This window comes from Aliivibrio salmonicida LFI1238, assembly GCF_000196495.1.
GTDB lineage: Bacteria > Pseudomonadota > Gammaproteobacteria > Enterobacterales > Vibrionaceae > Aliivibrio > Aliivibrio salmonicida.
Genome location: NC_011312.1, coordinates 402,270 through 459,940, shown reverse-complemented (window position 1 = coordinate 459,940; position 57,671 = coordinate 402,270). Strand labels below are relative to the sequence as shown.

54 protein-coding genes (2 of these 54 cut by a window edge) are annotated in these 57,671 nt (G+C 38.9%); 31 read left to right on the top strand and 23 right to left on the bottom strand.

Annotated elements, in window-relative coordinates; translation table 11 throughout:
- The 3 genes in view from VSAL_RS02390 to cysD are tightly spaced (at most 28 nt apart) and all read right to left on the bottom strand, a layout consistent with a single transcriptional unit that may run on beyond the window.
- A protein-coding gene (locus VSAL_RS02390; protein ID WP_012549247.1) for an SLC13 family permease crosses the window boundary here: on the bottom strand, positions 1-1,111 show its 5' portion. Its footprint begins 617 nt before the window's first position; only the first 1,111 of its 1,728 coding nucleotides appear in the window; its start codon is at positions 1,109-1,111; its stop codon lies off the left edge, out of view.
- A 22-nt stretch (positions 1,112-1,133) separates the two neighbouring features.
- Positions 1,134-2,570 carry a sulfate adenylyltransferase subunit CysN gene (gene cysN / locus VSAL_RS02385; protein ID WP_012549246.1) on the bottom strand — a complete coding sequence of 479 codons (1,437 nt, stop codon included), beginning with the start codon at positions 2,568-2,570 and terminating at the stop codon, positions 1,134-1,136.
- A 28-nt stretch (positions 2,571-2,598) separates the two neighbouring features.
- Positions 2,599-3,507: a sulfate adenylyltransferase subunit CysD gene (cysD, locus tag VSAL_RS02380; protein ID WP_012549245.1), complete on the bottom strand. Its 909-nt coding sequence runs from the start codon at positions 3,505-3,507 to the stop codon at positions 2,599-2,601.
- Positions 3,508-3,886: 379 nt separating this feature from the next.
- On the opposite strand from cysD, the gene VSAL_RS02375 reads away from it, so the two are divergent.
- A complete protein-coding gene (locus tag VSAL_RS02375; RefSeq protein WP_044583172.1) occupies positions 3,887-5,857 on the top strand; it encodes a bifunctional 2',3'-cyclic-nucleotide 2'-phosphodiesterase/3'-nucleotidase in 1,971 nt (656 codons plus the stop codon).
- A 39-nt stretch (positions 5,858-5,896) separates the two neighbouring features.
- On the opposite strand, the gene VSAL_RS02370 is transcribed toward VSAL_RS02375, so the two are convergent.
- Positions 5,897-6,310, bottom strand: a complete 414-nt coding sequence (locus tag VSAL_RS02370; protein WP_012549243.1) for a hypothetical protein — start codon at positions 6,308-6,310, stop codon at positions 5,897-5,899.
- A 126-nt stretch (positions 6,311-6,436) separates the two neighbouring features.
- On the opposite strand from VSAL_RS02370, the gene VSAL_RS02365 reads away from it, so the two are divergent.
- From VSAL_RS02365 to VSAL_RS02320, 10 genes are all read left to right on the top strand, one after another.
- Positions 6,437-7,027: a DedA family protein gene (locus VSAL_RS02365; RefSeq protein ID WP_012549242.1), complete on the top strand. Its 591-nt coding sequence runs from the start codon at positions 6,437-6,439 to the stop codon at positions 7,025-7,027.
- On the top strand, positions 7,027-8,157 hold the full coding sequence (locus VSAL_RS02360; protein WP_012549241.1) for a hypothetical protein: 1,131 nt from the start codon (positions 7,027-7,029) through the stop codon (positions 8,155-8,157). Before VSAL_RS02365 ends, VSAL_RS02360 begins: the two co-directional genes overlap by 1 nt.
- 17 nt (positions 8,158-8,174) lie before the next feature.
- A complete protein-coding gene (locus tag VSAL_RS02355; RefSeq protein WP_044583171.1) occupies positions 8,175-8,717 on the top strand; it encodes a hypothetical protein in 543 nt (180 codons plus the stop codon).
- Positions 8,717-9,463 carry an NRDE family protein gene (locus VSAL_RS02350; protein ID WP_012549239.1) on the top strand — a complete coding sequence of 249 codons (747 nt, stop codon included), beginning with the start codon at positions 8,717-8,719 and terminating at the stop codon, positions 9,461-9,463. Before VSAL_RS02355 ends, VSAL_RS02350 begins: the two co-directional genes overlap by 1 nt.
- Before the next feature lie 18 nt (positions 9,464-9,481).
- Positions 9,482-9,901, top strand: a complete 420-nt coding sequence (locus VSAL_RS02345) for a YHS domain-containing (seleno)protein (RefSeq protein ID WP_044583170.1) — start codon at positions 9,482-9,484, stop codon at positions 9,899-9,901.
- A gap of 73 nt (positions 9,902-9,974) precedes the next feature.
- A complete protein-coding gene (locus VSAL_RS02340; RefSeq protein ID WP_044583169.1) occupies positions 9,975-10,430 on the top strand; it encodes a hypothetical protein in 456 nt (151 codons plus the stop codon).
- A gap of 3 nt (positions 10,431-10,433) precedes the next feature.
- Positions 10,434-12,206 carry a lysophospholipid acyltransferase family protein gene (locus VSAL_RS02335; RefSeq protein WP_012549236.1) on the top strand — a complete coding sequence of 591 codons (1,773 nt, stop codon included), beginning with the start codon at positions 10,434-10,436 and terminating at the stop codon, positions 12,204-12,206.
- Between the two features lie 9 nt (positions 12,207-12,215).
- On the top strand, positions 12,216-12,788 hold the full coding sequence (locus VSAL_RS02330; RefSeq protein ID WP_012549235.1) for a Crp/Fnr family transcriptional regulator: 573 nt from the start codon (positions 12,216-12,218) through the stop codon (positions 12,786-12,788).
- Between the two features lie 65 nt (positions 12,789-12,853).
- Positions 12,854-13,306 (top strand): GNAT family N-acetyltransferase, encoded by a 453-nt coding sequence (locus VSAL_RS02325; protein WP_012549234.1) that lies wholly within the window; start codon positions 12,854-12,856, stop codon positions 13,304-13,306.
- The gene (locus VSAL_RS02320) at positions 13,306-14,175 is read left to right on the top strand and encodes a DMT family transporter (protein WP_012549233.1); all 870 of its coding nucleotides are present in this window, start codon (positions 13,306-13,308) and stop codon (positions 14,173-14,175) included. Before VSAL_RS02325 ends, VSAL_RS02320 begins: the two co-directional genes overlap by 1 nt.
- 11 nt (positions 14,176-14,186) lie before the next feature.
- Here VSAL_RS02320 and VSAL_RS02315 read toward each other — a convergent pair whose 3' ends face one another.
- Positions 14,187-14,849, bottom strand: coding sequence for a LysM-like peptidoglycan-binding domain-containing protein (locus tag VSAL_RS02315; RefSeq protein ID WP_012549232.1), 663 nt, complete (start codon positions 14,847-14,849; stop codon positions 14,187-14,189).
- 139 nt (positions 14,850-14,988) lie between these two features.
- Between VSAL_RS02315 and VSAL_RS02310 the strand changes: the two genes are divergently transcribed.
- A complete protein-coding gene (locus tag VSAL_RS02310; protein WP_012549231.1) occupies positions 14,989-15,609 on the top strand; it encodes an FKBP-type peptidyl-prolyl cis-trans isomerase in 621 nt (206 codons plus the stop codon).
- 122 nt (positions 15,610-15,731) lie between these two features.
- A complete protein-coding gene (locus tag VSAL_RS02305) occupies positions 15,732-16,199 on the top strand; it encodes a DUF2780 domain-containing protein (protein WP_044583168.1) in 468 nt (155 codons plus the stop codon).
- A gap of 76 nt (positions 16,200-16,275) precedes the next feature.
- Here VSAL_RS02305 and VSAL_RS02300 read toward each other — a convergent pair whose 3' ends face one another.
- The 6 genes from VSAL_RS02300 to dusA all read right to left on the bottom strand — a co-directional run bounded on the left by VSAL_RS02300 (position 16,276) and on the right by dusA (position 22,927).
- On the bottom strand, positions 16,276-17,037 hold the full coding sequence (locus tag VSAL_RS02300) for a phosphoadenylyl-sulfate reductase (protein WP_012549229.1): 762 nt from the start codon (positions 17,035-17,037) through the stop codon (positions 16,276-16,278).
- Positions 17,030-18,760 carry an assimilatory sulfite reductase (NADPH) hemoprotein subunit gene (gene cysI / locus VSAL_RS02295; protein ID WP_012549228.1) on the bottom strand — a complete coding sequence of 577 codons (1,731 nt, stop codon included), beginning with the start codon at positions 18,758-18,760 and terminating at the stop codon, positions 17,030-17,032. Before cysI ends, VSAL_RS02300 begins: the two co-directional genes overlap by 8 nt.
- Positions 18,760-20,583, bottom strand: a complete 1,824-nt coding sequence (locus VSAL_RS02290; RefSeq protein WP_044583167.1) for an assimilatory sulfite reductase (NADPH) flavoprotein subunit — start codon at positions 20,581-20,583, stop codon at positions 18,760-18,762. The genes cysI and VSAL_RS02290 overlap by 1 nt, the downstream gene beginning before the upstream one ends.
- 134 nt (positions 20,584-20,717) lie before the next feature.
- On the bottom strand, positions 20,718-20,948 hold the full coding sequence (locus tag VSAL_RS02285) for a hypothetical protein (protein ID WP_035470606.1): 231 nt from the start codon (positions 20,946-20,948) through the stop codon (positions 20,718-20,720).
- A gap of 145 nt (positions 20,949-21,093) precedes the next feature.
- The gene (locus VSAL_RS02280; protein ID WP_012549225.1) at positions 21,094-21,792 is read right to left on the bottom strand and encodes a TIGR04219 family outer membrane beta-barrel protein; all 699 of its coding nucleotides are present in this window, start codon (positions 21,790-21,792) and stop codon (positions 21,094-21,096) included.
- Positions 21,793-21,910: 118 nt separating this feature from the next.
- Positions 21,911-22,927, bottom strand: coding sequence for a tRNA dihydrouridine(20/20a) synthase DusA (gene dusA / locus VSAL_RS02275; RefSeq protein ID WP_012549224.1), 1,017 nt, complete (start codon positions 22,925-22,927; stop codon positions 21,911-21,913).
- Positions 22,928-23,134: 207 nt separating this feature from the next.
- Between dusA and VSAL_RS02270 the strand changes: the two genes are divergently transcribed.
- The 4 genes from VSAL_RS02270 (at position 23,135) to VSAL_RS02255 (ending at position 27,130) form a co-directional block, all read left to right on the top strand.
- Complete coding sequence (locus tag VSAL_RS02270; RefSeq protein WP_012549223.1) at positions 23,135-24,205, top strand: tyrosine-type recombinase/integrase; 1,071 nt, start codon at positions 23,135-23,137, stop codon at positions 24,203-24,205.
- Between the two features lie 134 nt (positions 24,206-24,339).
- Positions 24,340-25,401: a site-specific integrase gene (locus VSAL_RS02265; RefSeq protein ID WP_012549222.1), complete on the top strand. Its 1,062-nt coding sequence runs from the start codon at positions 24,340-24,342 to the stop codon at positions 25,399-25,401.
- Positions 25,402-25,446: 45 nt separating this feature from the next.
- Positions 25,447-26,508 (top strand): helicase RepA family protein, encoded by a 1,062-nt coding sequence (locus VSAL_RS02260; protein ID WP_044583165.1) that lies wholly within the window; start codon positions 25,447-25,449, stop codon positions 26,506-26,508.
- Between the two features lie 262 nt (positions 26,509-26,770).
- Entirely contained in the window at positions 26,771-27,130 is a 360-nt protein-coding gene (locus VSAL_RS02255; RefSeq protein ID WP_049940322.1) for a DarT ssDNA thymidine ADP-ribosyltransferase family protein, read from the top strand.
- Here the strand turns inward: VSAL_RS02255 and VSAL_RS22645 are convergent.
- A protein-coding gene (locus VSAL_RS22645) for an IS630-like element ISVsa8 family transposase (protein ID WP_085941781.1) occupies positions 27,131-28,137 on the bottom strand; the annotation gives its coding sequence in 2 pieces (ribosomal slippage) (positions 27,131-27,759 and positions 27,759-28,137; 1,008 coding nt in all). It abuts the gene before it with no gap.
- Between the two features lie 110 nt (positions 28,138-28,247).
- Here VSAL_RS22645 and VSAL_RS24215 point away from each other — a divergent pair.
- Positions 28,248-28,478 (top strand): DarT ssDNA thymidine ADP-ribosyltransferase family protein, encoded by a 231-nt coding sequence (locus tag VSAL_RS24215; RefSeq protein WP_407921283.1) that lies wholly within the window; start codon positions 28,248-28,250, stop codon positions 28,476-28,478.
- A gap of 8 nt (positions 28,479-28,486) precedes the next feature.
- Here VSAL_RS24215 and darG read toward each other — a convergent pair whose 3' ends face one another.
- Together darG and VSAL_RS02230 are read right to left on the bottom strand one after the other, a co-directional pair.
- Positions 28,487-29,512 (bottom strand): type II toxin-antitoxin system antitoxin DNA ADP-ribosyl glycohydrolase DarG, encoded by a 1,026-nt coding sequence (gene darG, locus VSAL_RS02235; protein ID WP_012549217.1) that lies wholly within the window; start codon positions 29,510-29,512, stop codon positions 28,487-28,489.
- Between the two features lie 156 nt (positions 29,513-29,668).
- Positions 29,669-30,061, bottom strand: a complete 393-nt coding sequence (locus VSAL_RS02230) for a hypothetical protein (protein ID WP_012549216.1) — start codon at positions 30,059-30,061, stop codon at positions 29,669-29,671.
- A 196-nt stretch (positions 30,062-30,257) separates the two neighbouring features.
- Here VSAL_RS02230 and VSAL_RS02225 point away from each other — a divergent pair, with 196 nt between their 5' ends.
- Positions 30,258-31,097, top strand: a complete 840-nt coding sequence (locus VSAL_RS02225) for a hypothetical protein (protein WP_012549215.1) — start codon at positions 30,258-30,260, stop codon at positions 31,095-31,097.
- A gap of 43 nt (positions 31,098-31,140) precedes the next feature.
- On the opposite strand, the gene VSAL_RS02220 is transcribed toward VSAL_RS02225, so the two are convergent.
- Positions 31,141-31,422, bottom strand: coding sequence for a hypothetical protein (locus VSAL_RS02220; RefSeq protein ID WP_012549214.1), 282 nt, complete (start codon positions 31,420-31,422; stop codon positions 31,141-31,143).
- Between the two features lie 573 nt (positions 31,423-31,995).
- Between VSAL_RS02220 and zur the strand changes: the two genes are divergently transcribed.
- Positions 31,996-32,445, top strand: coding sequence for a zinc uptake transcriptional repressor Zur (gene zur, locus VSAL_RS02215; RefSeq protein ID WP_012549213.1), 450 nt, complete (start codon positions 31,996-31,998; stop codon positions 32,443-32,445).
- A 20-nt stretch (positions 32,446-32,465) separates the two neighbouring features.
- Positions 32,466-32,960, top strand: coding sequence for a chemotaxis protein CheX (locus VSAL_RS02210; RefSeq protein WP_012549212.1), 495 nt, complete (start codon positions 32,466-32,468; stop codon positions 32,958-32,960).
- A 95-nt stretch (positions 32,961-33,055) separates the two neighbouring features.
- On the opposite strand, the gene pgi is transcribed toward VSAL_RS02210, so the two are convergent.
- From pgi to VSAL_RS02190, 4 genes are all read right to left on the bottom strand, one after another.
- A complete protein-coding gene (gene pgi, locus VSAL_RS02205) occupies positions 33,056-34,708 on the bottom strand; it encodes a glucose-6-phosphate isomerase (protein ID WP_012549211.1) in 1,653 nt (550 codons plus the stop codon).
- A 195-nt stretch (positions 34,709-34,903) separates the two neighbouring features.
- On the bottom strand, positions 34,904-36,124 hold the full coding sequence (locus VSAL_RS02200; RefSeq protein ID WP_012549210.1) for a BamA/TamA family outer membrane protein: 1,221 nt from the start codon (positions 36,122-36,124) through the stop codon (positions 34,904-34,906).
- Positions 36,125-36,138: 14 nt separating this feature from the next.
- Positions 36,139-37,224 (bottom strand): alanine racemase, encoded by a 1,086-nt coding sequence (gene alr, locus VSAL_RS02195; RefSeq protein WP_017021511.1) that lies wholly within the window; start codon positions 37,222-37,224, stop codon positions 36,139-36,141.
- A gap of 12 nt (positions 37,225-37,236) precedes the next feature.
- The gene (locus tag VSAL_RS02190) at positions 37,237-38,634 is read right to left on the bottom strand and encodes a replicative DNA helicase (protein ID WP_012549208.1); all 1,398 of its coding nucleotides are present in this window, start codon (positions 38,632-38,634) and stop codon (positions 37,237-37,239) included.
- A 460-nt stretch (positions 38,635-39,094) separates the two neighbouring features.
- On the opposite strand from VSAL_RS02190, the gene VSAL_RS02185 reads away from it, so the two are divergent.
- Complete coding sequence (locus VSAL_RS02185) at positions 39,095-39,817, top strand: DUF481 domain-containing protein (RefSeq protein ID WP_231850909.1); 723 nt, start codon at positions 39,095-39,097, stop codon at positions 39,815-39,817.
- A gap of 22 nt (positions 39,818-39,839) precedes the next feature.
- Here the strand turns inward: VSAL_RS02185 and VSAL_RS02180 are convergent, their stop codons facing one another.
- The 3 genes from VSAL_RS02180 to VSAL_RS23740 form a co-directional block, all read right to left on the bottom strand.
- Positions 39,840-42,944 (bottom strand): efflux RND transporter permease subunit, encoded by a 3,105-nt coding sequence (locus VSAL_RS02180; RefSeq protein WP_012549206.1) that lies wholly within the window; start codon positions 42,942-42,944, stop codon positions 39,840-39,842.
- Positions 42,941-44,260 (bottom strand): efflux RND transporter periplasmic adaptor subunit, encoded by a 1,320-nt coding sequence (locus tag VSAL_RS02175; RefSeq protein WP_012549205.1) that lies wholly within the window; start codon positions 44,258-44,260, stop codon positions 42,941-42,943. The genes VSAL_RS02180 and VSAL_RS02175 overlap by 4 nt, the downstream gene beginning before the upstream one ends.
- 230 nt (positions 44,261-44,490) lie before the next feature.
- Positions 44,491-44,895 (bottom strand): TetR/AcrR family transcriptional regulator, encoded by a 405-nt coding sequence (locus VSAL_RS23740; RefSeq protein ID WP_231850867.1) that lies wholly within the window; start codon positions 44,893-44,895, stop codon positions 44,491-44,493.
- 480 nt (positions 44,896-45,375) lie between these two features.
- Between VSAL_RS23740 and leuA the strand changes: the two genes are divergently transcribed.
- The 5 genes from leuA to VSAL_RS02145 all read left to right on the top strand — a co-directional run bounded on the left by leuA (position 45,376) and on the right by VSAL_RS02145 (position 51,100).
- Positions 45,376-46,923, top strand: a complete 1,548-nt coding sequence (gene leuA / locus VSAL_RS02165) for a 2-isopropylmalate synthase (protein WP_012549204.1) — start codon at positions 45,376-45,378, stop codon at positions 46,921-46,923.
- Positions 46,924-47,000: 77 nt separating this feature from the next.
- Positions 47,001-48,092 carry a 3-isopropylmalate dehydrogenase gene (gene leuB / locus VSAL_RS02160; protein ID WP_012549203.1) on the top strand — a complete coding sequence of 364 codons (1,092 nt, stop codon included), beginning with the start codon at positions 47,001-47,003 and terminating at the stop codon, positions 48,090-48,092.
- Between the two features lie 15 nt (positions 48,093-48,107).
- Positions 48,108-49,523 carry a 3-isopropylmalate dehydratase large subunit gene (leuC, locus tag VSAL_RS02155; protein ID WP_012549202.1) on the top strand — a complete coding sequence of 472 codons (1,416 nt, stop codon included), beginning with the start codon at positions 48,108-48,110 and terminating at the stop codon, positions 49,521-49,523.
- Between the two features lie 11 nt (positions 49,524-49,534).
- On the top strand, positions 49,535-50,137 hold the full coding sequence (gene leuD / locus VSAL_RS02150; RefSeq protein WP_012549201.1) for a 3-isopropylmalate dehydratase small subunit: 603 nt from the start codon (positions 49,535-49,537) through the stop codon (positions 50,135-50,137).
- Positions 50,138-50,320: 183 nt separating this feature from the next.
- The gene (locus VSAL_RS02145; RefSeq protein WP_044583164.1) at positions 50,321-51,100 is read left to right on the top strand and encodes a DUF547 domain-containing protein; all 780 of its coding nucleotides are present in this window, start codon (positions 50,321-50,323) and stop codon (positions 51,098-51,100) included.
- Between the two features lie 29 nt (positions 51,101-51,129).
- Here the strand turns inward: VSAL_RS02145 and djlA are convergent, their stop codons facing one another.
- Positions 51,130-51,981, bottom strand: a complete 852-nt coding sequence (gene djlA / locus VSAL_RS02140; protein WP_012549199.1) for a co-chaperone DjlA — start codon at positions 51,979-51,981, stop codon at positions 51,130-51,132.
- 206 nt (positions 51,982-52,187) lie between these two features.
- Here djlA and lptD point away from each other — a divergent pair, with 206 nt between their 5' ends.
- The 4 genes from lptD to rsmA all read left to right on the top strand — a co-directional run.
- A complete protein-coding gene (lptD, locus tag VSAL_RS02135) occupies positions 52,188-54,542 on the top strand; it encodes an LPS assembly protein LptD (RefSeq protein WP_012549198.1) in 2,355 nt (784 codons plus the stop codon).
- A gap of 70 nt (positions 54,543-54,612) precedes the next feature.
- The gene (surA, locus tag VSAL_RS02130) at positions 54,613-55,923 is read left to right on the top strand and encodes a peptidylprolyl isomerase SurA (RefSeq protein ID WP_012549197.1); all 1,311 of its coding nucleotides are present in this window, start codon (positions 54,613-54,615) and stop codon (positions 55,921-55,923) included.
- The gene (gene pdxA, locus VSAL_RS02125; protein WP_012549196.1) at positions 55,916-56,905 is read left to right on the top strand and encodes a 4-hydroxythreonine-4-phosphate dehydrogenase PdxA; all 990 of its coding nucleotides are present in this window, start codon (positions 55,916-55,918) and stop codon (positions 56,903-56,905) included. Before surA ends, pdxA begins: the two co-directional genes overlap by 8 nt.
- Positions 56,902-57,671, top strand: partial view of a 16S rRNA (adenine(1518)-N(6)/adenine(1519)-N(6))-dimethyltransferase RsmA gene (rsmA, locus tag VSAL_RS02120; RefSeq protein WP_012549195.1) — the 5' portion only. Its footprint extends 64 nt past the window's final position; the window shows 770 of its 834 coding nt (coding positions 1-770); it begins with the start codon at positions 56,902-56,904; its stop codon lies beyond the right edge, outside the window. The genes pdxA and rsmA overlap by 4 nt, the downstream gene beginning before the upstream one ends.

Here is a 57,671-nt window from a genome sequence, read left to right as displayed (position 1 = left end):
CACTAATAATGACAAATTCTCTTTTAAGCTGTTGTTTACTTTGTTCAAAGTTTTTCCCAGGAACAAGAACTAACGTATCCCCAGCTTGTAATTCTATTTTCCCTAGCCCGCCTTCAAGGCGCTCATGCCCTCTACGGATAGCAACAACAACGGCATCAAAACGCTCTCTAAAATGTGCCGATTTAATACTTTTCCCACGAATAGAAGCCGACTGACTGACAACCACTTCAATTAAATTCTGACCGTTTAAATGATGCTGACCAAATAAAGTTAATCCATTAATTTCTTGTAACGTGGTCACGCTTTCTATATCACCACAAAACAATAACCGGTCACCGGCAAGTAATATCATGTCAGGATCAACAGAAGTGATCGTTCTTCCTTCTCGAATCACTTCCGCTAAAAATAGTTTACGTAAAGCTCTAAGATTATTCTCACTGATCGATTTACCCACTAAAGGAGAAGCCCCTTCAACCCGAGCTTCTAAAAAGTAAGGTAACTCATCTTGACTACCATCATCGTATTGCGGCAATAAATAGCTTAATGGGATTAAAATTAATAACCCGCCAGCAAGTACAACTAAACCAATCGCAGTCGGTGCAAAAAAGCTTAAACTCGGTAAACCAGCATCTTCGACAAAACTATTAATAATTAGGTTGGTTGATGTGCCAATAAGCGTAAGTGTGCCGCCTAAAATAGCCGCATAAGAAAGAGGAATTAAAAGGCGAGAAGGCGCGTGACGTTGATTACGCTTGATAGCACCAATTAATGACACCACAACGGCCGTGTTATTGGTAAAAGAAGAAAGTAAGGCAGTCGACAGACCTAATTTACCTACCACACTCCCTAACCTTCCCTCTGAAATATAACGCCCTACCCAACTGATAAGGCGCGTTTTTTCTAGTGCACAAGAACTTAGGATCAATAACACCAAGGTCAATAATGACGAATTAGTAAAGTTTTTTGCCAAGCTTGGCAAATCAATCATTCCGACCATAAAGGCAATAAATGCAGACCCTGCAAAAATCACACTTGGTTTTAATTTACTCGCCAATAAACTCACAATAATAAGAGTTAATAAAGCTAGAACGAATCCTTGTTCCCACGGCATAGTAATTACCTTACTCTTAACTCTAACTTAAGAGCTTCGAAATATCTTGCGCGCCCCAATGTGGAAAATGCTTACGAACTAACGCATTTAATTCCACTTCAAAAGCACTGACATTATCATTGATAGGAGCGACATCACTCAACTCAGATAGGTTTTGGATCATGCCTGCCCCTACTGTCACATTCGTTAAACGGTCAATAAAGATAAACCCACCAGTGTCAGCACAGTCTTGATAACGATCTAAGCTCACCACCTCAGTTAATGAAACATCACATAACCCGATACCATTAAGAGGTAACTCATCGGTAACAAACGTCTCAAGGCTATTAATATTGACTTGATGATGGATAGCATCAATTTGACCGACCGTTTTTTTGCCTGCTATTTTAATGTCATATTGACGTCCAGGCTGTAACCCTTTTTCTGTCATCCAAACAATTTCGGCTTTAAATTGATCCGTTGCAGTAAGATTGGATGTCGATTTAACCAATAGATCACCACGACTAATATCAATTTCATCTTCTAGTGTGAGAGTCACGGCCTGACCCGCTTGCGCCGAAGGTAAATCACCATCAAACGTCACAATACGAGCTACTTTTGATTTTTTACCTGACGGCAAAGCAATAATGTCATCACCAACCTTTATCTCACCAGAAGACACAGAACCCGAGAAACCTCGGAAATCAAGATTAGGGCGATTAACATATTGCACAGGGAAACGAAATTCACCATTCCCTCTATCAGCATCAATATCAATGTCTTCTAACACTTCTAATAATGGGGCACCTTTATACCAAGCAAGTGCGGCACTGTGATTTACTACGTTATCGCCTTCTAATGCTGATAACGGCAGAATCGAAATATCCAAATTAGGATTATTAAGTTTTTTAGAAAACGTTACATATTCTTCTTTAATCTCTTCAAATCGAGATTGAGAATAATCAACCAAATCCATTTTATTCACCGCCACCACAAAATGACGAATACCTAAGAGATTCGCGATATAGGAATGGCGACGAGTTTGATCTAACACACCTTTACGAGCATCGATTAAGATAACAGCGACATCACACGTTGATGCACCCGTTGCCATATTACGTGTATATTGCTCATGTCCTGGTGTATCAGAAATAATGAATTTACGCTTTTGAGTTGAGAAATAACGGTAAGCGACATCAATCGTAATGCCTTGCTCACGCTCTGCTTGTAAGCCATCAACAAGTAATGCTAAGTCAGGGCGTTCGCCAGTCGTTCCTACGCGTTGGCTGTCAGCATGCACGGCTTCCAGTTGATCCGCATAAATTTGTTTTGAGTCATGAAGTAATCGGCCTATAAGAGTACTTTTTCCATCATCTACCGAACCACACGTTAAAAAACGCAGCATTGATTTATGTTGATGTTGGCTTAAATACGCTTCGATACCTAACTCTGCAAGTTCTTGTTCTACTGCACTGTTCATATTTATCTTCCTTGTCCTGATTTAATATTTAGAAATAACCCTGGCGTTTTTTCTGTTCCATCGATCCAGATGAGTCATGATCAATGGCTCGCCCTTGTCGCTCACTGGAAGTAGCAACCAGCATTTCTTCAATAATTTCAGGCAAGGTGTTCGCTTTGGATTCCACAGCCCCTGTTAATGGGTAACACCCTAATGTTCTAAAGCGGATGTCTTTGTATTCAATTTTTTCCCCTTCTTTTAACTCCATTCGCTCATCATCAACCATGATTAACATACCATCACGATCAACTACTGGGCGTTTTTCAGCTAAATAAAGCGGAACAATATCGATACTTTCTAAATAAATGTACTGCCAAATATCCAATTCCGTCCAGTTTGATAATGGGAAAACACGAATACTTTCACCTTTATTTACTTGACCGTTATAGGTATTCCACAATTCAGGACGTTGATTTTTTGGATCCCACGTATGATTTTTATCGCGGAAAGAATACACACGCTCTTTTGCTCGAGACTTTTCTTCATCACGACGAGCCCCACCAAATGCAGCATCAAATCCATGCTGATTTAGCGCTTGTTTCAGACCTTGAGTTTTCATGATATCGGTGTGCTTTGAAGAACCATGTACGAATGGGCTAATCCCCATTTCTATCCCTTCAGGGTTTTTGTGTACTAATAGGTCAAACCCGTATTTTTTAGCGGTTTTATCTCGAAACTCAATCATCTCTTTGAATTTCCAATCCGTATCAACATGAAGAAGCGGAAAGGGAATTTTTCCTGGATAAAAAGCTTTACGAGCAAGATGCAACATAACCGAAGAATCTTTACCAATGGAATACATCATCACTGGGTTATCAAACTCTGCGGCGACTTCACGGATAATATGAATACTTTCCGCTTCAAGTTGCTGGAGGTGGGTTAATCGTTTTGCGTCCATGTAATATTGTCCTTTAGGCTAAATTGGGGATGGCGATTTCTCATTCCAATAAAACCACTATAGACGTCTTCATTTATTACCTGAAATTCTAAAAATTCATTTTTTATTCGATTTAAGACTAACGGATATCATTAATATCAATTCCATTTCTAAAAATCCTATCAGTTTCACAAATATAAATTCAGAAAAGTAAGATGATGCGTGCGTATAAACACCAGCATTGCAACGTTAACGTCAACTTAAATACATAACGTACTCGTTACCCTAACGCACATAGAAACGAGATCAAGTGCACACATTAAAAGAGCAATTACATTTCCAATACAATCAATCTGTTATCTTGATTTCGCTTTTATGATCATAACCTTTGGAGAACACTATGAAACTGTCTATTAAACCTCTATCGCTAGCAGTACTGGGTGGCTTATTAACCCTTTCAGGCTGTACACCAGCAGAAACAAATGAAGTGATTAAACTGCGTATTGTAGAAACAACGGATATCCACACTAATCTGATGGATTACGATTACTACAAAGACAAACCATCGCAAAAAATTGGTTTAGCGCGCACTGCAACATTAGTAAAAGAAGCTCGTGGTGAGGTGATAAACAGTGTTTTAGTTGATAATGGTGATTTACTGCAAGGTAGTCCAATGGGTGACTACATGGCAGACAAAGGATTAGAAGAAGGGGAAGTTCACCCTGCATATAAAGCGATGAATCAATTAAGCTATGATGCCGGTAACATCGGTAACCATGAGTTCAATTACGGTTTAGATTTCTTAGCCGAATCCATTAACGATGCCAACTTCCCTTACATCAATGCCAATGTGTATGACGCAAAAACAAAAGAACATTACTTCAAACCATACATTATTAAAACGCACAAATTTAAAGATACCGCAGGTGTAGAACACTACATTAAAGTGGGTTACATCGGATTTGTGCCACCACAAATCATGGTATGGGATAAGAAAAACCTTGAAGGAAAAGTCTTCGTAAAAGACATCATTGAAACCGCAAATGAAATCATTCCTCAAATGAAGTCTGAAGGCGCAGATGTCATTGTCGCTATCCCTCACTCAGGTGTTTCTACTAATCCATATAAACAAGGCGAAGAAAATTCGACTTACTACTTATCTGAGGTAGAAGGCATTGATGCGATCGCTTTTGGTCACTCTCATGCCGTCTTCCCAGGAAAAGGGTTTGATAACATGCAAGGCATCGATAACGTAAATGGCACAATAAATGGCGTTGCCGCGGTGATGCCTGGACGTTGGGGTAGCCATGTTGGTGTGATGGATTTAACGCTTGAACAGAAAGACGGCAAATGGATTGTTGCAAAAAGCCAAGCAGAAGCTCGCCCTATCTTTGATAAAGAAAACAACAAATCATTAGCTGCTGCTGATGAAGGGATTGTTAAAGCATTAGAAGCGGATCATAAAGGCACTCGTGAATTTGTTAACCAACCTATTGGTAAAGCTGATGATGTGATGTACAGCTTCCTAGCCTTAGTTCAAGATGATCCAACCGTGCAAATTGTTAACCTTGCACAAAAAGATTACGTTGAACGTTTCATTCAAGGGGATCCTGATTTAGATGGTACTCCTGTACTTTCTGCTGCAGCGCCATTTAAAGCTGGTGGTCGTGGAAATGACCCAACAAACTTCACTGAAGTTGAATCAGGCCAATTAACGTTCCGTAATGCGGCTGATTTATACCTATACCCGAATACACTTGTTGCAATGAAAGTAACGGGTAAAGAAGTCAAAGAATGGCTTGAGTGTTCTGCTGGTCAATTTAAACAAATCGACATCAACAGCACAGCTCCTCAACAGTTAATTGATTGGGATGGCTTCCGTACTTATAACTTCGATGTAATCGATGGCGTAAATTATCAGATCAACGTAACACAACCAGCGAAATACGATGGTGACTGTAACTTAATCAACGAAGGTTCAGAGCGAATTATAGGGCTTACTTACCAAGGTAAACCAATTGATGCGAAACAAGATTTCCTTATAGCTACTAACAATTACCGAGCTTACAGCGGCAAGTTCCCAGGAACAGGAACGGACTTTATCGCGTTCGATTCTCCAGATGAAAACCGTACCGTTCTTGCTAGCTACATTTCACGAGTAAGTAAAGAGGAAGGTCAAGTTCAACCAAGTGCTGATAATAATTGGTCTTTCGCTCCAATCGAAGGAGGGGAAAATCTGGATATCCGTTTTGAAACTTCACCAACAGAAAAGGCAACTCAATTCATTAAAGATAATGGTCAATACCCAATGAAACAAGTCGCGACAGACGATGTTGGTTTTGCCGTTTATAACATTAATCTAAGTAAATAATTCAATACTGATTTACTCTGATTACATAAGATAGCATCGTTATTTAACGGTGCTATTTTTTTTACATAATCCATAAAATAGCGTATTGGCAGCCAAGCTTCCCGTAAAAATATTAATTAGAATTAAAATAACTTGAATGTAATCATCACTGTTTTTGACCGTTAACCCTAACCACTCCGCCTCTATCCAATTTGTTAGTAATTCATCCCTTGCGGATAAGACATCTATCGATGCAAACGTCCCTAAAATAATTAATAGCACACTGCAAAGAACATAATGAAACCATTGATCCGCATAGACAATGGCACTTAATAGATTAAAAATTAAAACGCCGTAAGCCAAAAATGAAAAGAAGTAAAAAACTTCATAAATATGAAAAACAAAAGCCGCAATAAAGAAAAACCCAAACAGCCCAATCGCCGTGCCAAGGTGTAACCAAAATCTTTTATTCATACATAAACCAAATATAAACGGAACCTATTGTTAATCATAAGCTCAAATTAAAACAAATGAGAAACATATATTTACATTTTTTTAATAGAGTGCCACTCTAAATAAAAATACTCAGAAGGAAGAGTTATGAATGATTTAGTCGCAAATATACAAGAAGCACTGTTTACGTCTCATAGTTCAGAGCTCTCTATCTTTGTGGGGATCATTTTACTTTCTTACCTATTGGAAGATCTGGCCATTGTGACTGCCGCCAGTTTATCAGCCCAAGAAATGGTGACGCCTATGATAGGCCTATTAGCCGCTTTTATTGGTATTGCCAGTGGGGATCTTGGTTTGTATTTTTTAGGTCGGCTCTCTACACGTTTTCGCCTACTTAGATATAAAACCTTAACCAACGCTCATTTGCGTTACTTAAGGAAAAAACTCCAATCTAATCCTATGCTTAATTTATTCATCATTCGATTTATCCCCGGTCTTAGAACAATAGGCTTTACCTTAAGTGGTGTATTCCATATTCGGGTTCTTACCTTTCTTACTGCCGTAATGAGTGCTACTGCCGTTTGGACTGCACTCGTGTTTCCTAGTGTGTATTTTTTAGGTAGCAGCAGTTGGATCAAAGCGAGTGAGCACCAATGGTTATTAATACCGATAATGACATTGGTTTTATTTGCCACAAATCGAATAGCAAAAAAGAAAATTTCAAAGGAATTGACCTAATGACAAATAACACCATCAATACAATAGCGAAAGGTCATATAAACGCAGGAATGCCAGAACTCGAATCAGACACGCATCGAAGTGTGTCTCCTTATGAATTTCTACCAAGTTGGTTTTTTTATACGCCCGTGGTCATTCAGAGTTTTTTTCTTGGCCTAAAACACTTTGATTTTACGTTGCCTCTTATTGCTAACCCATCAATTAAATTAAGTGGCATGGTTGGTGAATCTAAACACGATATTTTAAACTTAGCAGGGCCAATCGCTCAGCAATGGATATCGCCTTTTACGACGATAACAACAACGAACGATCCTATTTTACAACAAACTCAAAACGCCATTGATGAAATGAACCAACATCAATTGTCCTTTCCTGTGGTCGCTAAACCCGATTTAGGCTGTCGCGGTGTTGGCGTTAAATTAATTCAATCGCCAAAACAGTTAAGTGATTATTTTAATTCTTTTCCTATTCATGCTCGATTTCTAATTCAAGAAAAAGCACCTTACGCAGCAGAAGCAGGGATTTTCTATGTGCGTTACCCAAATGAGAAAAAAGGCAACATAATTTCCATCACGCTTAAGTACTCTCCCCTCGTGGTTGGTGATGGCATCAGCACATTAAAACAATTAATCGAAAACGACAGCAGAGCGGGCCAATTAGCCCACTTATATTTACCCCGTCATGAAAAAAAAATAAACATGGTTTTAGATGAAGGAAAAGAATTTCAACTTGCCTTTGCTGGAAGCCATAGCCGAGGCTCTATCTTTAGAGATGGCAATCAATACATCACCGATCAATTGGCGGAACGTTTAGATCAGATTTTTAATGATTTAGAGGGATTTCACTACGGTAGGCTAGATGTGAAATTCAAAGACATTCAATCTTTAATGAAAGGCGATGATTTTACCATTTTAGAGATTAATGGCGCGAGCAGTGAAGCCGCACATATCTGGGATAGAAACACCCCACTCAAAACGATTTTTTCCACGTTATTACTTCAATACAAAATATTATTTGAAATTGGCGCACTGCAAAAAAAACAAGGTCATCACTCCCCAAAAATAAAAGAACTATTGGCGGCATGGAAAGAAGAGAAACAACTCACTCTTCAATATCCACCGACCGATTAAATAAAAAGGAGTTTTTAATGCCAACACTCGCAACACAAGAGGTACATCAGTCACCCGTTATTAGTGGCTGTATTGATGAACTAACAAAAGGAGTAACACTATTAAATTTAATTAACGATAGTGATTACATCCACCTTGCATTGCCCTATGTAGAGAGTTCTATTGGCAAGCATTTCCGTCATATTTTGGATCTTTTTCAAGCATTAATAAAAAAAGAACCCACCGAGCCAATTAATTACAATGTTCGTCGTCGAGGCCATCCGATTGAAAAAAATAAAGACATCGCCATTACTGAACTGAATGACACAATAGATTGGTTAACTCATTTCCCGATAGAGCAACTCACCTCTCAAGTCTCTCTGATCACCGAGGTTTGTCCTTATAAAAAGCAAGACCACATAATGCTTTCAAGTATCGAGCGTGAAATAACCTTTGCGTCACTTCATGCCTCTCATCATTACGCGTTAATAAAAGTCATCACCTTATCCATTGGCATAAACACGCAATCAACGTTTGGTTTCGCGCCGACAACAACGACCTATTTACGGGGAGAAGCCTAATGTGCACAGTCTCTTGGTTCAACACGCCTACAGGATATGAATTATTTTTTAATCGTGACGAACAGCGGTCTCGCTCTGATGCATTAACACCTCAGGTGTTTCAAGAAAATAATGTGGATTACATTATGCCAATTGATCCTGTCGGCGGAGGCAGTTGGATTTCACTCAATAATCACGGTATTTCAATCTGTCTGTTAAATTATTATCAGGGGTCTACACCACCAAATAACGCGTTAAGCCGTGGTCTTCTTATCAAAGAATTAGCCACCTGCCATCATATAGATTCAATTCAACACGTTCTTTCTAAAATGGATTTCTCTCATTTTGCCTCTTTTACACTATTAATTTTTCCTTCCACGGCATCCAATGAAAATAATACCGTTAAAGGATTTCGCTGGGATGGACAGAGCTTTGATTCAATAACTCCGATCTCTCCTATGATCTCTTCATCCGTGGATGCCAAAAGCGTTATTGAACACCGTTTGTCAGTATACAAAGAACTCACCGATTCAGGCGTAAACCGTCAAACACTGAATACGTTCCATCAACATCATCATGTAAAACTAGGACATCGCTCCCCTTGCATGCATCGTCAAGATGCCCAAACCGTCAGTTTTACGCACATCATTGTCGATAATGAAAATAATACATTACGTTATTTTTCAGGCTCACCATGCCAAACAAAAAAGTATTTGGCCTATGATGTTCCTTTCCATTCATACAACAACACCCACTCATACAGTTAATATTATAAGGTCATGATTATGAAAAAGTTATTGTGTTTATTTATGTTGATATTTAGTCAATCCTCTTTTGCTTCAGACGCAATTTATACTGGCTTCTTTAGCAATAAAGCGATTGATGGTTATGACAGTGTTAGTTACTTCACTGCAGAAAAACCACTAAAAGGAAGCTCTGAATTTGTCACCTCTTATATGGATGCTGATTGGTATTTCGTTTCTCAAGAGAACTTAAATTTGTTCACCGCGAATCCGACAAAATACGCGCCTCAATACGGTGGTTTTTGTGCTTGGGCAGTGGCTGAAAAAAATGACCGCGCGCCTGGTGACCCGAATCAATTTTCAATTGTAGATGGAAAGCTGTATTTAAATTATGACGCGGGTGTCAAAACCTTATGGGAAAAAGACATTCAAGGCTTCATCACACAAGGCGATAAAAACTGACCCAAGCTACTAGAAAAGTAAGCGGTCACAATTAAAAAACACAGCCAACCAAAAATCATAAAAGGAAATAATGATGAAAGAAAAATTACTAAAGTATGGCCCTTCTGTTTTTATCGCATTTGTTTTTATTCAATCACTGTTTTTTAAATTTACCGGATCTTATGAAACGGACCATATTTTTGGTGTGCTTGCAGAATGGTCTGGGATTACTTGGTTTGGTGTCAATGGTGGGTATTTAATCGGAACCGCAGAGCTTATTGCCTCTCTTCTATTATTTACTCGTTTCCATGGCTTAGGCGCAATAATGACAGTCGGAATAATGAGTGGCGCTATCTTCTTTCATTTATTTACCCCTCTTGGCATTCAAATGCCTGAGTTTAATTCGGTAGGGAACATCATAGGCTACGACGGGGGACTTCTCTTTGGTATGGCTTGCTTAGTATGGTTGTGTGGCGTATTTCTTTCAGTTCGAGATCTTAAGTCTGACAATGGCTTTTTGGCCTTATTGCTTAATTCAAAAGGGATATAATGTATGGTGACGAGTCCATTTCGACTTCCTAGAGTGACTCCTTTTGGCCTTGGTGAATCTTTTGCCGAATGGGTAACGGGGTTAAATCGGTTAGATACACATTATCAAGAGCGACCTAAAGGGCTAAACAGTTTTGAATTTATGCGCTACACGCTTCAATGTTTAGATGTCACGTATGATATTCATCAAGGCGAATTAGACTCTATTCCGACGACAGGCCCTGTTGTTATTGTCGCAAATCACCCATTAGGCGCCTTAGAAGGCGTGATATTAGCAGAGATGGTAGGACGCGTTCGACCAGACGTAAAAGTACTGGCTAATGAATATTTAAAACAGATACCAGAGATCAGCGAATTATTTATTGGCGTCGATGTATTTGAAACAAAACAAGCCAAAAAGACCAATGCCAACGCACTGCGTGAAGCCCATCAGCACCTAGCAAATAACGGGGTATTAATTATTTTCCCTGCGGGGGAAGTCTCTACCTATAATAAAGAAACAAAATTATTATCAGACAAACGATGGAGCTATTCCGCCACCAAATTTATACAGAAACATAACGCCACCACGGTTCCCATTTATATTGATGGACGAAATAGCCACACCTTTTACCTTGCAGGAAAAATTCACCCACTATTAAGAACATTAATGCTGGGACGAGAGATGCTCAATAAAAAAGAAAATACGATTAATCTATCGATCGGCAACCCTATTTCTCATAAAGAACTGTCAGGATTTAATTCCCCGATTGAAACCATTAATTATTTAAGACTAAATACCTATTTACTCGCAACCAATACAGACCAAACGCCTCAACCAGAAGTGAAAGCCACCGCATTATCGCCAATAATGCCCGCCATTAATGCCGATATTTTAGAAAAAGAAATACATGGATTACCTGAGAGCGCAAAACTATTAGAACAAAGTGGCCTTGCCGTTTATTGCACCAAAAGCCAATTCATTCCAGCGGTGATTCAAGAAATTGGACGAATTAGAGAGGTCACCTTCAGAGACGTCGGTGAAGGAACCGGACTGTCTTGTGATTTAGATGAATACGATACCCACTACTATCATCTTTTTATTTGGCATCAAGAAAATAAAGAAATCGTTGGATCTTACCGATTAGGATTAGTCGATGAATTAATTGAAGAATTTGGACTTGATGGTTTGTACTCTCGCAGTTTATTCAACTACCAACAACCCTTCATTAATACATTACACAATTCGATAGAAGTAGGACGCTCTGTGGTTGCCAAAAAATACCAGCGCAATGTCAGTTCATTACTTTTATTATGGAAAGGGATCTCAACCTTTGTTTATCAACGTCCTCAATACACTCATTTGTTTGGCCCAGTCAGTATCAGCAATGACTACAGCTTATCTGCACGCCAATTAATTGCATCAACGCTGACTATTCATCATTACGATAATGAAAAAGCGGCATTAGTATCCGCAACCACTCCCCTTAAACCGATAATAAAAAAAGTATGGAATGGCGATATGCTTTCTCTACTGGGTGATTTAAAACTGCTATCAAAAGTATTAAGTCGTATCGAAAAAGGAAAAGGCTTACCCGTTTTACTTCGCCAATACATCGGACTCAATGGTAAGTTAATTTGCTTTAATGTTGATCCAGATTTTAATGACGCTTTGGATGGATTAATTGTGGTCGATATGAGTAATGTTCCACACAAAACATTAAGTAAATACATGGGGAAAGAAGAAGCAATGTGCTACCTTGAAAAACACAATCGCAACAACATACACTCGAAATGATGGTACATAATGCTGAATGATTTTATTCACCGACTCCAATGTTATGACTTCACTGCAAAAGAAATTGAAGTATTAATTAGCAAAACTAAACAAACACAACTGGCGTCAAAACAAATCATCATAAAACAAGATGACATGACAGATAACCTCTATTTTTTAATCGATGGGATCTGTCATGCTTCCTATTTAACAGAGCATGGCAAACAATTTAGCAAGGAATTTTATTGGCAAGGCGATTGGATTATTTGTTTTGAAAGCCTCGTTAATAATCAAACATCGCCTTATACTCTTGAGACCATCACACCTGTCACCTTACTCTCAATCCCTATCTCCTTTCTGAAGACATGGAGAGCACAATCTCACCCTTTTTATCTGCAATTGCTAGAAACGCAATTAATGTATAAAGAGAAAAAAGAGCGTTTTATGCTTCTTTATTCTCCCCAAGAAAAATACCAAATCTTCTGCCAAACCTACCCTGCATTAATTGAAAAGTTAACTGATTATCAAATTGCCGCTTATTTAGGAATAACTCACATCAGTTTGAGCAGAATTAAAGGACGAATAAAAAATAAATTAACATAAGTTAATGCTCAAAAAAGTCGAAGTTGCTATCTTGTCTTTTCATATTACAGGCAGAGCACATCATCATGATTCAATGGCAAAAAATTCCGTTTAGCAAATTAACCACACCACAGTTATACGATTTGCTTCGCTTAAGAGTTGATGTATTTGTTGTCGAACAAACGTGTCCCTACCCTGAGCTCGACGGCAAAGATTGCGTTGATGGGGTTTATCATTTAATTGGTATTAAAAACAATGAAATGGTCGCTTGTGCACGATTACTTCCACCAGGCACGTCTTATGATCACGTAAGCATTGGTCGAGTTGCGACAAAAGAAAGCGCAAGAGGTCATGGCTTCGGTCATCAATTATTATCTGAAGCATTACTTCATTGTGAAGAATTATGGCCGGGAGAAACGATTGATATAGGCGCTCAAGAGCACTTAACTCATTTCTATCAAAAACACGGTTTTACCGTTATCTCTGATATGTACTTAGAAGATGATATTCCTCACGTCGACATGCGTTTAGAAAAATAATGACCCAATTGAAACCACAGATATCACCCACTAATATGGCCATATTATTACTTGTTTTAGGTAATTTGATGGCATCACTGTCAGATGTCGCCGTAAAGGTGTTGGAAGGGGGCGTATCCCCTTTTCAGTATATTTTTATACGCCAGCTTGTTTCCTTAGCGCTTATTTTTCCTTTTTGGATTAAACAACCATCAGCAGAGCGACAAATAAGCAATATAAAAATGACGGCGATTCGTGCCCATGTCGTATTAATCGGCAGTGGTTGCATGGTGGTATCCATTACCTATCTTTCTTTAGCCACCGCAAACGCCATTTTTTATACCGCACCATTAATCATGATCCCTTTGTCGATGCTATTACTAAAAGAAAAACCATCCACAAAAAAAATCATTCAAACCTTAATTGGATTTCTTGGTGTACTCATTATTCTCCGACCTTCTCAATTCCATTGGGCGGCTATTTTTGCCCTCGGTACCGCGATAACCTTAGCGCTGTTTAATATTTTAATCCGACGGATACCCAGCGAACAATCGGTTATTACAACGTTACTGTGGACAACCTTATTGTCTTTACCTGTATCAGGTACTTTGGCGTTTTTATATTGGCAACCATTAACACTCCACGCTTTTTTCTGGGTAGCGTTAAGTGCCAGTTGTATAATTACGTACAATGGATTGGCAACGATGGCCTATAAGAAAGCCCCTGCGACACAAATTTCTTTGGCTGAGTATTCAGGGTTAATTTTTGTCGTTTTATTTGGGGTATGGTGGTTTGATGAAGTGCCAGACAGCTTAACATTGGTAGGGATTGGATTAATTATTTTCCCTCTAATGCCCAAAGCATGGCTCAAAAACCTAAGAGGGAAATAAATCAGCCGGAATTATTTACTGCGGCCGAAATTGCCATCAGACATTCTAAAATACATCACCGCTTGGCCTTCTCGCTCGATTTGAATGATATCCAAATCCCCTCGAGTATTGAGTTTAAAACGAAACAGTTGGCCTTTTTTAACATTGCTCAACGGCTTATCTGCCCCTTCAACTTTCAATACTTTATTTAATTCAGTCAGCGATAAATTATTTTTTCTAAACACTTGGTAAAGCGTATCGCCTTCTTTAATTTTATAATCGTGCCATTTCTCAGCGCTTCGTTCTTGTGGAGACGTTTTTACTTCTGTTATTTCTTCTGCCGATTTTTCTTGTTCAAGCTCATAAGGGGAAGGCGCATTACGAATCGCCTCTTCTTGTTCACTCAACCCTTCTAAATTTAAACTCACGGTTTGTCTCTGCATTTCATCCGCAGGGATCATCGTAGGCGAAATACTTTCAACCGTTGCAGAATCAACCTCTTGGTTACCACTTGGTAATAAAACTAAAACTAATGTAACAGGCAATAAAACCATCAATGCTTTTTGATGAAAAGCAGGTAAACGATCCCAAAATGGAGAAAATCTAGCCGCTATTGGTTCTAATTTTTTTTGTACAACAGCCAACTGAACCTTAAAGTCAGGACGTTTTATGTTCGGTTTCTTTTTTTTATTCATGACATCGCCTCATGCGAAACTGGTTAGCTCACGTTTTATTCTAATATCAGAGTGCAAAGAAGTACAAAAGTTTACCTTAAGCTTAGATCTCTGTATCCTTTATCTCTTCGTTTATACCATATAAAGAAAGAGAGACAGCATGTCTGAAGTTAAATTAGAAACAGTTGAGCAAAGAGCAAGCTACGGTATTGGTCTACAAATGGGCCAACAACTTGCACAATCTGGTCTTGAAGGCCTAAACGTTGCAGCGATCGCTAAAGGCATCGCAACTTCACTAACTGGCGACATGCCAGAAATCGAAGTTGACGCAATCAACGAAGCACTTCAAGCGCTTCACATGCGTGCTGAAGAAACTCGTGCTGAAGCATCTAAAGCAGCTGCTGCTGACGGCGAAACGTTCCTAGCGGACAACGCACTACGTTCAGAAGTTACTGTACTTGAGTCTGGTCTTCAATATGAAGTACTAACTGAAGGTACTGGTGAAATTCCAACTTCTGATAAAACAGTACGTGTTCACTACCACGGTATGCTAACTGACGGTTCTGTATTCGACAGTTCTGTAGAACGCGGCCAACCTGCTGAATTCCCAGTAACTGGCGTTATCGCTGGTTGGGTTGAAGCTCTTCAACTAATGCCTGTAGGATCTAAGTGGAAGCTTTCTATCCCACAAGACCTAGCATACGGTGAGCGTGGCGCTGGCGCTGCAATCCCTCCATATGCAGCACTAGTATTTGAAGTAGAACTACTAGACATTCTTTAATCTTTCTCAAAAAAGATTAAAAATAAAATAAGAAAGCGATGCCTATGGGCATCGCTTTTTTTTATGTCATACTCTAACGGTATGTTACGAAAATAAAACCATAATGTTAAAAGGAAATGACAATGAAAAAAACTCTTATTTTATCGACTTTAGCGATTGCTCTTACTGCTGCTGCACCGGCTAATGCCTTCTTATCTAGCTTATTTGGTGGTGGAGATGATGAAGCAAAAACAGAACAAGCAGCCGCTTCAAACCCTCTTGTTGGTATGTTGACAGATAACTTAGGTATTTCTGCCGATCAAGCAGCTGGTGGTGCAGGTGCATTATTAGCAATGGCAGGTAATGGGTTATCAAGCTCTGAAAGCTCTGAACTAAATAGTATGGTTCCTGGCCTTGAGTCTCTAACTGGTGCTATCCCTGGTGGACTAGGCGGTATGATTTCAAACATGGACAGTGTTAAAACTGCATTTTCTGCTCTAGGTTTAGATCCGGCTCTTATTTCAAAATTCACCCCATTAATTACTCAATACCTAACATCACAAGACGCAAGCTCAGGCCTGCTTGATTCTCTGACTTCATTATGGAAATAATTTCTTTTTAAGAGAAATAAAAAAAGACAGTGAATAATCGCTGTCTTTTTATTTTTATCGACGATAGAAAGAAAAATTAAATTCCAGAGCCTTCCGCTTCAGCATCATCTTCATGTAACCCACACTCTCTCTTTAATCCAAAAAATCGAGTGTCTTCTTCTTTCATTCCCGGTTCCCATTTCTGAGTTGTATGTGTATCACCAACAGACAAATATCCTTCGTCTCTTAATGGATGATAAGGTAATCCTTTCTCTTCCAAATAATAGTGCACCTCTTGATTACTCCAATCGATAACCGGTAGAAATTTAAATACCCCATTTTGAATACTTAAAATAGGCAAATGTGAACGAGAACTTGATTGATCACGACGTAATCCCGAGAACCAAACACCCACTTGAAGTTGATCTAATGCTCTTCGCATCGGCTGAACTTTATTTAAACGGTTATAATGTTTAAGTCCATCGACGCCCTGCTCCCATAACTTTCCGTAGCGTGCTTCTTGCCACATGGGAGTTTCATCTGCTGTAAATACTTGTAAATTCAAGTTCAGACGCTCCGTCAATGTATCAATAAATTGGTACGTTTCAGGAAAAAGATACCCAGTGTCCGTTAAAATTACAGGCGTATCAGACTTAACGTCCGTGACTAATTGCAACATTACCGCGGCCTGAATTCCAAAGCTTGAAGAAACTGCAGGTTTACCTTCTAGATTATCTAAAGCCCAAGAAACTCGCTCTTGAGCCGTCAGTTGTTCAAGCTCGGTATTAATTTCAGCTAAGCGTAAAATTTGCTCGACTTTATTTAATGACAGCAGCTCTGACAGTTGCAATTTAGGCATAAAAGTCCCTTTTTGATACTTTCACTTCATCCACAATTCCGGCTCGAATGGTAAAATCACCAAAGCCTTCATTCTCTTGACGCTCAGTTGCCCAACGACCAACCAATTCATCAATCTCTGATAAGATTTGGCGATCCGTTATATTTTCTTTGTACATTTTAGGAACACGAGTACCACTGCGATTACCGCCTAAATGGAAATTATAACGACCCGGAGCTTTACCGATTAAACCAATCTCAGCAAGCATTGCTCGACCGCACCCATTAGGGCATCCCGTCACTCGGAAAATAATATTATCGTCTTCTGGCAAATTATGTTTTTTCAGTACCCCTTCAATCTCTGTGACAAATTCAGGAAGGAAACGTTCTGCTTCTGCCATCGCTAATGGACAAGTAGGAAAAGCCACACACGCCATTGAGTTTTTACGTTGTTCTGAATGCCCATCATCAATTAAACCATGCTCTCGAGCAATTTGCTCTATCTGATCTTTTTGCTCAGCAGGTACCCCAGCAACAATTAAGTTTTGATTGGCTGTCATTCTAAAATCACCTTGGTGGATCTTAGCAATCTCAGCAACACCGGTTTTTAATGGCTTACCTGGGTAGTCTAATAAACGACCATTTTCGATAAATAATGCAAGATGGTGCTTACCATCAATGCCATCTACCCAACCAATTCGATCACCACGTTCTGTTAGCTCATAAGGACGGCTTGCTTCAAATTGAATACCAGCACGCTTTTCGACTTCCGCTTTAAAGACGTCAACACCCACGCGATCTAACGTGTATTTTGTTTTTGCATTTTTACGATTTGAACGATTACCCCAATCACGCTGAGTCGTTACTACCGCTGCCGCCACTTCCAATGTTTTTTCTAATGGCACAAAACCAAAATCATCCGCTCGACGAGGGTACGTTGCCGTATCACCATGCGTCATCGCAAGGCCCCCACCAACCAATACATTAAAACCAACTAATTTGCCGTTATTTGCAATGGCAATGAAATTCAAATCATTGGCATGCACATCAACATCATTTTGTGGTGGAATAACGACGGTAGTTTTAAATTTACGAGGAAGATAGTTACTGCCTAAAATAGGCTCTTCATCTGTGGTTTCTAATTTTTCACCATCCAACCAGATCTCAGCATACGCACGAGTTTTTGGTAATAAATGCTCACTGATTTTTTTTGCCCACTCGTAAGCTTCTTGATGTAGCTCTGATTCCACCGGATTGGTCGTACACAATACATTTCGGTTTACATCACCCGCAGTTGCAATCGAATCAATACCAATGCTATTCAATGTTTGATGCATTAATTTAATGTTTGGCTTTAATACACCATGAAACTGAAAGGTTTGACGTGTAGTTAAACGTAAGCTGCCATACGATGTATTTTCTTCTGCAAACTTATCAATCGCTAACCACTGTTTTGGGGTAATAATTCCACCCGGCATACGTGCACGAAGCATTACGTTATGCAGAGGTTCTAATTTTTGTTTTGCACGCTCAGCTCGAATATCTCGGTCATCTTGCTGATACATGCCGTGAAAACGGATCAATTGAAAATTATCGTTGGTAAAACCGCCCGTAATGCGATCTTGAAGATCCTCAACGATCGTACCTCGAAGGTTTTTGCTTTCACGCTTTAGACGCTCGTTATCCGCTAATGGGCCAAGTTCTGTGCCTGATAAGATTGTTTTTACTGCAATTTGTTCGCTCATTAGTACACATCCCTTTGGTAACGTTTCGCCTTACGCAGATCATTTACAAATTGCTCTGCTTCTTCTCTGTTCTTTTTTCCTTGCTGCTCAACAATCGTAATTAATGCTTCATGTACGTCTTTTGCCATGCGAGTGGCATCACCACAGACATAAATATAAGCGCCATCTTGCAGCCACTGCCACACTTGAATTGAATGCTCTAAGATACGATGTTGAACATAGACTTTTTCTTGTTGATCACGACTGAACGCCACATCTAATTGATTTATAACACCTGACTTAAGGTATTTTTGCCATTCAACTTGGTATAAGAAATCTTGCGTAAAAGTTCTATCACCAAAGAATAACCAGTTTTTACCTTCTGCATCACGATTGTCACGTTCTTGAACAAACGCACGGAAAGGGGCAATACCCGTACCAGGACCAATCATGATGACTGGCACGTTGTCATCTTGAGGAAGTTTGAAATTATTATTGTGTTCAATAAACACGTTCACTTCTGCGCCTTCTTCTAGACGATGAGATAAAAAGCTAGAGGCACCACCGAATCGAGTTTCATCCCCCAGTTGATATTCAACCACACCGACAGTCAGGTGAACTTCTTCATCCACTTCACTCTGGCTTGAAGCAATAGAATATAAACGAGGCGTTAGACGGCGAAGTAAACCCACTAGTTGCTCTGCCGTTAATTTGGTTTTCTTTTCTGATAACAGATCAATCACTTGAGTATTGCCAGCGTATTGACGTAACTTATCTTTGTCTTGAACTAACTTCTCTAACTTTTTACTGCCTGATAGCTCTGAAAACTTGCTGACTTGCTGTGGATTTGCTGATGTGATTTCATATTTTTCAATTAAGGCTTTTTGAAGAGATATTGATTCATCATCGACTTCAATGTGTTCTTCTCCAGTTAATCCAACTTGTTTTAACACAGCGGTGACTAACTCTAGACTATTTTCAAACCACACACCTAATGCATCACCTGGCTGATAAGTTAATCCTGAATCTTCAAGATCAATTTCAATATGGCGAACATCTTTACCTGAATCTCGACCCGTAATTTTCTGACTGGCTAATAATGTCGCGGTGTATGGGTTTTGTTTTGAATATTGCGAAGCAGAGCGCGCCGCTTGACCAACAGGTAATTGCACTACCTGTCCATTTTTAGACTCATTATCTGTTGATAAGGTTTCTTTTACTTTCTCTAACGCTTGTTTACGCCACTCAACGGCAGAAGCTTCATAATCAACATCCAGATCAATACGATCAATAAATGCGGTTGCTCCTTTTTTGGCTAGAAAGCCATCAAAATCTTTCCCGGTTTGGCAAAAAAATTCATAGCTTGAATCCCCTAAACCAATCACACCATAGTGTAATTTATCTAGCTTAGGTGCTTTTTTCGATTGTAAAAATTCATGCAGCTCAATGCCATTATCAGGGGCTTCTCCCTCACCATTAGTAGATGCAACAATAATAACGTGCGTTTCTTTAGCGAGGTTTTTGCCTTTATAATCACTCGCATCAAATAATTCAACACGAATACCAATCGCTGACGCTTCTGCTTTTAATGCTTCAGCGACACCTTTTGCATTACCGGTTTGTGAGGCATAAATAATTGATAATTTACTAACAGGCTCACTTGATACCGCCACGGCGGCTTGGTTTGCTGGTTGTGTGGCACCAGATGTTTGGCTTACCCCCCAAAGATAACCACTTACCCAAGCAAGTTGTTGTGGAGATAATTCTGAAGCGGCTAGCTGTAATTGACCTATTTGTTGATCATTAAGTGGGCTAGCGAGTGCGGAGAGTTCCTTTAATAACATGACGACATCCCTATTCATTGCGTCATGTTAGATTAGCGACTCTTTCCAATAACAAGAAAGAATAGATAAGAATGTTTTATAACTTTTTGGAAGAAAGAAATGTTTGCTTTGTCTTTATTTGTTCATTATAAGCACTAATCATTAATCCTGACTTGATTGAATCCAACGGCTAATGCGCTTTTTGACGCCGATTCTAAATCCCTGTATTTCAGCTCTCCTCCCTTCATATCCGTAAGTAAAACAAGGCCTCCGTGGACATGGCGAAATTCTACAATCCAAGTATCTTCTACCATCGCTGATTCAATTACGGCCTCAACAAGTTGGTCTTCTTGGTACATCAATTTTAATTCACTTAATGTCGTCATAACTGCATCCTTAACAAATATGAATATCATAGTTATATCCATTCTATAAGCATGGTCAATAAACCTAGATTGAGCAAATTTTAAATAAAAAAATAGCGACTCAGTTTCCTGCGCCGCTATTCTCAATAATTTTTGTTATCTTTGATTAGAAATCAAATGACAAACCGCCGAACCAGCCATCTACCATGACGTTTGCTTGGTCGCTATCAAAACCTTCAAAGTAACCAAACTCATGATCCATAACTCGATAACCCAGCTTGAATTCAACATCAACGGTTTCATCAACAGGAAGAATGTACTTAACCCCTGCTTGACCATCCATTGTTCGAGTATCGCTGCTGCTACCAAAATCATACTGACCAAAAATATGGAAGTTTGTATTTGGAATATGCAGTGACGCATCCGCGTACATGTTCATCGCCGTTTCACTAAAGCTTTGATCGTGTGGTTGCGTTGAATCAACAGAGCCACCTTTATTGAATTCACCATTGGCAAACTGCGTTAAGGTCAAACCTACATCAAACTGAAGACCGTTAGTGTCTAATAATTTATAGTAACCCGTATAATCGATTTGATCATATTCAAAACGATCTGCTTTCACAGGGGTATAACGTACTTTTACATTTGGTAAAATTGGGTATGGATGTTCAAATGCAATAGAAAACGCTTGTGATGCATCAACATCATTATCACGAACGGCATTATCTTTAGAGCCAACCTTTCCATCAGGGAACCACGCATCAATAGCAATTTTAGTCGTAAACTCCTTCTCTGCTGAATGTGCAGGTACTGCCAATACTAAGACAACAGAAGCAACAACAGTGGTGAGGGATAATTTGTTCATGCGTAGTCTCCATTTGCGACGCTATTTGGTTCATCTGCGGTCATAATAAACGATTTGGTTTATTTATGTACTCTTCTTTTTCTTTCTATATAAAACTTATCAGCTCAATATCAAAAGCTTACACATCCAGTTCGGCTGGAATTTTAGCAAGAGCGGCTTGAACCACTTCAATACCTGAGCCTGGTTTGTGTGCATTTTCACTGATGTAACGTCGCCATTGTCTTGCACCTGGCATACTTTGAAATAACCCAAGCATATGACGAGTAATGTGGCCTAAATGAGCCCCATTCTCCAATTGACGCTCAATATACGGATACATTGATTCAACAATTTCACGGCGTTTTTTAATTGGTTTATCGCTACCAAACAACTGTTGATCAACTTCCGCTAATAAGTATGGGCTTTGATACGCTTCGCGACCAATCATTACACCATCTAAATGCGCTAAATGTTCTTTTGCTTCTTCAAGTGTTTTAATTCCACCATTCACAGCAATGATCAGTTGAGGGAAATCTTTCTTAATTTGATACGCTCGAGGGTAATCAAGCGGTGGGATCTCACGGTTTTCTTTAGGGCTTAATCCACTCAGCCACGCTTTACGCGCATGGATGGTAAATTGGTCACAACCGCCTTTTTCATGGACCGTTGATACAAATTTAGTTAAAAACTCATAGCTATCTTGATCATCAATACCTATGCGTGTTTTAACTGTCACTGGAATATCGACAACCGCTTTCATTTCAGCAATACATTCAGCCACTAATTCTGGATCGGCCATCAAACAAGCACCGAAACGACCGTTTTGAACACGATCTGATGGACAACCTACATTCAAGTTTATTTCATCATAACCACGATCTGCCGCTAATTTCGCACAATGTGCTAAATCTTTCGCGTTTGAGCCCCCTAATTGCAGTGCTAATGGATGCTCTTCTTCATTGTAAGCAAGGAAATCACCTTTCCCATGAATAATGGCACCCGTCGTGATCATCTCGGAATATAAAAGAGCATGCTCAGATAATTGTCGATGAAAATAGCGGCAATGGCGGTCAGTCCAATCAAGCATTGGAGCGACAGAAAAGCGTTGTAGTGGATGCATAGTTAAAATCTCTTTACTATTCAAAGTGTTAGCCATACATTCTATTACGGCAAAACGGTATAAAACGAGCGATATTATCGAGTTTATTACCTCAAATGTCCCCTAAGGGATGTTTTTGGGGACAAATAAGACACGCACGAGCTCTTGGAACGTAATTATACATTCAGCTCGTAAGTACTTCAAATAGGTACTTTAAAATCATCAACCCCTTTCTATTCATTAACGAATTTAGGAAGATTATATATGGCAACTGTAGCTATCGAAAAAGTTATAGGCAAAAAAGCAATAAAATATAAGGCTAGAGTCCGATTAACTAGTAATAGGAAGCGTATTTTCGAACAATCAAAAACTTTTACCAAAGAGAGTGAAGCTAAAAATTGGGCAACTAAATTAGCTAAACAACTAAATAAAAGTGGAGTGCCAACAGAAAAACAAAAAACAATTCTCATTGGTGACCTTATTACTAAATATCTAATTGACCCAGTCACTTCAGCCTCTATTGGTCGTTCAAAATATGCTGTTCTTAGTCGACTAAGAGCATATGACATTGCCCTTATACAAGCAGATTTACTCACAGCCCATGATCTTATTAATCATTGCCGTGTTCGTAAAGAGGAGTCTACACACCCTCTACCCCAAACCATATATCATGATATTACCTACCTCAAGAGTGTAATCGACGTTGCTGAGCCCATGTTTGGTTATATTGCAAATACCAAAGCTCATCATGATGCAATTCCAACCTTGGTAAGGTATGACCTTATTGGTCGAAGTCAACGCAGAGAACGACGCCCAACGAACAAAGAACTAGTCACAATGGAACAGGGATTAACAAGGCGACAATCACACCGCTGCGCTAATATTCCTCTCGTCGATATTTTTCATCTATCTATTATGACATGTATGAGATTAGGTGAAATTACGCGAATCACATGGGATGACGTCGACTTTAAAGCTTCCACATTAACTATACGTGACCGTAAAGATCCTAGAAATAAACATGGCAACAACTGCATCATTCCACTTTACCAAAAAGTAAAAGAGATCATTGAGCGTCAACCTAAAGTCGGTACACTAATTTTTCCATATAAAAAAGAATCTATTGGTGCTGCGTGGCAACGAGTATGTAAAGAAGAAGGTATTGAAGATCTCCACTACCACGATCTTCGGGCTGAAGGTGCCTGCCAGCTTTTTGAGCGAGGATTAAATATCGTAGAAGTGTCTAAAATTACAGGACATAAAGACATCAACGTCCTCAATAATGTCTATCTCCGTCTTGGTATTTCTGAAATTCACCATAATTTATCCTCATAAAATATCCTTAATAATCTACACCTTGCGAATATCTGTAATATTAATAAGAATTTCACAACGTTTGATTGAACACCTATCTCTCATTGATTAATCTCAATTTCACACGACTACTGTGAAATTGAGGTTCAAAAAAAATGGCAACAAAAACGATTGAAACTGTTAAACGTAAAAACGGCACTAGCTATAAAGCTCGTGTCCGTCTAACGTCATACGGTAAAACAATCGCTGAATATTGCCAGTGTTTTAATTTATATATAGATGCAAAAAAGTGGTCAGAGAAAATAGCTAAGGAAGCCGATTCGAAAGGAGCTACTTGGTTAAACGCTCAAAAAAACCCAAAGAAAATTTTAATCTCTGACGTACTGTTGATGGTTCTAACAAGGTCTCCTACAGCAGAGAATTTAAAAAAATCTAAACGTTCAAACTTAAAAAAATTACAATCTTATCCTATAGCAAAAATTCCTCTAACTTCTTTAACTGCAAAACATTTGTTTGAACATTGTGTACTTAGATGTCAAACAGTGAAACCTCAGACTGTAGCTCATGATCTATCCAATCTTTCTACTGCATTAAAAGATGCAAGTGTTTTTTTCGATTTACCTTTTGATTCGTCTGTATTTACAAATGCGTACTCTTCATTACAGCGCCACGGTTTTATTGCCCGTAGTGATATTAGAACACGTCGTCCAAATAAAAATGAATTAAAACTTATTATCGATGAGCTTAGCTTGAACAGAAAAAATTATTTATTACATATTTTTGAATTAACTCTTGAGACTGCGTTACGACGTGGAGAAATAACAAAACTTCGCTGGCAAGATTTTAATTTAAAAAACAAAACATTAACCGTTAGAGGCCGTAAGCATCCTTGTAATTCAAAACGGCAAACAACAACTATTCCTTTAAGTAAAAAAGCGGTAGAAATCCTAATTAAAATCCCAAAAAACATTGAATCTGACTTAATTTTTACAATTAAATCAGCCTCAATTAGTACGAATTGGCGCAAGTTAATGAAGAAGTTAAAGATCAAAGACCTTCATTTTCATGATCTTCGAGCGGAAGCTGCTTGCCGCTTTTTCGAGCTTGGGCTTACACCAGTTGAAATAGCTAAAATTACTGGACATAGAGATATAAATATTTTGATGAATATATATTTACGACTAAAAGTATCTCCAGAGAGACTTCTAGTTGCTTAGTTAATATCAATGAAGAAAAAATCATAAAAAATGGAGTTCAAACATATGTCACAACAAATCCAAAACTTAGAACTAAACACTAAAAACCATTTAGAACGCTTTGGAACCCTTCTTTTTTCTATAGGTTCAAAAGGTTATGACTGCGTTGCAAATTGGCTTGTTCACGATCTAATACCATCATCCTCATTTGGCATTATCTATGGTGCCAGTGGATCTCTCAAATCATTTCTAGCAATAGATCTGTGCTGCTCTATCACAAGAGGAAATCATTGGAATTATCATGCTGTTAAAAAAGGAGCCGTTGTTTATGTAGCAGCAGAAGGACAGATGGGTGTAGCTAAACGTATTAAAGCCTGTGAAATAGCTAACTCTATCAAAACTGAACATCTCTATGTTTTAGGGCACAGCCTTACAATGTCCGAAGAATCAAATCAAGAAGCTCTTATCACTGCAATACAAGAAATAGAACAAACAAGAAATGTAAAAGTACAGCTAGTTGTTCTAGATACTCTTGCACGATGCTATTCAGGAGATGAAAACACATCACGTGATATGTCAGCTTTTGTTCACGGTTGTGACATAGTTAGAGCGGTGACAGATACTACAATACTATGTATCCACCACTCAGGTCGTGACGAAGCTAAAGGAGCTCGAGGAAGTTCAGCACTAAAGGCCGCTTGTGATTTTGAATTTCACGTAAAACGAACTGGAAAATCAAAACTTCTTACCTTTACAAATACTAAACAAAAAGATGGAGAAGAAGCTCCTAATATGGAAGTAGAATTTGATTCTATCGAACTTGGAATTAATGATGTAAACGGGAAAGCACTAACTTCTCTAGCTCTAATAAAATCAGTAGTACAGCAACATAATCTCATTGTTTCAGACAACCCAGTAATTAAAGCTCTACAAGAAAATTCTATTTCTAAAATAAAAAGAACCCACTTAAAAGAAATGCTTTTCCCAAATACAACTATGAATGTAGCACAGCGTAAATCACTCAGTCGCTGGTTGAAAAACTTAGAATCCGATGGGAAAATTCTAATCGAAAAAATATCTATTCAAAAATCATCGCCTGACGATATGATTGTAAATTTGCTCCATTAATTAGATAGTTGTGACCGTGTGACACTCCGAAGGAGTGTCACACGGTCACAACATCTAACTCATTACGAACACATCTAAGCCATCAAATAAATATCCCTATAAAATATATAAAATATGTTGTTTTTAAATGGCGTACTACATAATTTAAATTTTTATTCCGATAATATTTAATCACCATCAAATTAACGTATAAAAAAACAATTACGAGCATTTACATGTGGTATATCTATCGACTGAATTTATTATTTATCGAGAGTAAAAAATGGCACGAGACTATGAAAATGGAAAGCTTCTTTACCACTTCACTGCACTAAATAACCTAAAAAACATTATCGAACATGGATTGTTATCTAGGCGCGCAATTAATAATTTTATAGATGTTGCAAATCCAGATATTTTGAAAAATAGAGAGCGTTTCAATCTTGATTCAATGGTCCCATTTCACTTTTTTTCAGACAATCCATTTGATGGAAGAGTTTGGATAGATAACCCCACAAAAGATTTTATTTACTTAACAGTTCAAAGGGCTCATGCCAAAGCTTCTGATTGGAAAATATCGCCTAAACACCCCCTAAATGGTGTATTCACGCTGTTAGATTATAATGATGGCATTGATAAGTAGTCACGCAAAAGTTATTGTGAATTTTTCGCCGTAATAATTTAATATGTTTTTGATGTTAATACTGAGGTCTTCAAACGTTTTGAACGCTTCACATGGTAACCATTCATATTTTACTTTCTTCCACAATATCTCAATGATATTGAGCTCTGGAGAGTACGGTGGTAGATAACAAACTAATACATCATTTATCAACCACTCATGCAATTTTTGTTTAAATTTTGCTGACCTATGAAAAGAGGCATTATCTAAGATAATAAAGCATGGCTTATCGTTTTTTCGTGCGTTGATAAAGTGCTCAAATGCATCAATTACTGTATCGGTAGTTACTCTTCCTTCCGTTGTTTGAAAACTCAATTTACCTTGTCTACTTAAGAAGCCAAGAACATTGAGCCGTTTGCTGTGTGAATGAGCAGGCCTTAGCGATTGAACACCGATAGGTCCCCAACAATAAGGAAGATTAGATTTCTGACTAAAGCCTGACTCATCAAAATAAAAGAGTTCACATTTATTCGTACGTTCCATTTCAATCAATGAATTCAATATATTACTGAAATTATTGAATTTCATATCGTCACGCTTTAACTTTAATGAGTGTCGGGCTCTTTTGTAACTGTAATCACTTTTTTTATATTTCGTTTAATAGTGTCTAAGCTGGATTTTTTACCTGTTTCTTCTTCAAGTATTGCTTGTGCTCGTTTAAGTTGATGTGGCTCTTCATCAACCAATGACTTCAAACGATATACTTCTGCTTCTGTGTAAATAGGTTTTCTACCTATACGAACAGCGTCATACAATCCGAGCATTCCACAGGCTTCCCAATGGTCTATCCATGACGATATGGTCTCAAATTTAGCGTCTAAAATATCAGTTAACGCTAAAATAGAGTAGCCTTTATCACTGAGAATAATCGCATGTGCTCGTATTCTTACTCTATTTTTTGGATGATTAGCGATCGCTTCTTTTAGGGTTATTTTTTCATTGTCTGTTAAAGGATTAACTGCTTTCATTATGATATAGACACTGACGTTAAAATACTCATTTTAATACCATATGGATATATGGATATATGGTAAAGGCGAAATCTTCATTCTCGAAAACTTATCATTAACTACTTACTATTAATTGGGAATTGATGAACCAACGAGATTATGGGGATGATGAGGGGCGTAGTGTATGTATGGCTGAATGTTTATCTCCAAATCCGGTTCCAGCTACAAATATAACTCAGATATATGTTGCCACTCAGGAAAATAAAGAGTCAGTTGAATCTATTTTAAGAGACTACCAACTCTCACCTCACGTAAATCTTAATGCTGCTATGTTTCCCAAACGAGGAAGCCGCGACTAGAAAGTTAATTAATTCAATGGGAGCCATTTTTCTTCATATAAACGAACAAAAGCTCCCTTAACTACGCCATTAGACGAGTTAAAATTATTAGATATAATATCTAATGTTGTATTAGCAAGATCAACGTTAGCATTTTTGTTCTCATTAGCAACCCACAAAGCTGTACTTATTATTGCCATTCCATCCTTAGATTCATATCCAGAAATTAACTCCATTACATCAGAAATTTTTTTTATTTTTTCTACTTTCTTTTGTAACAGTTTTTTAGCCTCTACGACAATTTTACTTTCTAGAGTAATGAAAGAGCTTTGGATTGGCTTATTAACTCCTGAAATATAAAGAAAATCACCATCCATTTTACTTAATGCCACATGAAGAACATCAGAGAATGGTACTTCCCTAAATTCATTGAATTTAATACCAGTTAAAGATAGACCATTACATTGAAGTAAATACATTAAACAATGAATTTCAAGTTCTGTAAGTTGTTGTTTTTTAGTCATTCTCAAGTAATAATTAAGTGTATAGATAAGAATGCTACGCCCTTCAGTTAATGGCAATTTCTTCCTCAAGTTTGGCGTGTTATTAGGAGCATATATACGCCATTCAATATTTTCTATATTACTTAATTTATCCAGCATTACCCGCTCTACCTGACTCCAAGGTAGCCCCCCTAACCCACTCCCAAGAGCAGGAAGTGCCACAGAATTAATCTGGTTTTCTTTTACTACTTTAATAAGATCATTTAGCCCTTCTTCTATATATTCAATCTTCGATTTCCCTCGCCAATGGGCTTTAGTCGGAAAATTAATAATATAGTTTGGTATACTACCTTCATCAGTTTCAACCAGTAAAACCTTCCCCACAGAAAGTAATTCTTTTTTACAAACATCTCTATAGATAAGAAAGTTCTCGTGAAATTTTTCTTTGAATTGATAAGCTAGACCTTTCCCCATGACACCAACAGTATTCACTGCATTAACAAGTGCTTCTGCATCATCATTTAGAAGGTCGCCTTTTACATAAACTATCATCGTCACTAAATACCAAAGAAATAAAAAAATCCCATACTAGAGGCCTAGTCTATTCTAATCGCTATTAATCAAATTAGCACTTTCAACACTGTCTAATTGGGAGGTAATCAACTAATTTTCCTTATCTATATATGTTTATATCACTTCACGACTAACTTATTTATCCTTGTTTATAGGAAAATACATTGGAGTATGAATAATTCGTCTTACAATATCTTTCACAATAATAATCGATTTTGCTTCTATAGATACTTTCATATCTTCAATCGAATTGTATGTATAATCCCCTGAATCAGACAATTCAAGTAACTCTATTGTTTTTATATTCAACTCAATAACATCTATTAACCATCTATATTTTAAGGTTTTTTTTGTTTCATCATCGGCTGTAATTAACCTAGATTTTTCACATAAATCAAGTACGAATTTTCTTAACATTACATGACCACGTCTACTATCCATTAACGCGTAAGCCAAAGATTTATTGAAATTATATTGTTGGTTTTCAGTCTCAACATTGTCACTTAAAGCTGAATGTTTTTTTTCCATAATTTTATTCAACGATACTAACTAGTGACAAAAAATTCAAATATAAGAAAAGCTGATGGGAGTTAAGAGGGCCACCCTCTTACCAGAGACAACGAAAGCGAAGCTAGGTTGTCCTATCTGGAATAGCCATAAATATAAGAGTTGAATATCAGTTATTTGCAAAATAGTACATAGATTCTTATTCTTATAGAAAACAATGTTAAAAAATTGGACAGTCATAACTCAGGCGGTGAAGAATGGTGCTGATGGCATAATGGCAAGAGAAAGGTACTTACTATCAACTCAACATCCAAATCATAAACACACTGAGTTAATCATTCCTATTATAGGAAATAAAAATACATCTCTACGCATCGCAATCGCTGGCGAAAAATTTAAGCTACAACAAAAAATAAATAACAAAAAAGGTGGTAGACCACTTTCAAGCTTCGGAATGGAATATTGTCTAACGCTACCCAAAATACATCGACCAACGCCTCAACAATGGAGAGCTATTATTGCAGATTGTTGTATGTGCTTAGCCTATACCTTGAAACTAAATCCTAACGAACTCATACAATACAAATCTCAGATTCGTGCAGTTTTGCATCAACAACCTCAAATAGGTCGAACTGGTTCAGGAGACCATGTTCACCTCATCATAGGTAAGGTAATAAACAATAAGGTATTAAAAGAACTTCAACAAAAAAAAGTAACATCATTAATCAAACAAGCATTTAACACTGCAGTTCTCAAACATGTAGGTTTAGATCATCGGGAATACAAAACTTATGAATTATCTCGTGGTAAACGATTAGAAACGTGGAAGTATCAGCATCAAAAAGCCGAAGAATCTATCTGCATTCAGAAAAATATCATAAAATTACAGAATCAAACAAACAAATGGTTAACAGCATTTGAACTATCAAACTTTAAGAATAAAAACAGGCAGTTCAACCGACTAATAAAAACATTTGACTTATTATCAACATATTCTTTATCCCCAGAACAACAAAGACAGATAGATAGCATGAAGGCAATAATTAATAAAATATAGTCCACGGTTAATGGACTATATTAGGCTCTTTATCGAGGCGTAACTATTTCAACAGCGTCTGAAAATATTCTGGAGAAAATGCGCTCTCGATACTATGTCCATTAGAATAATACTCCATCAACGAAAATATACCTTTTAACTGATAGCAATCAACATAACGAAGCAATGACGCAAATGGCAAAGACGAACATTCATTTTCAGAATGCATACAACGAATCAATTGTTTAAATTCATATCGGTGAGCACAACCATTGAATAGTGATAGTAGATTAAATCGCTCATTAGATAAGAATAATTCAAGTTTAATAGAGTTTGCGGTCATCATATAAATTCCTATGTTATTGATGAACGTATGAGCCTAAATAACTCATACCCATAGTATTTACTTAATTCTCACAATAACTCCAAATTTTTTTGTGTTTTTTAAAGATCTTTTTTGAAAGGGGCTCAGAAACAAGATTATAGTGTCTTTAAATAAGACACATAAAATCGTTTAATAAACTAAATGATTAAATAGCTAGAATTGATTTAGGGGAACACGTAGTATCATCATCAGAGGGTGTTGATGCTTTTATCGTTAAAAATGTCCCTTGATTTGTCCCTTGTTTTTCCGTTCTTTGGTAATGAATTGTTTCTTAAAAACTTTTTATTTACTTAGTTCCAATCAAGCATAGGAGCAACAGAGAAGCGTTGTAATGGATAAGAGCTCATAGGTAATTTCTTTCAGTGATCAAGGCCGCAATTCTAACATAATAGGAACACAAACAGCCATCCTATTACTTATTTTACTCACCAATAGACACTCTTTACCTTGATTATAATTCTCTAAATAGTGAAGTATAAATAAACATATCTATGATAAACTCGTCTACTTGTTCATAAATAAGACATGTAAACATTGAATAGTTCTCAAAAACAAAAAGTTGAGCAGTTATGCCAACAGCGTGGCGTTAGATTGACTCAACAACGGTTAACTGTTTTAGAGCTTATTGTCATCCACCATGGTGCCATTAGTGCTTACGATCTATTAGAACAATTAAAAAAAATAGAACCCCAAGCAAAACCGCCTACCATTTATCGCGCTTTAGATTTTTTGGTAACTCAAGGTTTTGTACATAAGGTCGAATCTATAAATAGCTATATTTCTTGCTGTGTTATCGGCGAACATGCCCATTTTTCACAACTATTCATCTGTCGCACTTGCGATGATGTTGTTGAGTGCCATGATACTAAAATTACAGAGCAGCTAACAAAGCATGCCGAGCAAATTGAATTTTCTGTTGAAAACCATATTGTTGAAACTCATGGTACCTGCAAAGCTTGTTTACATAGCGATAATCAAAATTAATTTAAAGGATCCAACTCACGATGCGCGCTGAATTTGTAAACCCTTTCTTAGCTTCACTGATGAATGTACTTAAAACGATGGCTTCGATGGAGTTAAAACCTCAAAAACCTCGTATTAAAAAAGACGAAATTGCTCGTGGTGATGTATCAGGCTTAATCGGCATGGTTGCTTCTCAAAGCCGTGGTTCGATGTCTATCACTTTTGAAGAATCTCTTGCACTTCAAATCATGCAAAATATGCTCGGCGAACGTCCAAACAGCATTAATGAAGAAGTAACGGATATGGTCGGTGAAATCACAAACATGGTCACCGGTGGTGCAAAACGAATTCTTTCAGAAAGTGGGTTTGAATTTGATATGGCCATTCCAATGGTTGTTTCAGGCAGAGCACACACGATTACTCATAAATGTGAAGGCGCCATTATTATTATGCCGTTTACGTCTGAATGGGGTAATGCATTTATTGAGATTTGTTTCGAGAATAGAGACGAACTCAAAAAAGAAAGGTTGATGTAGTAATACATCAACCTTTTTTATTATCTGTATAAAATCAGCACATATAAAAAGAGCCAACCGAAGTCAGCTCTTTCATATTATCGAGTGCAATTCAATTATGCTTTAAACGCTTTAAATGCGTTAATTAAGCCATTCGTTGAACTGTCATGCGAGTTAATCGCTTTATCATCAGCCAATTCAGGAAGAATTTGGTTAGCCAATTGCTTACCAAGTTCTACACCCCATTGGTCAAAACTGAAGATATTCCAAATCACACCCTGTACGAAGATTTTATGTTCGTACATAGCAATCAAGTTGCCTAATGTTTTAGGTGTCACTTTTTTCACTAAGATTGAGTTAGTTGGGCGGTTACCTTCAAAGACTTTAAATGCCACCAACTCTGCCATTTCTGCTTCAGTTTTACCTGCCGCTGCAAACTCTGCTCTTACTGTTTCTTCTTTTTTACCAAACGCCAATGCTTCTGTTTGTGCAAAGAAGTTAGACATCAGTTTTTGATGATGATCGCCCACTTGGTTATGACTGATTGCAGGAGCAATAAAATCACATGGGATCAATTTCGTACCTTGGTGAATCAATTGGTAGAACGCATGCTGACCATTTGTACCTGGTTCACCCCAAATAATTGGACCCGTTTGGTAATCAACTGGATTGCCATTACGGTCAACACATTTACCGTTTGATTCCATATTACCTTGTTGGAAATACGCAGCAAAACGGTGTAGGTATTGATCGTATGGCAGAATCGATTCTGATTCAGAACCATGGAAGTTGTTATACCATAGGCCAATCAATGCCAAGATTACTGGTACGTTATTTTCAAGTTCTGTATTTGCGAAATGATTATCCACTTCGTGAGCGCCTTCAAGAAGCTCAACAAAATTATCAAAACCAACCGCTAAAGCAATTGAAAGACCAATCGCTGACCATAAAGAATAACGACCGCCAACCCAATCCCAGAACTCAAACATGTTATCGGTATCAATACCAAACTCAGACACTGATTCTGCGTTTGTTGAAAGTGCAGCGAAGTGTTTCGCTACATGTGCTTGATCGCCAGCTTCTGCTAAGAACCAATCACGAGCACTGTGTGCATTTGTCATTGTTTCTTGAGTCGTGAATGTTTTCGATGCGATTAAGAACAACGTTGTTTCTGGATTTAATGGCTTCAATGTTTCAACAATGTGTGTGCCATCGACGTTTGAAACAAAGTGCATGTTTAAGCGTGTTTTGTATGGTGCTAATGCTTCTGACACCATGTAAGGGCCAAGATCTGAACCACCGATACCAATGTTTACGATATCCGTAATTTCTTTGCCTGTGTAACCTTTCCACTCACCAGAAATTAAACGCTCAGTGAACGCTTTCATTTTTTCTAGCACTGCATTTACAGCAGGCATAACGTCTTCGCCATCAACGATAACTGGCGTATTACTGCGGTTACGAAGTGCCGTATGAAGCACTGAACGATCTTCAGTCTTATTGATTTTTTCACCACTGAACATCGCTTTGATTGCTTCTGATAATTCAGTTTGCTCAGCTAAAGAAAATAGCTTTTGCATCGTTTCTTCTGTCACTAAATTTTTAGAGAAATCAACTAAGATATCTTGGCCAAACGTTGTTGAAAATTTATCAAAACGTTGAGCATCAGCAGAAAACAAATCCGCTAAATTGAAGTTTTGCGCGGTTTCAAAATGTGCAGTCAAATCTGCCCAAGCTTGAGTTTCTGTTGGGTTGATGTTTTTTAACATGGTGAAATTATCCCGTGTAATATGCTTGTCGGTTCAAAAATAAATTTCTGAACTCCCCGTTTATACGAATCTAAAATTTGATGAGCTTTATCTATTATGACCAAAACTACGCTCACCCTTTTTGAGTTAGGTCACATTAAAACGTCTATATGTGAACATTATCTCGTTCAAATAACGATAAAACTAGTGCTAAATTTAAAATGGCTGATTGATCATGACGCGAAATACATTTTCTTCACTTCCCCACGCCATTTCAGTACGAACGACGATACCTTCAACTTGGAAACGAATCGCACCACCAGCACTCCATCGCATATCATCATGCAATGTCGATAATGAAAACTCATCCGCTACACGACCAGTATCAACAAAAGCCACCCACTGCCACCAAGGCACATCATAAAGATTAAAAATAGGCCAATCTTCTAATGGCTGCCAATCGGGCATCACTCGATACTCTGCAGAATAATGAACGGCAGAACGACCATGGAATCGTCCACCACCATAGCTCCTTAATCGATAAAGTCCGCCTAATTTAATTCCAGCGTATTCAGGAGGTTGGTGTGCGCCGTCTTCCCAACTGGGTGTATCAGCAAGATAAAAATCAAACGCAAGCACTTGTTTCTTAATTACATTGCCAATCCCGCCTAAATCAAAAAAGGCACTTTGTTGAAACTCCCATGTCCACCACTCTTCTTGTGAACTGGTTTCTGGAGAGTAAGTGAAATCTAACTCTGTTCGTGAACCATTGGTCGTATTTCTTACGCTATTTCTATTATCCCAATCAAAATTTACCTTCATTCCCCAATTCGATTCAGGCTCATCCCAATCGGAGACATCTGATAATGTACGAGAATAATAGAAAGGGCTAAGCTCAATACTTGAAACCCCACTGTCAAATGGATTACCACTTTTTACTTTACGATTTGGAGTATACGCGGCTTGAGCCCCGATATCCTTGGCATTACCAATGGGTAAAATATAATTAGCCGTCAGATGGTATTGAGCTTCAGTACTGTCGGTAAACACTTCGTCACTTTGATGAGAATTGTTACTTCCTGCGGTACCAATATAATAATCCATATCTTTAAAGCTGGCGTTATAAGCATTTGCACCAAATAACCAAGAATGACCCACTTGATTGTTATCAGATGACAAGTAAGTGAGATAAGAACCTTTACTTGAGTACATTCCGGCAGCAAATAAGGTGGCTTGAGGTTGCCCCACACCTTTCATTACACCGGCAACGCCTATCGTAGTCCCCAAGCTTTCTGAAGAATACATAAAAGGAACCGCTGCCGTTTCAGGAAGCGAGTTTGGCCATATATCACTTTCAGAAAAGACATAAGGTGAAATAAGAAAAAGCGCTAAACCAGTAGCGCTTCTTAAGAACAGTTGTTTCAAATTAACTCTCATGGGTCAAAGATACATTAAGGAATATATTGCATTTGTACTCTTGATGTTAGTTTAGTCACTAACTCATAAGCAATAGTTCCAATGTGTTCTGCTACTTCTTCTGCAGGAAGATCTCGTCCCCACAAAATAGCTTCATCACCAACGTTATCTTCTGCATCAGGTCCTAAATCAACCGTTAGCATATCCATCGAAACACGACCAGCTACCGGAACTTTGCGTCCATTAACTAATACTGGCGTTCCATTCGGTGCTGCAATTGGGTAACCATCGCCGTAACCGATCGCGATAACCCCAATTTTAGTATCACGCTCACTGGTCCACATCGCACCATAACCAACACTTTCTCCGGCTTTTACTTCTCTTACCGCGATCAAATGAGAAGTGAGAGTCATGGTAGGTAAATACCCTAAATCTTGAGCCGTTTTCTCAGAAAAAGGAGAGACACCATACATAATGATACCGGGACGAACCCAATCCAATTGACTGTCTGGCCATGCAAGCAATCCAGCAGAAGCCGCAAGCGACCGTTCCCCTTGGCATCCATCCGTCAATGACATGAACGTTTCAATTTGTTCGTTCGTCGTCGGATTATCTAATTCATCTGCACAACCAAAATGGCTCATATAACGCAGTGGCTGAGCTACATTTTTACACGCATGCAAACGATCAACATATTCTTGGTATTCTTCAGGGCGAATACCTAAGCGATGCATACCTGAATCGACTTTCAACCAAACAACAACAGGGCCTTCAAGATCTGCATTTTCTAATGCTTCAAGTTGCTCTTTGCAATGCACTGCCGTTTGAATGTTATTAGCGACTAAAATTGGTAAATCACCCGCAGAATAAAATCCTTCGAGTAATAAAACTTGTTTCACTATGCCACCAGCTCGAAGCTGTAAAGCCTCTTCAATTCGCGCCACACCAAAAGCATCTACACCGTGCGCACCTTTAGCAATATTGAGTAAACCATGGCCATAACCATTTGCTTTTACCACAGCAAGGAGTTTGCTGTTTGGTGCTTGCTGTTTAATTTTTTGCAAATTATGCGCTAAGGCAGACATATCAATCTGTGCAGCAGCGGCTGTCATATAGCTCATACTTTTGCCTTATTATTCATCATCAAACGCAGGACCTGCGTAATTATCAAAGCGAGAAAATTGCCCTTGGAAGGTTAAACTTACCGAGCCAATTGGACCATTACGCTGTTTACCAAGAATAATCTCAGCAATCCCTTTGCGGTTACTTTCTGGGTTATAAACTTCATCACGGTAAATAAACATGATCAAATCGGCATCTTGCTCGATTGCACCAGATTCACGTAAATCCGAGTTTATTGGGCGTTTATCAGCACGTTGCTCTAGGGAACGGTTAAGCTGAGACAGGGCAACAACCGGAACGTTTAATTCTTTTGCTAGCGCTTTTAATGAGCGTGAAATTTCTGAAATTTCTTGAGTACGATTATCTTGCATACCAGGAACACGCATTAATTGAAGGTAATCTATCATGATCATACTTAACCCTCCCGACTCACGTGCAACACGACGAGCACGAGAACGTAGCTCGGTTGGCGTTAAACCTGAGCTATCATCAATATACATATTCTTTTTCTGAGTCAAAATACCCATGGTAGACGAAATACGCGCCCAATCTTCGTCATCTAATTGACCGGTACGAATTTTGGTTTGATCAACTCGAGACATCGAAGCCAACATACGCATCATTAGCTGTTCCGCTGGCATCTCTAGTGAGAAAATCAAAACGGGCTTGTCTTGGTCCATTGCGGCGTTTTCACATAAGTTCATCGCAAAGGTCGTTTTACCCATTGATGGACGAGCCGCAACAATAATTAAATCAGACCCTTGTAGACCCGCTGTTTTCTTATTTAAATCCGTGAATCCAGTAGAGACACCGGTGACACCATCTTGTGGGCTTTGGTATAAAAGCTCGATACGTTCTAATGTTCGCTCAAGAATGGTATCTACCGTTTGCGGCCCTTCATTCTCAGTCGTACGCGCTTCGGCAATAGCAAAAACTTTACTTTCGGCCATATCCAGTAAATCTTCAGAAGTTCGACCTTGAGGATCATAACCCGCGTCAGCAATTTCATTGGCGACACTAATCAAGTTACGAACCATCGCACGTTCACGAACAATATCAGCATACGCATTTATATTCGCGGCACTTGGGGTGTTTTTCACTAAATCAGCAAGATAAGCAAAACCGCCCACTGAATCTAATTTTTCATGACGTTCAAGATGTTCAGATAGGGTAATTAAATCCAACGGCATACTATCTTCTAGGATGGATTTAACCGATTCAAAAATTAATCGGTGTGGTCTGCTATAAAAATCAACAGCTACCACTTTTTCAGCGACAGTATCCCACCGCTCATTATCAAGTAGTAAACCACCAAGTACAGATTGCTCTGCCTCTAATGAATGCGGCGGTACTTTTAACGCATCAACTTGTGCATCATACTTGCGGTTTTGATTTCGATTATCAGCCATTACTACTTTTCACCATCCTAAATTCAGCTCTACATTATAACCAAAAGAAATTGGGATGAAATAACTATCCGTGTATCTCCTGATAACCTTTCGCAAAATAAAGATTTTGACTCAAATTTAACTCATCAACCAGATAAACTCCTATACTATGTGTCCTCTTTATTCTTTCTGAGATTAATACGTGTTAAAAAAAGTTTTACTTACAGGGCTTATCGCAATCAATGCATCTGTTCATGCAAGTGAGATTGAAAGTGAAGACGCGGATACGTCACCTCCCTCTCCTAGGGAAAGCCAAGTCGAATTGGGTTATGGAAGCGACAACTCACTATCTCTTAATTGTAGCCTAGAGCCGGTTTATACCTCTGGGCAGAATAGTCATGCCAGTGACGTAAAGTATTACTTATCAAAAGATGAGTGTGAAACCGACACTGAGCAGCTAACCCTTGAGAAAAAACCAAGCATCAGTGTTCCGACAAGTGAGATCGATACAGAAGACGACGATACATCACCACCTTCTCCATGGGAAAGCCAAGTCGAATTTGGTTATCAATCAAGCAAAGGTAACGATGATTCACAGTCTCTTAATGGTCGCTTAGAAGCAAGTTACACGTCTGGACAGCATCGTCACACAGGTGAAGTGAAGTATTATTTATCAAAAGAAGATGGCGAAACAGACAAAGACCAATTAAGCCTTAATTTACAAAGTGACTATAAAATAAGTCCTGATTACTATCTTTATGCCAACTTTAAAGGCTTAGAGACGGAATACAGTGCCTATTTTAAAGATTATACCTTTTCAGGTGGTTTAGGTTACCAAGCCAGTAATACGGAAAAGTTAGTATTAGAATTAGAATTAGGCCCTGGTTACCGTTATCAAAATCCAAATCTTGACGAGATAGATGATGACGATCTTATTTTTCCAGAAACAGTGGCAGAAGCGATCTTACGAACAAACATTACCGTATCGTGGAAACCAATGGACGTATTAACGCTTGCTTCTGAAGTCACTGTCACCAGCGGTCGAAGTAACACGCGTATCGATTCTGAAGTGAGCCTAACAAATAACATTACAGAAGAAATCGCCCTGAAGATCGCACAATCTCAAGAATATTTAGATCGTGTACCTCCAGGATTAAGCAAAACTGATTCTGTTATTTCAGTTAACTTATTATTTCTCTTCTAAATAAAGTTGAATCCCGCCATTCTCAATGTAACTCTTCATGCTTTTTCACTAATCCAAAATCAGCCAAGATGGCATAAGCGGCAGGGATCATGAAGAGTACCAAGAGCGTTGATGTAAAAATACCAAATACAATAGAAACGACGAGAGGCTGAATAACTTGCGCCTGCAAACTGGTTTCTAATAACAGAGGTAATAATCCCACAGCCGTTGTCACTGACGTTAAAAATACCGCTCTAAACCGTTCTTGGCTGGCTTTTACGACCGCTTCATACACGGAATCACCCTCATCCACATGATGTCGAATGTATTGCACTAACAAAATAGAATCGTTCACAACTATCCCCGCCAATGATACAAACCCCATAATACTCGGCATGCTTAATGGGTGACCTAATAGTACATGCCCCCACAACACCCCAATCAACGCGAGTGGAATTGCCAGCATGACGACAAAAGGTTCAAGATAACTTCTAAATTGAAAACTCAAAATAACAAACACACCAAATAAGCCCAGCATAAAACCCGTGCCCATTGATTGTCCGGTTTCGGCGGTGTCTTTCGCTTCACCTTCAAAATCAAAACGCAAACGTGGGTATTTATTTTGTAGCGCGGGCGCAAGCTCTGATCTAAATTGAGCTAATATTTCAGAAGAGCTGACTTGTGATGCATGAACATCGCCAAATACGCTTAAGGTTCTTAATCCATTAATGCGTTGAATTCGAACATAGTTACGTTGAAAATCCAATGTAGCGATAGAAGCTAAGGGGATTTGACTGCCATCAGGCATGATAATAGGGAAGTTTTCTAACGTGTGTAAATCTCCCGCTTGCTCTTTATTCAAACGCACTTCAATTTCAATATTTTCAACACCGAGTTGGATCTCATCTGCCGTTTGTCCAAAATACGCCGCTCGTAATTGATTTGCGATCAGTTGGCCAGTAACGCCATAGGTTTCAGCGCCCGGTCTTAATTTCACCAGAACCTCCTCCTTGCCCATACGCATGTCATCAAGCACACCATACACGCCAGAAAACTCATTCAAATAGGCCTGAACTTCTAATGATGCTGATTTCAATGTATGTAAATCATCATCCATCATCCGAATTTCAATCGCCCGACCTCCCGGCCCCATCGTCGGTTGCTTATAAACCATGGTTATTGGTTCAGCTAAATCGCCCACTTCTTCACGCCACGCATCAATAAAATCATCAATTAAGGTAGTGCGCTCTTCTGCTCCCAATAAATCTAATCGAATGGTCGCAAGGTGCGGGCCTGATTCACTCGCATCCGCATTGGTATTAAATTGTTGAGTAATGTGCTCAACCAATGGACGACCATCTTCATTATTGTCACACCATTCTTTATTTAACTTCTCTGCCGCAGAAACAATTTTATCAACCACAATTTCAGTTTGAGAAAGTGACGTGCCCGGGGGCAGAATAATTCGCGCTTCAGCAATATCACCATCCAACTCAGGGAAACCTACAAACTTCAGAGCACCGCCAGAAATGAGTGAAAAAGAAATCAGCAAACTCGCAATAACGGCACCTAAAAAGGCATAACGCCATTCCACTACTTTTGTGACGGCTTTCACTAGAGTGACATTTCTAAAATGCTCAAAACGATCTAATACGATTTTTTTGATGCCTGAAATTGGCTTGTCTTTTTTTGCCTTATGTAATGAGTGACTAAGGTGATTAGGAAGAATTAAAAACGCTTCAATTAGACTAAGAGACAGAACTAATATCAGTACTTGTGGAATGACTTTTAAAACAGCCCCCATTTCTCCTTGTAGAAACATCAAGCTACCAAAAATACACACCGTCGTTAAGAAAGAAGACAGTACGCCGGGAAAAACCTTCTTCACCCCGTTATATACGGCATCGTCTATCTCTTGCCCTCGGTCTAAATGGGAAGCGATGGATTCTGCAATTACAATGGCGTCATCCATCATTATCCCTATCGCCATCAACAGGGCGACCAGTGACATAATATTAATTGAGAGCCCAAAACTCGCCATTAAAAATAAACCGCCAAGAAAAGCCACCGGAAGGCCTGCTGCAACCCAAAAGGAATATCGGAACGTAAAAAAGAGCCACATGGTGAGGAAAACAAGAATGATCCCTTGCCAGCCATTTTTCACCATCATGGTTAATCGATCCCACAACAAAGAAGAAAGATCGTTGGTCATTTCTAATGCCACACCATCAGGAGCAACAGATTGTTGATATTTAACAAACTCCGTCACTCGATCTTTAATGCGTAAGGCGTCTTCTTCTTTATTTTTACTGATCTTAAGTAACGCTGACGGCTTACCATCAAACAATACCTTTTGTTCATCCAGTTCAAAACGATCGGTTATCGTGGCAATATCGCCTAAACGGATTAACGCCCCATTAGCTGATGCACCCATGACTGTTTTTGCCAATTCTTGCGGGGTTGTTTTTCTTTCATCAAAGCGAATTAAAAAATTCTTTTCTGGGGTTTCAATACTGCCGCTTGGTAGCTTTACATTTTGTTCAGCCAGTTTATTCGCAATGTCACTGACATTTAAACCAAGCTGACGAATGGCACCTTCATCTAACTCAACACGATATTGGTGGTCCGAAAAACCACTCACTTCAACTAAGGAAACATCATAATCAAGCTTGAGGCTTTGTTTGAGCTTTTCTGCATACGCTTTTAATTCTGGCCATGTTGTGTCTGCCGTAATCGCGACATCCACCACGGGTTCATTCCAATCCAATTCTTGAACTATCGGTGACTCTATCTCTTTAGGAAAATCGTTAATTGAATCAATTTGAGTCTGAACATCAACCAACATTCGTCCAATGTCGGCTTTCGCATTCAATTTAATGACCAAACGAGCAGAACCTTCAATTGCCTCACATTTGGTTTCTTCAATATTGCCTAATCCATCAACGGCATCCTCTAGGCGGATACAGATACTCTCTTCAACCTCTTGTGGTGAAGCGCCAGGGTAAACCACCCCAGCGAGAATATAAGGGGGGCTAAACTCAGGAAAGGTTTCTCGTTTTAATTGAGATAGTGACACCACACCAAGCAGCAAAATAGAAAGCATTAATAAATTGGCGGCGGTTGGATGTCTTGCAAAAAACTTAATCATTCAGCCGACTCCCCTTCCTTTCTTTGCTCAACAGAACGCAATTGCATGCCGTTAATAGCAGGAAGGAGATCATTTAAGATCAACAAGTCACCCGACGTTATATCCCCGACAATAGCGACTTGATTGTCTCTTCTAAACACAATATTTACGGGTAAAATAGTTAACTGGCTGTCATTATTAAGTAGGTAGATCTTATCACCATGAAGTGCACTTTCAGGGATCACCCATTGTGGTGAAACCTCGCCTTCAATTTCTGCTTTTACAAACATACCATTGACCAATGGAGGTAATGTGCTGGGTGTTAATGAACGGTAGTCTTGTTGTATCTCTAAAATAATGCCAACGGTTGCTTGATTGGGATCGACCGTTTCACTGATCCGAGCAACCTGAGCTTGCCACTCTGCATTAAAACGCCCACTGCTTAATTGTACGTTTGCTTTTAGCGGCAATGAATCAAGATTAGGCATACCTTGTTCATTCGATTGAAACATACCAAAACTGTGCACTAACGTTTGCATATCATGAATAGAAACTTGAGCTTCCACTTCCATAGTTTTAATACCATGAGCAATAAAAATTTCTTGCTGTAAATTCACCACTTGGTCAGCTTCAATGTCCACTTCAGAAATACGAACATCGGTTGGTAATACAATTGACGTTTTATCTAAAGAGCGCTGTGCTTCTTTTAATTTAGCTTGGTTCACTTTAACAATGGCTTGAGCGACTTTTCTTTCATCAGGCAATAATAAAATTTGGTTTTGAATATCCAGCACGACTTTTTGTTGTGCTAAATAAGATTGATTTTGCTGATCAAGATCCGATTGAGACGTTAAGCCTTTTTTCTGTAAATTTACTTTTCTACTTAATTCTTTTTTGCTGATCGCCAAGCGATTTTTTTCAATTTTTAATGTGTTACGAATGTTCTTTTCTTCTAGATCCACTTTTGCTAATTGGGTTTCACTTGACCCTAAATCCGCCTCTGCTTGAGCAAGCTTTAATTCGTAATCGAGTGGATCAATCCTCAATACCTCAGTCCCAGCAAGTAACACATTGCCTTTATTTAATTCGGGATGGCGATAGACTACTTTACCCGAGACTTCAGCAATGGCTTTCCATTCAAATTTAGGCCTTATTTTACCGAATCCAATCACTTTAGGCGCAATACTTTGTTGCTCTAAAGCAATGGTCTTCACTATTTTTGAACGATCTTCAACGGGCTTAACTTCGGCCTCAGGCCGTAATTTTGTGATGGTCACCAAGATAATGACACCGATAGCCACCACAGGAAAAAAGAGCAGTTTTTTAGTTATTTTCATTAGAATTCGTCTCTTTTATTTTGAAATAAGCCGTCACTTAATAAACGAATATTATGCTCCAGTAGATCAGTGAGAAATACTTCATTTAACTCAATGTTATGAAAATCCAACATTTTCTTTGGTGCTAGAAAAGGAAAAACCATTAAACTCATCATTGATAACCTGGCTTTAATTGGATCAATTCCTTCCTTAAATAAGCCTTGATTAACGACTGGATCAAACAGCTTGCTTTACATTGGCTGCAAAATACCAAAAATAATTTGCTGAAGCGCCGCTTGCTGCTCGTTATCAGCCTCCATAATTCTTAATATTAACTTAGGAAAAGCTGGTACTTTTATCATCGCTTGATAATACGCACGCATGAAATCCACTAAATCTTGCTCATTATCGTTCTCTAATGCCAACCTAAATTGTTCAACGACTGGCGCAATGGTTTCTTTAAACATTGCCTCAAACAACCCTTCTTTATTGCCAAAGTAATATCGAATCATCGCAATATTAGCCTTCGCATTATCCGCAATTAATCGAGTGGATACTTTGTTATAAGGCCGAGAAACAAAAAGTTCACGTGCGTGAAAGATAAGTTGCTCTCTAACTTCTGACTCCCCTTTCGGTCTTCCTAATTGCTTCGTCATTGATAACACCTTATTTACATCTTTTTTTGATTATAATTATTAATCGTGTGATTAATTATAAGTTAGTCGAAAAAATGTGCGATCCCTTTAATTCACTCACATTTAATCATTCGATTAATTAATGGGCTTCATTCAAGAAATGCATCTCATTTGAGCAATAATCCATCGTAGCAATCGTTTTTCTTCTCAGTTTTTAACTTTTGTCTAAAAATAAGCCTGTATATAGTAAAAACGTTATTTAATGGTTGACGATACAGGCTGAGTACGATATTAATTTGTTAATTATTTTTATGGATTGTATTTCAAATGAAAACAGCATCTTCTTTACTTCTAAACCTCCTCCTTATCGTGAACATCTCACGCGGGTAGGTTGTGGAATAAAAGAAGCCATAAACCAAATTTTAAAACCCGCTGAACATGGCGGGTTTTTTTATGGATAACCGCCGTCAAAGCGCACGACATACACAAGGAAGAAAGCCCATGAGCGATCAAGTCATAATATTCGACACCACCTTAAGAGATGGCGAGCAAGCACTGTCTGCAAGCTTAACCGTAAAAGAAAAATTGCAGATTGCGTTTGCGCTTGAGCGTCTTGGTGTTGATGTCATTGAAGCTGGCTTTCCAATTTCATCGCCAGGTGATTTTGAGTCGGTACGAACCATAGCAAAACACATCAAAAACAGTCGTATTTGTGCCCTTTCTCGTGCGGTTACTAAAGATATCGATGTCGCAGCTGACGCATTAAAAGTCGCAGAAGCGTTTCGAATTCACACCTTCATTTCAACCTCAACGGTTCACGTTCAAGATAAGTTACGTCGTAGTTATGATGACGTAGTAGAAATGGGCGTCAAAGCCGTTCAGCGTGCTCGTAAATACACCGATGATGTTGAATTTTCTTGTGAAGATGCAGGCCGTACTCCTATTGATAACCTATGTCGTATGGTAGAAGCCGCGATCAACGCAGGTGCAAATACCATCAATATTCCAGATACGGTGGGTTACACCATTCCTGGTGAATTTGGCGGTATTATTCAAACCCTATTTAATCGAGTTCCAAATATTGATAAAGCCATCATCTCAGTTCACTGTCATGATGATTTAGGTATGTCAGTTGCAAACTCAATTGCGGCGGTTCAAGCAGGTGCTCGCCAAGTTGAAGGCACGATTAATGGTATTGGTGAGCGTGCAGGTAACTGTTCTCTAGAAGAAATTGCAATGATTTTGCAAACTCGTTCAGAGTATCTAGGTGTTCATACTAGTCTTAAAAATGATGAAATCCATCGCACCAGTAAGCTAGTTAGTCAGCTTTGTAATATGCCAATTCAAAGTAATAAGGCTATTGTAGGCGCGAACGCGTTTAGCCACTCTTCAGGCATCCACCAAGACGGAATGCTTAAGAATAAAAACACTTATGAAATCATGACGCCAGAATCTATTGGCTTAAAAAACAAAGCGTTAAACCTAACCAGTCGTTCTGGCCGTGCCGCAGTTAAAAGTCACATGGATTCGATGGGTTATAAAGCCGAAGAATATAATCTAGATACCTTGTATGCCGATTTCGTAAAACTGGCCGACCGTAAGGGCCAAGTATTTGATTACGATTTAGAAGCCCTAATGCACTTTGCTAATCTTCGCGATGAAGACGACTTTTATAAGTTGAACTACTTGAGCGTGCAATCTGGCAGCGTCATGGCAACCACCAGTATCAAATTGCTTTGTGGCGACGAAGAAAAATGTGAAGCCGCTGTCGGTAACGGTCCAGTAGATGCCCTTTATCAATGTATTTATAAGCTAACCGGTTATGAAATTGTACTGGATAAGTTTGACCTAACAGCGAAAGGCGAAGGCGAGGACGGGTTAGGTCAAGCCGATATCATTGCAAATTACAAAGGCCGCAAGTACCACGGCACAGGCTTAGCTACCGATATTATTGAAGCATCAGGCCAAGCACTGCTTCACGTCATTAATAGCATTCACCGTGCTGATCAAATTGCAGAAATTAAGCAAAATAAAATTACGACGGTATAGCACTAAATAAATTTAAATCAGGGCAAATACACCGTGCCTTGATTTTCCAAATTAAATAGAAAGATTAAAGGATTAACATGACGAATAAAACATACAAGATTGCGATTTTACCTGGCGATGGTATCGGCCCAGAAGTCATGGACCAAGCACATAAAGTTCTGGATGCGATTGAGAAAAAACACGCGATTTCATTTTCTCGTGAACAACATGATGTGGGTGGAATCGCGATAGATAATCACGGTTGTCCACTACCAGAAAGTACCGTAAAAGGCTGTGAAGAATCAGATGCGGTTCTATTCGGCTCCGTTGGTGGACCTAAATGGGAAAACCTTCCACCGAATGATCAACCAGAACGTGGCGCCCTACTTCCTCTTCGTAAGCATTTCGAACTGTTTTGTAACCTACGTCCTGCTCAAATTCATAAAGGATTAGAAGGGTTTTCTCCACTGCGTGCTGATATTTCGGGTAACGGTTTTGATATCGTTGTTGTTCGTGAACTGACTGGTGGCATTTACTTTGGTCAACCGAAAGGTCGTGAAGGCGAAGGTCCTCAAGAGAAAGCGTACGATACTGAAATTTATCATCGTTATGAAATTGAACGTATTGCAAAGATTGCTTTTGAATCTGCGCTTCTACGTAACAAAAACGTGTACTCAATTGATAAAGCCAACGTTCTACAAAGCTCTATTTTATGGCGTGAAGTGGTCGAAGAAGTAGCGAAAGGCTACCCAGAAGTCAAACTGAGCCACATGTACATTGATAATGCGACCATGCAACTAATCAAAGATCCCTCTCAGTTTGATGTCATGCTGTGTTCAAATATCTTTGGGGACATCATTTCTGATGAATGTGCCATGATCACAGGCTCTATGGGCATGCTTCCTTCAGCAAGCCTAAATAAAGATAACTTTGGTTTGTATGAGCCAGCAGGTGGTTCAGCACCAGATATCGCAGGCAAAAACATTGCAAATCCAGTCGCTCAAATTTTATCGGCGGCATTGATGTTACGCTATAGCCTTGGTGAAGAAGAAGCAGCTCAAAGTATTGAAGCTGCCGTATCTAAAGCGCTATCAGCAGGTGAACTAACGGCCGATCTTGCCGGAAATAAACCCGCATTAACGACCTCAGCAATGGGCGATAAAATCGCTGAATATATTTTGAATTCGTAATTCAAGGAAGAAGCAATGTCTAACGCAAAAACATTATACGAAAAAGTTTATGATGCCCATGTTGCAGTTGCTGCAAAAGGTGAAACCCCAATTTTATATATCGACCGCCATTTAGTTCATGAAGTGACCTCACCACAAGCGTTTGATGGTCTGCGTGAAAAAGGTCGTAACGTTCGCCAAGTCGGTAAAACTTTCGCGACGATGGATCACAACGTATCAACACAAACCAAAGACATTAATGCCTCTGGTGAAATGGCTCGAATCCAAATGGAAACACTGTCTAAAAACTGTGAAGAATTTGGCGTAACCCTTTACGATCTAAACCATAAATACCAAGGTATTGTGCACGTAATGGGACCAGAGCTAGGTATTACACTTCCAGGTATGACGATTGTGTGTGGAGATTCACACACCGCAACGCACGGCGCATTTGGTTCTCTTGCATTTGGTATTGGTACCTCTGAAGTTGAACACGTATTAGCGACACAAACGCTAAAGCAAGCTCGTGCAAAAACGATGAAGATCGAAGTTAAGGGAAAAGTCACAGAAGGCATTACCGCAAAAGACATCGTTCTAGCGATCATTGGTAAAACAACCGCAGCTGGCGGTACTGGTTATGTGGTTGAATTCTGTGGTGAGGCAATTACAGATCTGACGATGGAAGGTCGCATGACGGTATGTAATATGGCGATAGAGCTAGGTGCCAAAGCCGGCCTAATCGCACCAGATGCCACCACGTTTGACTACATTACTGGTCGTAAATTCTCACCTCAAGGTGAAGATTTGACGGCAGCTATCGAATATTGGTCGTCACTAAAAACGGATGATGATGCAAAGTTTGATGCCGTTGTTAGCCTTGATGCCTCTGAAATTAAACCACAAGTGACGTGGGGAACAAACCCTGGCCAAGTTATTGCCATTGATCAACCCATTCCTGCACCAGAGAGTTTTTCTGACCCGGTAGAAAAAGTATCCGCAGAAAAAGCCTTGGCTTATATGGGTCTTGAAGCCGGTAAATCATTAACAGATTACAACGTAGACAAAGTGTTTGTCGGCTCTTGTACCAACTCTCGTATTGAAGATATCCGCGCTGCTGCTGCTGTTGCTAAAGGCAACAAAGTCGCCGCTCATGTTCAAGCCTTGATTGTTCCAGGTTCTGAGCAAGTAAAAGCACAAGCGGAAAAAGAAGGATTAGACATCATCTTTAAAGAAGCGGGTTTTGAGTGGCGTTTACCGGGTTGCTCTATGTGTCTTGCAATGAACAATGACCGTTTAGGTCCACAAGAACGTTGCGCATCAACATCAAACCGTAACTTTGAAGGTCGCCAAGGCCGTGATGGACGAACTCACCTAGTAAGCCCAGCCATGGCAGCGGCAGCCGCGATTGCGGGTCATTTTGTTGATATTCGTACCATCACAGAAAAAGCATAAAGGAATTTACTATGTCAGGTTTTAAACAACATACAGGTCTAGTCGTTCCTTTAGATACGGCAAACATTGATACCGATGCCATCATTCCAAAACAGTTTTTACAAAAAGTAAATCGCACCGGTTTTGGTAAACACTTATTTCATGACTGGCGCTTTCTTGATGATGCCGGTCAACAGCCAAATCCAGAATTTGTAATGAATGCCCCTCGTTATCAAGGCGCAAGTATTCTACTTGCCCGTGAAAACTTTGGTTGTGGCTCATCGCGTGAACACGCACCTTGGGCTTTGGCGGATTACGGCATCCAAGTGATGATAGCACCAAGCTTTGCTGATATTTTTTACGGCAATTCAATCAATAACCAAATGATCCCTGTTCGTTTAACTGATATTGAAGTGGATGAAATATTCCAATTCGTTGAAGCGAATGAAGGCGCTGAAGTTGCGGTTGATTTGGAAGCTATGTTAGTTAGCGCTAACGGTAAGCAGTATTCTTTTGAGATTGATGAATTTCGTCGCCACTGTTTATTGAATGGTTTAGACAATATAGGCTTGACGCTACAGCACGCTGATAAAATTTCAGAATATGAAGCGAAGATTCCGAATTTCTTGAAATAGGATTCAGGAAATAATAGAGGTTGATATGAACGTATCAACCTCTTTTTTGTCTATAGAATAGAGTCATCTATTATAAATAATACCAACCTAAATAAATCGTTGAGTAAGTGATGACAAAGAAAAATGTTCAACGACTTATTTAAGCTCGTATCTCTTAACAACACAAAAGTTAGGCACCTTACTATGAAGATATTTATTTCCTCGCTACTCCTTCTTTTTTCATTCAATAGTTTCGCCGCACCAAAATCTGAGTTGTGGGACTATTGGAATATTAGTAACGAAAACAACCCAACGACGATTTCACACCAATACTGGCAACAAACACTCGACAAATACGTCGTGGCTGAAGGGGAATACACACTTTTTGATTACGCCAATGTAACCGACGCCGACGAACGAACGCTAAACAGTTATTTACGTCAAATGCGCCGTATTGATCCAAGAGAATATAAAAAAGCAGAGCAATATGCGTATTGGGTGAATCTGTATAACGCCATCACCGTAAAAATTATTTTGGATAACTACCCAATTAAGTCAATAACTAAACTCGGAGGATTATTTAGCTTTGGTCCTTGGGATGAAAACGTGGTTACCGTTGCAGGTAAAACCCTAACCTTAAACGACATTGAGCATCGAATTCTTCGTCCTATTTGGAATGATCCTAGAACTCACTACGCTGTGAATTGCGCCAGCTTTGGCTGTCCAAATTTACAATCAAAAGCATTTACTGCCAGAAACAGCGACAAGTTATTAGAGAAAGCAGCAACTGAATTCATTAATAGTAAAAAAGGTGTCCTTATTACTGATAACAAGGTTCAACTCTCATCTATCTATGATTGGTTTGCCGTCGACTTTGGTAATAAGCAACAACTTTTCGAACACCTAAAAAAATATCGCCCAGAATTAAGACCATTCGAGGGCGATATCAAGTATGACTATGATTGGAAACTAAATCAGCAATAACTGTATTTTCTATCCATAAATAAAAGGGATTATTTAATCCCTTTTGCTTTCTTAATTAAATCGTAGGCACCTTGGATTTCTTGTGCTTTTTCTTTTGCCATGTTCATCATTTCAGGTGGCAAACCTTTAGCCACTAACTTATCAGGGTGATGTTCATTCATTAATTTACGATGCGCACGTTTAATCGCTTTAGCATCAGCATCTTCACTAACCCCTAATAAATTATAAGCGTCCTTCAACTGGTTCGCAGAACTTGCTTTTTGCCACTGCCCATTGCTTTGATGTGACCCACTCTGCTGACCAGAAAAACCACCGCCTTGTTGAAAACGAAAAGCGGCCTCTTGCATTTTTAAACGTTTTTCAAGTTGCGCGGCACTGAAACCAAGCTCTTCAGCAACAATGTGTAAAATATCTCTTTCACTCGGATGAATATCGCCGTCCGCAAGAGCCGATGCAATTTGTAATTCCAAAAAGAACTGCAATAAATCATAACGACCACCCGTAATAGAACGGATTTTTTGTAATGTTTCTCTTAATGGAAAATTGTTTTCTTTGCCTTCAATGAACGCTTCTTGTGCTTCTTTCTTTTGAGCAGTACTTAAGTTCATACGCTCCATCATCATAGAAGCGAGCTGGATTTCTTGTGCTGTTACTTGTCCTTTTGCTTTAGCAACGTGCCCCATAACAGCAAAAGCAGCATGAAAAAACTCTGCTTGTTTCTCTGTTTGTGATGCCCCACCCGTTTGGAATGTAAAACCACTGTTTGCCATTCTTTTTGCTTTATCAAATTGATGGCCAATGAACACCCCTAAAGCGGCACCAAAGAAGCCGCCAAATAAGAATCCAAAAAAACCACCTAATATTTTGCCAAATATTTGCATTTTATATTCCAATTAATGAATTATTCTATTTTTACTCTGTCACACAATGAGCAAATGCAACCGCTTACTTTACAACCTATAATAGATGATATCGACATCTTAAGGTGGTTTGGGCATAGCTTTTGCTTTATTATAAAGGATTATCTCTATCTAGTATCTTTGAGTATATCAGCGGATTAATATAACAAACAGGAACGTCTAACTCGATGTCTTTTACCTCTCGCAGCTTACTTGCTTCATTTACTGGATGCCTTCTTTATGGATCCCCTGCCATTGCTGATGATGCAGGCCAATTCATACCTCCAGAAAACAATATTATTTTCCCTTTGAAAACTGATGCAGTGAATTCTTGTCAAGTCCCTGTGAAGATGTCAAAAGAGGAAGAAGATCAACAGCCTGTATTAATTCAAGCAGACAGTGTTGAAGCTCATAATAACTCAAAAGCCACCTATAAAGGTAATGTGCATGTCATAAAAGGACGCCAAGAAATAAAAGCGGACAATATTACATTGCACCAACAAGAAAACATCGCCATAGCCGAAGGTAATGTTGATTACTCAAGCATGGACATGAGATCAACGTCAGATAAAGTCACAACGGATTTAAATACCGAAGACACCACGATGATCAATACATCATATAAAATGTCTTGTCAGCCTATTCGTGGTACTGCTAGCCGTGTATTAAAAACTGGGCAAGCTATTTATCAATTAGAAGACGCTTCATTTACTACCTGTCCTGCCGGTGATAAAAGTTGGCGCGTTAAAGCCAGTGATATCGAATTAGATCAATCTGATGAATGGGCAACATTCTATAATGCTCGCTTTGAAATTCTTGATGTGCCTATTTTATATCTTCCATATATAACCGTGCCCGTCGGTGATACCCGTAAAACCGGGGTATTAATCCCAAGTGCAGGTTTAGACAGTAAAAATGGATTTGAATTATCCATTCCAATCTATTGGAATATTGCCCCAAACTACGATGCAACAACCACCATTAATTACATGGAAAAACGTGGTACCCAATTAGAAGGGAATTTCCGTTATTTAACCGATTTTGGTTCTGGTCAAGTCGATGCAGAATACCTCGGTGATGATGCGAAATACAAAGAAAAAGGCGCTCGTTGGGGAGCAAGCTGGAATCACTCTGGCATTTATAAACAAAACTGGAAATTTGAAGTTGAATACTCACAAGTCAGTGATATTACTTATTTCCAAGATTTAAACTCTAGCATTGGTACGCGTGATGAAGGTCAGTTACAACAATCTGGTGAGGTATCTTACCGAACTCAAGATTGGGATTTAACGATGCGTGTTCGTGATTTCCAAGTACTTGTCGAGAATAGTTATCCATATCGCTTGATGCCACAAATGGAATTTAACTATTACGCACCTCAATTTTATAATGAATTCGATTTCAATTTAAATAGTCATATAAGTAAATTTGAGACTGATGACCCAACAAAGCCATCAGCCACTCGTGTACACATGGAACCTAAATTAAGCTTACCATTAAGTGGTACTTGGTGGTCATTAACACCTGAAACGAGCTTACTTTATACTTATTACACTCAAGAATTTGACGCAAAAAAAGATCCTTCATTATCGGATTTAGCGGAAGAGACGGATCGGACCATTCCCGAAGTCCGTATTAATGGTGCTATCTATTTAGACAGCACGCATAAGTTCTTAGGTAAATACTTACAAACCTTAGAACCGAAAATACAATACTTATATGTACCAGAAGTCGATCAAAGTGATATTTATGGTGGTAAAGGCGAAGGTGGTTACGACAGCAGTAAACTACAACTAGATTACTATGGTTTATTTAGAGATCGCCAATACAGTGGTGTTGATTATATTGCGGCAGCAAATCAATTCAGTATTGGGGCAACGTCTCGTTTTTATGATGATACTTACAAAGAGCGAATGAACATCTCATTTGGTCAAATCCTATACATGAATGGATCTGGCACTGCAAATGAAGGCGATGATAAAAATTCATCGGCATGGGCGATAGAAAGTGATTTCAACTACGATGATTATCTTTTCTACCATGGTGGTGTTCAATACGACTCTAATGTGGACGAGCTACAGGTTGCAAACAGCACCATAGAATACCAACACAGCAATGGTTATGTTCAGCTTAACTATCGTTATGTAAGTAAAAACTACATCCAAAGTAACGTAAACTTTCAAGATGACCTAGATAAAATAACTCAACATGGTATTTACCAAGCAGGGTTTTTAACGCAGTACAACATCAATAATAGCTGGCAGCTCCAAGCACAATATTTTCATGATACTAAAGAAGACTACATGCTTGAAGCTCTCGTCGGTGCAACCTACCTAAGTGACTGTTGGTCATTTGGTTTAACTTATAGTGATCAGTTAATTGCACCAGAAAGCGCCGGTTCTATTGGTAGTTATGAACCAGAATATGAAAGTAACTTAATGCTTTCTATTGCGATTCGAGGTTTAGGTACCAATACGGGTATTACATCAGGCACAGCAACCAATGCGTTAGGCTATGGTCGCCCATTCTATTTAAATAATTAATTATAGGGACACGAGTTAACGCTAACGGATATCGCTATCGTTAACTCTCTATACACTCTTGGATGACACTATGAAAAACTGGAAAATTCCATTTATTAGCAGTTTATTACTAATGCTGACAATAAATGTACATGCCGCTCCCGTAGAGCTTGATCGCGTTATTGCCATTGTTGACGAAGGCGTTGTATTACAAAGTGATATTGAAACTTCATTAAAAACAGTAAAAATCAATGCTCAAGAAAAAGGACAACCTTTACCTGAAGAAAACGTGCTGCGTGAACAAGTATTAGAAAAATTGATTCTTGATACTATTCAAAGTCAACAAGCGGAAAAAATGGGTATTCGTATTGACGATACTCGTTTAGAAGAAGCCTTAAACAATATAGCAAAAGACAACAAAATGACCTTGGCGCAGTTACAACAAAAAGCGGCCTCTCAAGGTCTCGCTTATGCCGACTTCCGCGAACAAATTCGTAAAGAAATTGCAGCAAGTGAAGCTCGTAATGCACAAGTTCGTCGTCGTATTAATATTCTACCTCAAGAAGTAGAAAGCCTTGCTCTGTTACTTTCGGAAGAAACTCAAGCGACAGTCCAATACAAAATCAGCCATATTCAATTGCGTACTGATGGTGCCACTCAAGCAGAAAAAGAAGCTCTAGAAAAACAAGCTCTAGAACTGACTGAACGCTTAAAACAAGGCGCTGATTTTGCAACAATGGCGTATACCTATTCTAAAGGACCAAAAGCACTGCAAGGCGGTGATTGGGGTTGGATGAGAAAAGAAGAAATGCCAACGATTTTTGCTGATCAAATTACAGGTCAAGGAAAAAGCAGCATCATTGGCCCATTCCGCTCTGGTGTTGGTTTTCATATTATAAAGATTGACGATGTAAAAGGCCTAGAGACCGTTGCGGTTACTGAAGTAAACGCTCGTCATATCTTAGTTAAAACATCGGTTATAATGAGTGATGAAGGCGCAGAGCGACTATTGAACCAAATCACTTCAGACATAGAATCAGGAAAAGAAACATTTGCCGCTATGGCTCAACGTTATAGCCAAGATCCAGGTTCGGCAGCCGCAAATGGAGAATTAGGTTTCCAGACTCCAGACCTATATGTTCCAGAATTTAAACATCAAGTTGAAATTCTACCTGTTGGCCAAATAAGTAAGCCATTTAAAACCGTTCATGGTTGGCATATTGCTGAAGTATTAGAGCGTCGCCAAGTTGATAGAACCGATGCAGCGATGAAAAACAAAGCTTATCGAATTCTAATGAATCGCAAGTTTAACGAAGAGTCAGGCGCTTGGTTACAAGAAATCAGAGCGAGTGCTTACGTCGAAATTCTGCAAGATAATGATGACAGTGATGAAAATGAATAATATAAAACGCATAGCAATCACACCGGGAGAACCCGCGGGCATCGGCCCTGATCTTGTTCTGTCTATTGCTCAACAAGATTGGCCTCATCAATTGGTTATCTGTGGTAATCGAACGGCATTAGAACAAAGAGCAAAACAATTAAAGTTATCAATTAATATTGAAAACTACGATGTAAATACACCCGCAAAATCTCATCGTGCAGGAACATTAATTGTAGATAACATTGAATTAGGCATAGACGTTATTGCTGGCGAGTTAAACGAAGCGAATGGTCACTATGTATTAGAAACCCTAACGCGCGCCGCTCAAGGTAATATGGATGGCGAGTTTGATGCCGTAGTTACCGGCCCAGTACACAAAGGGGTAATTAATCGTGCAGGTGTTGCTTTTAGTGGCCATACCGAGTTCTTTGCCGAATTATCGAATACACAACAAGTTGTAATGATGCTAGCAACAGAAGGACTTCGTGTTGCGTTAGTAACGACTCACATACCTTTGGCTTATGTCGCTAAAGCAATTACTGATGACCGATTAAAACAAGTTATTCGAATCTTACATCAAGATTTAATCACTAAGTTTGGCATCACTAATCCAGCTATTTTTGTCTGTGGTTTAAACCCACATGCAGGTGAAGATGGCTGTCTTGGTCGTGAAGAAATTGATATCATTACACCTGCACTAAATGATTTACGTGAAAAAGAAAGCATGAACCTTATTGGTCCTTTGCCCGCTGACACGTTATTTCAAGATAAATACTTACAAGAAGCTGATGCCGTGCTCGCGATGTATCACGATCAAGGGCTTCCTGTGTTAAAATTTAAAGGATTTGGAAAGTCGGTGAACATTACATTAGGTTTGCCTTTTATCCGAACTTCCGTAGACCACGGTACTGCATTGGAATTAGCGGGTACTGGAAAAGCAGATGCAGGAAGCTTTATTACCGCACTTACCCATGCAATTGAACTGGTAGAAAATAAATGAGTACAAGAAATGATGTCCATTTAGGCCATAAAGCGAAGAAACGCTTTGGTCAAAACTTCTTAAACGACCCTTACGTAATCGATGGAATCGTATCTGCAATCAACCCTCTGCCAGGTCAAAACCTTGTAGAAATTGGTCCAGGTCTTGGAGCAATCACTGAGCCTGTTGGCCGTGAAATAGACAAATTTACCGTTATCGAACTTGACCGTGATTTAGCCGCTCGTTTACGTACTCACCCTGAATTGGGCAGTAAATTAACTATTTATGAAGGCGATGCAATGCGCTTCGACTTCACGCAGCTTATTCAAGAAGGCAATAAATTACGTATTTTTGGTAACTTGCCATATAACATCTCTACACCATTAATGTTCCACCTTTTTGAATTTCATAAAGACATACAAGATATGCACTTTATGTTACAAAAAGAAGTGGTTAACCGCCTAGCGGCAGGTCCAGGAACTAAAGCTTATGGCCGCCTAACAGTAATGGCTCAGTATTACTGTAAGGTAATGCCTGTACTTGAAGTGCCACCAACAGCGTTTGTTCCGCCACCGAAGGTTGATTCTGCCGTCGTTCGTCTAGTGCCTTATGAGGTACTTCCGTTCCCTGCGAAGAACTTAAAATGGCTTGACCGCGTATGTCGCGAAGGCTTCAACCAACGCCGCAAAACAGTACGAAACTGTTTCAAAGCACTATTAACAAAAGAACAATTGGAAGCATTAGGTGTTAATCCTTCCCATCGTCCTGAAAACTTAACGTTAGAGCA

What these genes read in the sequence shown, in the direction of transcription:
- cysN (WP_012549246.1), bottom strand. Translation starts at nt 2,570, where the DNA reads ATGAACAGTGCAGTAGAACAAGAACTTGCAGAGTTAGGTATCGAAGCG.
- cysD (WP_012549245.1), bottom strand. Translation starts at nt 3,507, where the DNA reads ATGGACGCAAAACGATTAACCCACCTCCAGCAACTTGAAGCGGAAAGT.
- VSAL_RS02375 (WP_044583172.1), top strand. Translation starts at nt 3,887, where the DNA reads ATGAAACTGTCTATTAAACCTCTATCGCTAGCAGTACTGGGTGGCTTA.
- VSAL_RS02370 (WP_012549243.1), bottom strand. Translation starts at nt 6,310, where the DNA reads ATGAATAAAAGATTTTGGTTACACCTTGGCACGGCGATTGGGCTGTTT.
- VSAL_RS02365 (WP_012549242.1), top strand. Translation starts at nt 6,437, where the DNA reads ATGAATGATTTAGTCGCAAATATACAAGAAGCACTGTTTACGTCTCAT.
- VSAL_RS02360 (WP_012549241.1), top strand. Translation starts at nt 7,027, where the DNA reads ATGACAAATAACACCATCAATACAATAGCGAAAGGTCATATAAACGCA.
- VSAL_RS02355 (WP_044583171.1), top strand. Translation starts at nt 8,175, where the DNA reads ATGCCAACACTCGCAACACAAGAGGTACATCAGTCACCCGTTATTAGT.
- VSAL_RS02350 (WP_012549239.1), top strand. Translation starts at nt 8,717, where the DNA reads ATGTGCACAGTCTCTTGGTTCAACACGCCTACAGGATATGAATTATTT.
- VSAL_RS02345 (WP_044583170.1), top strand. Translation starts at nt 9,482, where the DNA reads ATGAAAAAGTTATTGTGTTTATTTATGTTGATATTTAGTCAATCCTCT.
- VSAL_RS02340 (WP_044583169.1), top strand. Translation starts at nt 9,975, where the DNA reads ATGAAAGAAAAATTACTAAAGTATGGCCCTTCTGTTTTTATCGCATTT.
- VSAL_RS02335 (WP_012549236.1), top strand. Translation starts at nt 10,434, where the DNA reads ATGGTGACGAGTCCATTTCGACTTCCTAGAGTGACTCCTTTTGGCCTT.
- VSAL_RS02330 (WP_012549235.1), top strand. Translation starts at nt 12,216, where the DNA reads ATGCTGAATGATTTTATTCACCGACTCCAATGTTATGACTTCACTGCA.
- VSAL_RS02325 (WP_012549234.1), top strand. Translation starts at nt 12,854, where the DNA reads ATGATTCAATGGCAAAAAATTCCGTTTAGCAAATTAACCACACCACAG.
- VSAL_RS02320 (WP_012549233.1), top strand. Translation starts at nt 13,306, where the DNA reads ATGACCCAATTGAAACCACAGATATCACCCACTAATATGGCCATATTA.
- VSAL_RS02315 (WP_012549232.1), bottom strand. Translation starts at nt 14,849, where the DNA reads ATGAATAAAAAAAAGAAACCGAACATAAAACGTCCTGACTTTAAGGTT.
- VSAL_RS02310 (WP_012549231.1), top strand. Translation starts at nt 14,989, where the DNA reads ATGTCTGAAGTTAAATTAGAAACAGTTGAGCAAAGAGCAAGCTACGGT.
- VSAL_RS02305 (WP_044583168.1), top strand. Translation starts at nt 15,732, where the DNA reads ATGAAAAAAACTCTTATTTTATCGACTTTAGCGATTGCTCTTACTGCT.
- VSAL_RS02300 (WP_012549229.1), bottom strand. Translation starts at nt 17,037, where the DNA reads ATGCCTAAATTGCAACTGTCAGAGCTGCTGTCATTAAATAAAGTCGAG.
- cysI (WP_012549228.1), bottom strand. Translation starts at nt 18,760, where the DNA reads ATGAGCGAACAAATTGCAGTAAAAACAATCTTATCAGGCACAGAACTT.
- VSAL_RS02290 (WP_044583167.1), bottom strand. Translation starts at nt 20,583, where the DNA reads ATGTTATTAAAGGAACTCTCCGCACTCGCTAGCCCACTTAATGATCAA.
- VSAL_RS02285 (WP_035470606.1), bottom strand. Translation starts at nt 20,948, where the DNA reads ATGACGACATTAAGTGAATTAAAATTGATGTACCAAGAAGACCAACTT.
- VSAL_RS02280 (WP_012549225.1), bottom strand. Translation starts at nt 21,792, where the DNA reads ATGAACAAATTATCCCTCACCACTGTTGTTGCTTCTGTTGTCTTAGTA.
- dusA (WP_012549224.1), bottom strand. Translation starts at nt 22,927, where the DNA reads ATGGCTAACACTTTGAATAGTAAAGAGATTTTAACTATGCATCCACTA.
- VSAL_RS02270 (WP_012549223.1), top strand. Translation starts at nt 23,135, where the DNA reads ATGGCAACTGTAGCTATCGAAAAAGTTATAGGCAAAAAAGCAATAAAA.
- VSAL_RS02265 (WP_012549222.1), top strand. Translation starts at nt 24,340, where the DNA reads ATGGCAACAAAAACGATTGAAACTGTTAAACGTAAAAACGGCACTAGC.
- VSAL_RS02260 (WP_044583165.1), top strand. Translation starts at nt 25,447, where the DNA reads ATGTCACAACAAATCCAAAACTTAGAACTAAACACTAAAAACCATTTA.
- VSAL_RS02255 (WP_049940322.1), top strand. Translation starts at nt 26,771, where the DNA reads ATGGCACGAGACTATGAAAATGGAAAGCTTCTTTACCACTTCACTGCA.
- darG (WP_012549217.1), bottom strand. Translation starts at nt 29,512, where the DNA reads ATGATAGTTTATGTAAAAGGCGACCTTCTAAATGATGATGCAGAAGCA.
- VSAL_RS02230 (WP_012549216.1), bottom strand. Translation starts at nt 30,061, where the DNA reads ATGGAAAAAAAACATTCAGCTTTAAGTGACAATGTTGAGACTGAAAAC.
- VSAL_RS02225 (WP_012549215.1), top strand. Translation starts at nt 30,258, where the DNA reads ATGTTAAAAAATTGGACAGTCATAACTCAGGCGGTGAAGAATGGTGCT.
- VSAL_RS02220 (WP_012549214.1), bottom strand. Translation starts at nt 31,422, where the DNA reads ATGATGACCGCAAACTCTATTAAACTTGAATTATTCTTATCTAATGAG.
- VSAL_RS02210 (WP_012549212.1), top strand. Translation starts at nt 32,466, where the DNA reads ATGCGCGCTGAATTTGTAAACCCTTTCTTAGCTTCACTGATGAATGTA.
- pgi (WP_012549211.1), bottom strand. Translation starts at nt 34,708, where the DNA reads ATGTTAAAAAACATCAACCCAACAGAAACTCAAGCTTGGGCAGATTTG.
- VSAL_RS02200 (WP_012549210.1), bottom strand. Translation starts at nt 36,124, where the DNA reads ATGAGAGTTAATTTGAAACAACTGTTCTTAAGAAGCGCTACTGGTTTA.
- alr (WP_017021511.1), bottom strand. Translation starts at nt 37,224, where the DNA reads ATGAGCTATATGACAGCCGCTGCTGCACAGATTGATATGTCTGCCTTA.
- VSAL_RS02190 (WP_012549208.1), bottom strand. Translation starts at nt 38,634, where the DNA reads ATGGCTGATAATCGAAATCAAAACCGCAAGTATGATGCACAAGTTGAT.
- VSAL_RS02180 (WP_012549206.1), bottom strand. Translation starts at nt 42,944, where the DNA reads ATGATTAAGTTTTTTGCAAGACATCCAACCGCCGCCAATTTATTAATG.
- VSAL_RS02175 (WP_012549205.1), bottom strand. Translation starts at nt 44,260, where the DNA reads ATGAAAATAACTAAAAAACTGCTCTTTTTTCCTGTGGTGGCTATCGGT.
- VSAL_RS23740 (WP_231850867.1), bottom strand. Translation starts at nt 44,895, where the DNA reads ATGACGAAGCAATTAGGAAGACCGAAAGGGGAGTCAGAAGTTAGAGAG.
- leuA (WP_012549204.1), top strand. Translation starts at nt 45,376, where the DNA reads ATGAGCGATCAAGTCATAATATTCGACACCACCTTAAGAGATGGCGAG.
- leuB (WP_012549203.1), top strand. Translation starts at nt 47,001, where the DNA reads ATGACGAATAAAACATACAAGATTGCGATTTTACCTGGCGATGGTATC.
- leuC (WP_012549202.1), top strand. Translation starts at nt 48,108, where the DNA reads ATGTCTAACGCAAAAACATTATACGAAAAAGTTTATGATGCCCATGTT.
- leuD (WP_012549201.1), top strand. Translation starts at nt 49,535, where the DNA reads ATGTCAGGTTTTAAACAACATACAGGTCTAGTCGTTCCTTTAGATACG.
- VSAL_RS02145 (WP_044583164.1), top strand. Translation starts at nt 50,321, where the DNA reads ATGAAGATATTTATTTCCTCGCTACTCCTTCTTTTTTCATTCAATAGT.
- djlA (WP_012549199.1), bottom strand. Translation starts at nt 51,981, where the DNA reads ATGCAAATATTTGGCAAAATATTAGGTGGTTTTTTTGGATTCTTATTT.
- lptD (WP_012549198.1), top strand. Translation starts at nt 52,188, where the DNA reads ATGTCTTTTACCTCTCGCAGCTTACTTGCTTCATTTACTGGATGCCTT.
- surA (WP_012549197.1), top strand. Translation starts at nt 54,613, where the DNA reads ATGAAAAACTGGAAAATTCCATTTATTAGCAGTTTATTACTAATGCTG.
- pdxA (WP_012549196.1), top strand. Translation starts at nt 55,916, where the DNA reads ATGAATAATATAAAACGCATAGCAATCACACCGGGAGAACCCGCGGGC.